The organism is Azonexus sp., from assembly GCF_049652925.1.
GTDB lineage: Bacteria > Pseudomonadota > Gammaproteobacteria > Burkholderiales > Rhodocyclaceae > Azonexus.
Genome location: NZ_JBASFI010000017.1, coordinates 57,054 through 113,825 on the forward strand (window position 1 = coordinate 57,054; position 56,772 = coordinate 113,825).

Genomic DNA, 56,772 nt, shown 5'->3' on the forward strand with positions numbered 1-56,772 from the left:
CAGGTAGCTACCGACATCCGCCTCTACCTGCGCGATTCGATCGACGACATCCTGGCCCTGATCAAGGCTTTCCGTTCGGCCCTGGTCGATCTGGCCGAGAAGGAAGCGGCGACGCCGATGCCTGGCTTCACGCACCTGCAGGTCGCCCAGCCGGTGACTTTCGGCCACCACGTGCTGGCCTATTTCGAAATGTTCGGTCGCGATGCCGAGCGCTTCGCCGATGCCCGCAAGCGCACCAACCGCCTGCCGCTTGGTGCAGCCGCCCTGGCCGGCACGACCTACCCGATTGACCGTGCCTTTGTCGCCGAACAACTCGGCTTCGAAGACGTCTGCGAAAACTCGTTGGACGCTGTCTCGGACCGCGACTTCGCCATCGAATTTACCGCCGCCTGCGCCCTGCTCATGATGCACATCAGCCGCCTGTCGGAAGAGCTGGTCATGTGGATGAGCCCGCGCGTCGGTTTCATCCAGATCGCCGACCGCTTCTGCACCGGCTCGTCGATCATGCCGCAGAAGAAGAATCCGGACGTGCCGGAACTGGCGCGCGGCAAGACCGGCCGTGTCTATGGCCAGTTGATGAGCCTGCTCACCCTCATGAAATCGCAGCCGCTGGCTTACAACAAGGACAACCAGGAAGACAAGGAACCGCTGTTCGACGCCGTCGACACGGTCACCGACACCCTGCGCATCTTTGCCGACATGGCCGGCGGCATCACGGTGCGCGCCGACAACATGAAGGCCGCGCTGACTCAGGGCTTCGCCACCGCCACCGACCTCGCCGACTACCTGGTCAAGAAGGGCCTGCCCTTCCGCGATGCACACGAAGCCGTCGGCCACGCCGTCAAGGCGGCCGAACAGAAGGGTGTCGACCTGCCGCAACTGACGCTCGACGAACTGAAAGCCTTCTGCCCGCAAGTGGAAAATGACGTGTTTTCCGTGTTGACCGTGGAAGGCTCGCTGGCCAGCCGCAATCACATCGGCGGCACCGCGCCGGAACAGGTCAAGGCTGCCATCGGCCGGGCCCGCGACCGCCTTTAAGCAGAAAAAACATCCTACTTCACAGGCAACTTCGGTTGCCTGTTTTCTTTGTGGCCAAGCGCCGGAATTATCTCCAGGCGCGAGCGCCCATCAGGTAACTGCGTATTTCCGAAGTTTTGTTCGCCGCTTCCGGCGGAGCCGGCACGACTTCAGCGACCGACACCACCTCGGCGACCTCGGGTGTGAAGGGCAGCAGCAGGTCGCGCATGCGCAAGACCATAACCAGCAGCTCCTCTTCTTCAGCGGCTTCCTCTATTTCCGAAAGACGCTGCCGGGCATAGCTCGGCTCACGCGTCAGTCGCTCCAGATCGACCGATTGGCCGAGTGCGCGCTTCACCTGCAATTTGAAGCGGGCAAGAAGTTGGGCGGTTTCCATCTGCTTGGTCATCCTGTCGATTTCTCCTTGTCGATCTCTCATCCCCGTGGAGGATGGATCCGAAGAAATAGCGAAAACCGTGCCGGATGCTGCACCGCAAAAAGCTATTTTCAAATCAGCAAGTTGCCAACGATCATCGACAAAAAGATCATTTATAGGTTCTGATATGGTGCAAAAGACAAGGAAGAAAACTCATTTTTGGTGCAACGCACAAGCTCAAAAACGCAGCTTGAGCGCCAGCTGGAAGAGGACAGGCCATTTATCCTTACGTATAATCAGAAAAAACTAATATTCGTACTCAAGGAAAACAGCATGTACAAAACAGTTGTCGACAACACCCCACTCATCAAGGTCAACAGCGCCAAACACGAGGCCAATTACTCTGTAAACGGCTCCCTGATGAACCCGCTGGAAGCCTTTTACGCCTCACTCGCCGCCTGCGCAGCAGTCTATGCAAAAAAGGCCTGCAAGGAACTCGGCATTCCGGCCGCCGGCATCGAGATTGACTGCAAGCCCTTCACCGGCACCGGCGGGCCGCTATCGCTGGCCAGATTCCGCAGCGACGTTCATTTTCCCGAACACTTCACTGCTGAGCAAAAGGCAAAAGTTCTCGAGACCATCGCCCACTGCGCGGTCAAGGAAATCGTCAAGGACGGCGCCGCCATTGATTTCCAGGTCGCCGAGATCTGAGTTCAGCCAATCCCACGGTCAACCGGAAATTTTGGCCAAAATTAAAAAACCGGGGCAAGCCCCGGTTTTTCGTTTCAGCGGACAGAAACTCAGGCGGCGATACCTTCCAGCATCTGCTGCAGTTCGCCGGTCTGGTACATTTCTTTCATGATGTCGCAGCCGCCGACGAATTCGCCCTTGATGTAAAGCTGCGGAATGGTCGGCCAGTTGGCGTATTCCTTGACGCCATTGCGGATTTCTTCGTCGGCCAGCACATTGACCGTTACGAAGTCTTCAACTCCGCAAGCCTTCAGAATCTGCACGGAAGTCGCGGAAAAACCGCATTGCGGAAAGCGGGCGTCACCCTTCATGTAAAGGACGACCGGGTTGCCGGTCACGGTGGCGTGGATGCGTTGCTGAACGTCGGACATGATTTCTCCTGATTTAAAGATGGGCGCCTGAAACGCGGTCGATACCGGCCAGGTCGGGAAAGGTCGATGCGGCTTTGAACCCCGCAGCAGTCAATAAGTTCCGGCTTGCTTCACCCTGATCATAACCGTGCTCGAACAACAGCCAGCCACCGGCATTCAGATAGGCCGGCGCATCGACAACGATGCGGCGAATGCAGGCGAGACCATCAGCGCGATCGGTCAGCGCCATTTGCGGCTCGAAGGGCAACCCGTTGAGGACCAGATGCGGATCGCCATCGGCGACGTAGGGCGGGTTGGAAACGATCACGTCAAAACGCTCACCGACCAGCGGGGAATACCAGTCGCCTTGGCGGAAGTCCACCGGTGCACGCAGCCGCCCGGCATTGTTGCTCGCCACAGAAATAGCGTCTTTTGACAGGTCGACCGCAACAATCGTCGCCGATGGACATTCGAGCGCCAGTGAAATGGCCACGATGCCCGAGCCGGTTCCGAGATCGACGACCGTCGGCGCAGCCAGGCCCCCCAATTTTTCGAGCGCCAGTTCAATCAGAACCTCGGTTTCCGGACGGGGAATCAGAACGGCCGGCGACACTTGAAAAACCTGCCCGCGAAACTCTGCCTCGCCGGTCAGGTAGGCCAGCGGCTCGCCAGTCGCCCGCCGTGCCAAAAATTCGTTAAATACCTGCTGCGCCGGAAGCGCCAGAGGACTTTCCGGGGACATCAGGAGATCGGTATAGGTGCAGCCGGCAACGTATTCAAGCAGCAATCGCGCATCGAGGCGCGCTGACTCGACTCCCGCCTCAGCGAGACATTTTTGCCCTCTACGCCAGTTCTCACCCAGTGAATGCACTACAAACTTTCGGATTGATTGAAAAAGGCCGTCAACGCGGCCTTTGTTCATTATACCGACCCGACCAGAAAGCCGCTTATGCACCCGACAGGCTGATCACCCATCAACCGAAATTCGGCTTGCACAGGCAGCTTGCGACGCCAGGAATCAGAAGAAAACGTTCAGCGCCATGTTGAGCGACCGCCCACGCCCCGGAACGATCATGCCCCAAGGTATGGTATTGATCGACATCGAGTTGCCCTGACCAACATAAGCCCCCCCCAATGGCAGCAGGTAGAACTTGTCGAGCGCATTCTCCAGGGAGACGTCCAGGCGCGCATGCTTCCACGCATAACTGGTGCGGAGATTGAGCAGTGTGTAATCCGGGGTGACCACCTCATTTCTCACGCTCGAGACGCGGTTCTTTTCTTCCACTGCTATGGCTTCGAGAGTATTGGTCCAGCCGGCCAGGCGATGGACTAGCGCCAGCTTCAGGTTGAGCGGCATGATGTGGTAGAGGTCGTCGCCGGTGGTGCGATTCTCTCCGCGCACGTAACTGAGCATGCCGCTAAGCGCAAAGTTGCCAATGTAATCGATGCGTCCCAGTTCTGCCTTGCCCGAAATGTCGAAGCCATACAATCGTGCCGATTGATTGACATACTGAAGTTTCAGATAGCTGTTGGTCGACGTCGCGTTGGATGCAGGACATTGCACATTCATGCTCGGTGTGCAGCGTCGCGCGTCAATGAAATCACTCACGTAAGTCAGGTAGGCGGTGAGCTTGAAACTCCATTGTTCCTTGGCCGCATCATGCCAATCGGCGCTGGCACTCAGGGTATGGGCAATTTCCGGCTTCAGATCCGGATTGCCAATGTAGCCGTTGCCGTCGCCGACAAAGTTGTTCATCAGCGCCGCCATCGAGTTGTAGGACCACGGATAGCGTTCATAGAGATTTGGCGAGCGTGTCTTGCGCGCCAAGCCTGCCTCGTAGGTTTGCGTCGCACCCGGCGCATAGCGTGCCAGAGCCGTCCAGTCGAGGTGGCTATCCTTGCGGTAGTGGTCGCGCGCATTGAAGGCCAGGTCATCCGAATAGGAGCCGTTATAGCCGTCGGCAAGCCCGGCATCGGACTTGACCGTGCCGCCGCGAATTCCAAGCAAGGTCATCCACGCCGGGGACCAGCGTGAGTCCCATTCGGCGAAGAGATAGGCTCGATCCCGTTTGCCGTCGCGGATGTTCCAGAACGTATTCGGCCCCATCCCGCCATTGTCGATGGCCGGCCACCAGTCATCCAGACGATAGTTCTGGAAGTCGTAGCCAACGCGCAGGATATCCGCATCAGTAAGGTCGATACTGGCCTTGAGCAGCCCGCCGTCAGTCGTCGCCACCGTATCCATCGGCATCATCATGAACATGAATCGCTCCGGCAACATGTCCATATGATGCTGGAGCTTCTGGTGAAAGTAGCGTGCTTCGATTTCGCCCCATTCGAATTGGCCGGTGTAATGGAAATTCGCCAGCTGGTTTACGTTGGACGGTTTGCCTTTTTGCAGAACATACGTAAACCCAGTTGGGTCGCTCGGATCCTGGACGCTCGAAATCATGTCCATGCGCTGGTTCGGGAAGCCTTCGTAATCAAGCCTCTGCTCGCTGACGCTGAACTTCACCACATGGTTCCGGAAAGGGCGCAATGCCAGGCCAAGTTCGCGATTTTGCGAGCCCCTGTATTCACTGGCACCGACTTCGCGTTCGCCAACCTTCCGCCCTCCGCTCAAGCTCTTCCAGGCAGTGGGCGACTTGACCTTGAAATCCCCTGCAGCCGAGTAGTTGTCTGAATCCGATTCAGACTCTGCATATGAAAGGTTGAAGTACTCGCCTGCCGCCATCACGCGAAGACTCTTGCCGCGGGCATTGCCATTGCTGCGTTGAAACATGCCGAGTTCGCCTTCGGCGAGAAAGCCTTCGTCCGGGGAGGCGAACTTTGGCGGAGCAGAATTCACCTGGATCGTGCCGCCAATGCTGTCACCACCGACGCTGACCGGGGTGATGCCGGCAAACACCTCAACACTGCCCACCTTGGACGGATCGATAAAGGACAGCGCCGGATTCATGTGGTTCGGGCAGGCCGTCATCAGGTCCATGCCGTCTACCAACGTGCGCAGACGGTCGTCGGCGATACCGTGAATCACCGGTAAGCTGGAGATACCGCCGGCCCCGTAAGAGCTGACGCCGGGGATACCTTCAAGCAGACTGGCAGTGTCGCTGGTATTGGCGCGCTGAGCCCGGATGGCTTGCTGATCGAGGCGGATTGCACCTGCCTGATCACGTTCGCTGGTAACGACAATCGGACTCAGGGTCTGAGGACTATCCTCTTTGGCAGCGGGTTCAGCCGTCTGACACACTGCTACACATGGAAAGGCCAGCAGCAAGGTGGCCAGAAGTCGTGGAGATGGTTTGGGCATGGTTTTCGTCAAATGCAAAAAGGCGGCGGGGCTTTCGCCTCCGCCGCCTACCTAGGCGGGATTGCGCTCCGCGTCGGCAGTACTCAGGAGAGTGTCTTGCGCCGACGGGCGATGAAGCCCATCAGGCCCAGTCCGGCCAGGAACATGGCATAGGACTCGGGTTCCGGCACTGCCGCCGTAATGGACTGGGACACCGGGTAACCGCTCATCGTACCGACTGAGCCGTAGCCAGCCACGCTGGTGCCGGTCATACACACTGCGCCCATCATGCCGCCTCCACCGTATCCACCCGCACCAGTCAGCGGCGCGCAATCAGCGTAGGCCACTTTGTCGAGTTGAGCCTTGGTCAGTGCAGTCAACGGGCTGTCCGGCACAAAGATCAGCGCATAGGCGTTGCCGGGGTTGTTACCCGCCCTGGGAAAACCATAGTACACGCCACCGGCATCGACACCGGCTTGCGGCGACCAGCCGTCGCCACCAAGACCCGTCCAGAAAGTATTGGTGTTGGTGTTCTTGAACGTTGCGGCAAAGGTTCCGCCGAGCGTTGAGTCGTACCAGCTAACCAGCTGATTGTTAAGTGTCAGCCAGGCCATGTTGTCATTCGGGTAAGCGATCATGTCACCCGACATCGACTCACTGAGAATGCCCTTCAGATTCGTTACGGCATGGGTGGCCGAATCGTAGTCGAACGATCCGATGAAAATCGAGTCACGCGGCTGCGTGTCCGGCTCATACCATGTCGTCTGGATGTTGTAGGAGCTGGAGGCCGCCTGAGCCACCGGAGCGACAGCCAACAGCGACAGTATTGCCGTGGCAAGTATGGTTCTCTTCATTACAGTTTCCTTTCCAAGAGAATTGAAGAATCAGGCGAAAAGCTTGAAGCGCTTCGATCCGCGCCGGCGGGAAATAAACCCCATCAGGCCCAGGCCAGCCATGAACATGGCATAGGTCTCGGGCTCGGGTACCGCGGCAATGGTTTGCGAAAGGGGGAAGCCGCCCATCGTGCCGAGGGTGCCGTAGCCAGCAACGCTGGTGCCGGTCATGCAGGTCGCCCCCATCATCCCGCCCGTCGCGCAGTCGGCGTAGGCAAGCCTGTCGACCTGCGCCTGGGTGAGCTGAGCGAGCGGATTGTCCGGAACAAAGATCAGTGCATAGGCATTGCCAGGGTTGGCTGCCGTGCTCGGAAAACCGGCATAAACCACCTCGCCACCGGGCAACCAGGTGTCGCCTCCGAATGACGTCGTAAAGGTGGTGGTCGTCGGGTTCTTGAACGTGGCAGCAAAAGTCCCGCCGAGCGTGCCGTCGTACCAGGAAACGAGTTGGTTACCCAGTGTTAGCCAGGTCATGCTGTCGTTCGGATAACCAACAGCATTTCCGGTCATCGACTCGCTGAGAACGCCCTTCAGGTTGCTTACCGTCTTGGTTGCCGCGTCAAAGTCGAAGCTGCCGATGAAGATCGAATCGTTCGGCGCCGTTTCGGGTTCGACCCAGGTCGTCATCACGCTGTACGTGCTGACGGCGGCCTGGGCGACCGGGGCGCCAAGCAGCGCAAGCGCGCTGCCGGCAAGGAGGAGCATTTTCATGGTGGCGCCCTTCTTCCAGCCGGATCAGGCCGACTGGCGACGGCGCGCCACGAAGCCCATCAGGCCCAAGCCTGCCAGGAACATGGCATAGCTTTCCGGCTCCGGTACCGCCGCCGTGATGGTTTGCGTAATCGGCAAGGTACCCATCATCGTCCCGCCAGGTATCCGGTTGCCTTGACTGTCAAACGCAACCCACCCGGCCATGCATTTGGTACCCGAGCCAGTGCGCGGCATCAGTGCCGCTGCGGTGCAATCGCCATAGGCCAGCTTGTCGATCTGCGATTGCGCGAGCGTCATGGTGGGGTCCAGCAACGGAACATAGATCGTGGCGAAGGCGTTCTGCGTGCCATTGGTGATGGCGTACGGCCCCATGGCACCATTGCTGCCGAAAGTGACGCCAGAGTGAGGACGGGTGGCAGAAGGCAAGAACGTATCAACAGAATTGTTCTTGAACACCGTCACGACCAAGCCTGCGCCGTCATTGATCGACGAAAGCTGATAGCTCAGGTCAATCCAGTTGGAAGCACCGGGAACAGGGGCGCCATCCATGGCTTGCGAGAGTTTGCCGGTCAGCCCTGAAACCGTGTTCGTGACGTTGTCGAAGCTGAAAGAGCCGGTGAAGACCGTGTCCCAGTCCGGATGCGTGGCGTTGTACACCGTCTGGTTATAGGTCTGCGTGACGTTATAGGTCGTCACCGATGCATTTGCTGCTGATGCAGCGACAGCAAGCGAGAGCAGTCCGGCAAATTTGAGCGCGGAGCCGGTCAGCGACCAAAGGTCGATTTGGCGATTCATTGTAGTTCTCCCTGAAATTAGTACAACCAGTCGGAGACCAGGTTAGTTCTGTGCGATGCCTTCTCACACCCACCCGTTCTTTCCAGACCGCGAAATTACAGCGAGCCAAGGAGACTGGTAATGGTTCGAATGACCCTATTTGCCAGGGGTGCGACGATATGTCACATGACATTCAGTTGCCCGAAGCATCATCCACTCCGTATATTCGCCGGGCCTGTTTCGGTGTGACTTCCGTACCAGCGGCAACCGCTCACACTACTTTTCAGTGCAATTCGCAAATTTCAGAGAATCAACCCGGGACAAATCCTAGATGCATCAACAGGTACGGCTAATGGAGATAATCCATAACTCGCTTGCCATCGAGTCTCATCGGGAACTGCTCGATTGGTTGCAAGGTGGCGTTCAGGAACTTGTACCTCACACGGTACTGATCGCGGCATGGGGAAATTTCGTGTCTGGACAGATATTTCTGGACGTGGTGTCACCATTGCCGAGTTTGCGAACGACCAGCGTATCTACCGGATTGGTCCTGCCGTTTCTGCTCAGGACCTTTGAAACATGGAAAAAGGCCGGGTCCGAACCAGTTTCCTTTCCATTGGGAAGAGACGCCTTCGACAACGAAGCCCCAGGAATTTCTGATAACGCGGCAGCCAAGGAATTGACACCGATGCGTTGGGTGGTCGTCCATGGCATGAGGGACAAAAGGGGCGATACCGAGTGTCTTTACGTTTTTTTGAAGGATGCCCTGTTCGTCGACTTGTTTGATGCAAAAGGGGTAGAGCTCCTCTTGCCTTTTGTCGATGCTGCGTTCCGACGGGTATCCCATTTACCCACGCAGCGTTTTATCACTCCAGAACATGCGGAATTGGTTGATGCCACTCAACAAACCGACACACAGCATGTGACGCCCCCTTGTGCACTCGAGGGGCTGACCGTTCGCGAGCAGGAAATCATGCGCTGGGTGAGTCTTGGCAAGACCAACCCGGAAATTGGCCACATCCTCTGCCTCAGCCCCGTAACGGTACGCAACCACCTGTATCGCATTTTCCGCAAGCTGGGCGCGATCAATCGCGCCCAAGCCGTGTTTCAGCTAAGGCAAAGTGGATTGGTCGGCGAGCATGTATAGGATTGCACGCTCCAGCTTAAATTGGCGCCACACTAGCCAAGCCGGTAGGTCAATCCGACTGGACGACAGGTGGCCACCTGTCGGCAGCGCTACCGGATGCGTCACGCTGACCGGGGCACTCAATTGCGTCAGGGGCAAGCACCGCCGAATTCCTCTGGGTAGACAACAAGGACACCATCTCCCAAGTCCGAAACGAAGTGCGGACCTCGGACTATTCGCTCATCAAGCTACGCACAAGCTACGACTGGAAATACGTCCTCGACCAGTTCCAGCTGATGGCGCTGAATGTGCGCTTCTGAGCGGGGCGGCAGGAATTCAATTTTGGCCATTTTTTCGGTTGACCGTGGCAACCGGGTTTGACTGCCCAGTCATGCCGAAAAACTGCCGATCGTCAGGCTCAGCCGTTCGTTTCAGCCAACTCGGCCAGCAGGTCGGCCTGATGTTCGGCCGCCAGCGCGCCGAGCAGCTCGTCCATGTCGCCGTCCATGATCGCGGCGATTTTGTAGAGCGTCAGGTTGATGCGGTGATCGGTGATCCGGCCCTGCGGGAAGTTGTAGGTGCGGATGCGCTCGGAGCGGTCGCCGGAGCCGATCAGGCTTTTGCGGGTGCTCGAGATGTGGGCCTGCTGGGCGCGCACCTGGACGTCCTTGATGCGCGCCGCCAGCACCTTCATGGCCGAGGCCTTGTTGGCGTGTTGCGAGCGGCCATCCTGACATTCGGCAACGATGCCGGTCGGCAGGTGGGTGATGCGCACGGCAGAGTCGGTCTTGTTGATGTGCTGACCACCGGCGCCCGAGGCGCGGAAGGTATCGATGCGCAGGTCGGCCGGGTTGAGGTTCACGTCCTCGACCTCGTCAACCTCCGGCATCACGGCCACGGTGCATGCCGAGGTGTGGATGCGGCCCTGCGTTTCGGTTTCCGGCACGCGCTGGACACGATGACCGCCGGACTCGAACTTGAGCCGCGAATAGGCGCCACTGCCGGCCAGGCGGCAGATGATTTCGCGATAGCCGCCGAGTTCCGACTCGCTGGCCGACATGACTTCGACCTGCCAGCGCTGGCGTTCGGCGTAGCGCGAGTACATGCGGAACAGGTCGCCGGCGAACAGTGCCGACTCGTCGCCGCCGGTCCCGGCGCGGATTTCGAGCAGCACGCTGCGCTCGTCGTTGGGGTCCTTCGGCAGCAGCAACTTCTGCAACTCAATTTCGAGTTCGGGCAGACGCGCCTTGGCGCTGGCGATTTCCTCTTCGGCGAAGTCGCGCATTTCCGGATCGTCGCGCATTGCCTCGGCTTCAGCCAGATCGTTTTCAGCCTGACGGAAGGCATTGAACTGGACGATGACCGGCTCGATTTCGGAGCGCTCCCGCGACAGCTTGCGGAACTGATCCATGTCCCCGGCCGTACTCGGCGCCGACAACATGCGGTCGATTTCGTCGAGGCGATCGACCAGCAGTTCGAGTTTTTGGCGGATGCTCGATTTCATATCACAAGCCGGTCAGCAAATGGTTCAAGGGGGCGTAATGGTACCCGAGAACACCGTTCGTCGGCGATGGAAGGCAATTGCCACGGGCAGATTCGCCAAGCATAATCGTCCGATTCCGGATATCAACAATCGATGCCCCACATTCCTCATTCCCTTATCGCGCTGGCGGCAACCCTGGAGTCGCGCTGGGAAGACTATCGGGCCAAGGGCGACGTTGATCTTTTCGTCGAATTCACGCTGTCGCTCAACGGGCTGACCGAGCAGCTCAACCGTCGGCATCTGCCGGGGCTGGTCCGCGCCTGCCAGGAGTTGGAAAACACTGCACTGACCCTGTTCGGTGACAGTTCCATGCACCCCATCCCGCACGATCAGGCGAATGCGATCAGTCGGCAATTGATCATTATCCTGACCGAACTTCGCCGCCACGAAACGCCAGCCATCCCGACAAGGCGTCAGACTGACGACCTGACCGAGCGCGAAAATGCCTGCCAGCAACTGCGCCGGATTGTGATCGTATCGCGACCGAACCACCCGGCGACGAAAACGCTGAGCGAGCAACTGAGCTTTTTTGGCTTCACCCCTAGCCACTTTCGCTGGGGTGAAACACCGCGTTCCGACCAGCCGCCATTGGCCCTTCTGTTCATCCCGGAGCAGGAGGGGCGGGCTTATCCGCCCAATGCGATTGCCAGCATCATGGCCTTGCGGACCGAATTCCCGAGCAGTTATTTCTATTGCCTGTCCGTGCCGAGCAACCTGCAAAGTATCGTCCTGCTCCAGCGAGCCGGCGCCGATGCCTGTGTACCGCTTGGCGACACGGTCAGCGATGTCTTGTCACGCATTCTCGACCTGGCTCAGACGCGGGATCAGGAGACACATCGCGTGCTGATCGTCGAAGACTCGGCCACCGCCATCGCCCATGTTCGGCGTTCGTTATCCCAGCATGGCATCGACAGCCGGGCCATCAGCGACCCCCGGCTACTGCTCGAAGCGGCTGCCGAATACAAGCCCGACGCCATCCTGATGGACATGTACATGCCTTTCTGCAGCGGCGTCGAAGTCACCAGCGCCCTGCGCCAGGTTCCCGAATACCATTCGCTGCCGGTGATCTACCTGTCGAGCGAGAGCGACATTGCGCAGCAGGTTGAGGCCCTGCGCCTTGGCGGCGACCAGTTCCTGACCAAGCCGACCAATCCGATCATTCTCGCCGCGGTGGTCAAGACCAAGATCCAGCGCTACCGGGAAATGCTGCACTCGACCCGCCACGACAGCCTGACCGGCCTGCTCAATCACGCCACGGCCAAGGATCAGATCGAACGCATGATGCACGACGCCATGCCGGACGGTAGCCTGGTTGTCGCCATGATCGATATCGACCGTTTCAAATCGATCAATGACCGCTTCGGCCACCCGGTCGGCGACCAGGTCATCCGCAGCCTGTCCTGGCTACTGCGTGGCCGCCTGCGCAACACCGACCTGATCGGGCGCTACGGCGGCGAGGAGTTCATCGTTGCCCTGCCCGATACCGAACTGGAACGGGCCACCGCCCTGCTCGACCAGATACGCCAGGATTTCTCTGAGCTACCTCACGCGCATGCCCAAGGCTCGGTGCGTGCCACCTTCAGTTGCGGCATCGCCGCCCTGCCCTATTTCATCACCTCGTCGAGCATCATTCAGGCAGCCGATGCCGCCCTGCTTCAGGCCAAGCGCAGCGGCCGAAACTGCCTGCTCCGCGCCGAGCCGGAAAGCGGACTCTCAGTCACCAGCGTGGAGATGGAACAGTCGACTTACCGTGGCCTGCAATTCAGCCCGTTCGCCGTCGTTAGCTGAATTCAGCGCCTGCGTCGGGGCGTGCAGGAATTTGTTGGTCAGGCGCTGCGACAGGTGTTCGAGGACCTTTTCCGGTGCCTCACCCTTGGCCAGCAACTTTATCGCATGCTCCATCTCGTGGCGGCGCATGCGTTCGGCCGAATCGCGCAATGAGCGAATGACCGGCACCGTGTCGCGCGACGCCAGCCAACCCAGGAAATCCTGCACTCGGGTGGCAATGATCGCTTCGGCATCGACCACTGCCGCCTGCCGTGACTCCAGGCCACTTTCGACAACCTGCGCCAGGTCGTCGACGGTATACAGAAACACGTCGTCAAGCTGACCGACTTCTTCTTCGATATCACGCGGCACGGCGAGATCGACCATGAAGATCGGCCGGTGCCGGCGCGTCTTGATCGCCCGCTCAACCATGCCCAGGCCAATGATCGGCAAGGGGCTGCCGGTGCAGGAAACGACAATGTCGTGGGCGGCCAGATGCTCGCCCAGTTCGTCCAGGCGAATGGCCGTACCGCCGTATTGCTCAGCCAGGGCACGCGCCCGCTCGACCGTCCGGTTGGCGATGGTGACCTGCTTGGGTTTGCCAGCGCAGAAGTGGGCGGCGCACAGTTCGATCATTTCGCCGGCACCGATGAACAGGATGCGCTGGCCGGCAACCGATTCGAAAATGCGTTCGGCCAGATGGACGCCGGCGGCAGCCATCGAGACGATGTTGGCGCCGATGGCCGTCGTGCTGCGCACTTCCTTGGCGACTGAAAATGAGCGCTGGAAAAGCTTGTGCAACTGCGTGCCGAGCGTGCCGTTTTCTTCGGCCGCGCGCACCGCATCCTTCATCTGGCCGAGAATCTGCGGCTCACCGATGACCATCGAATCGAGGCCGCTGGCGACGCGAAAGGCGTGGCGGATGGCTTCTGGCTGGTCGTGGGTATAGATGTAGGGGGCAATTTCTTCGCGACTGACCTGGTGGTAGTGCGCCAGCCAGTCGATGACGACATCCGGAGATTCGGCCGAGCAGTAGATCTCGGTGCGGTTGCAGGTAGACAGAATCGCCACCTCGCGGACCGGCCGGTCGCGCGTCAGGTCGCCCAGGGCGTGGCCCAGTTTGTCGGCGCCAAACGCTACCCGCTCGCGGATGGCGAGCGGCGCGGAATGATGGTTGATGCCGAGGGTAAAAATCACCGGATAGGGCTGGCGCGCACGAAATGGGCGCTGATTATAGCATCCGCCCGTGACGCCCTTCCCCGATCTGGATCAGAACAAAAATGCCTGCTTTTCCGGCGCTGACCGTGGCAATGCATCGGCGCCGAACACCTTCATCTGGCGCGGCCGAAACCACACTGACTGGCCGGCCGCCAGTTGCAGCGTTTCATGCCGTTCGCGCGACAGCTCGACTTCGACGATTTCGCTACCGTGCAGCAGTTCGATACGAACCACCGGGCCGATTGGATGGACGTGCTGGACAGTGGCCTGCAAGCCTTCCTCGGCCGGTTGATGGGTGATGTCGATATCGTGCGGGCGGACAAAGGCGGTTGCCTTTTCAGCCGCTTCGCCGCGCTCGACCTCGGCGTAGGCGCCCTGCTGGCGGCTGTGAAAGACGTTCACGTTGCCGAGGAACTGGTAAACGAATGGCGAGGCCGGGCTGGAATAGACCTCGTCGGGCGAGCCGATCTGCTCGATCTTGCCGTGGTTCATGACGACGACGCGGTCGGCCACTTCCAGCGCTTCTTCCTGGTCGTGGGTGACGAAAACCGACGAGATGTGCATGTCGTCGTGCAGACGACGCAGCCAGCGGCGGAGTTCCTTACGCACTTTGGTGTCGAGGGCGCCGAACGGTTCGTCGAGCAGCAGCACCTTGGGTTCGACGGCCAGGGCGCGGGCCAGCGCGATACGCTGACGCTGGCCACCGGACAGTTGCGACGGGTAGCGGTCGGCCAGCCAGTCGAGCTGGACGAGACCAAGCAGTTCCATGACCCGGCGCTTGATGTCGGCGTCCGACGGCCTTTCCTTGCGCGGCTTGACGCGCAGACCGAAGGCGACGTTCTCGAATACCGTCATGTGGCGAAACAGCGCGTAGTGCTGGAAGACGAAACCGACATTGCGGTCACGAGCATGCAGGTGAGTGGCCTCGGCGCCGGAAAAGAGGATTTCACCCTGATCGGCGCTTTCCATGCCGGCGATGATGCGCAGCAGGGTCGTCTTGCCGCAGCCGGAGGGGCCGAGCAGGGCGACCAGTTCACCGGTCGGGATGTCGAGATTGATGTTGTCGAGCGCGACGAAATTGCCGAAGCGCTTGGAGATGTTGCGGATTTCGATACTCATCAGGTTTTCTCCGGTGCCAGCACCGCGTTCAGCATTTCGGTTTCTTTTTTCATCCGCCACTCGACGATAGTCTTGGCGACCAGCGTGACCAGGGCAAGCAGGGCGAGGATGGACGCGGCAGCGAAGGCGCCGATGGCGTTGTATTCGTTGTAGAGAATTTCAACGTGCAGCGGCAGCGTGTTGGTCTCGCCGCGGATGTGCCCGGAAACGACCGACACGGCGCCGAATTCGCCCATCGCCCGGGCATTCGACAGGATCACGCCATAAAGCAGGCCCCACTTGATGTTGGGCAAGGTCACGCGCCAGAACATCTGGAAGCCGGAAGCGCCGAGTGACACCGCCGCCTCTTCCTCGTCCTTGCCCTGCGCCTGCATGAGCGGGATCAGTTCGCGGGCGATGAAGGGAAAGGTAATGAACAGCGTAGCGAGGATCATCCCCGGCACGGCGAAGATGATCTTGATATCGTGTTCGGAGAGCCAGTTGCCGAAGGTTCCCTGCGAGCCGAAGAGCAAAATGAAGATCAGGCCGGCGACGACCGGGCTGACCGCGAAAGGCAGGTCGATCAGCGTGATGAGCAGGCTCTTGCCGCGAAACTCGAACTTGGCGATGGCCCAGGCAGCAGCGACGCCGAAGGCGATGTTGAAGGGCAACACGGCAAGCGCGATGCCTATGGTCAAACCGATTGCCGAGGCGGTTTCTGGCTCCTTGAGCGCTTCGAGATAGACCGGAATGCCCTGGGCCAGCGCTTCAACAAAGACGGCGACGAGCGGCAAGCCGAGGAAAAAGAACAGGAAGCCAAGGCCGACCGTCAGCAGCCCATAGCGGACCCAAGCCGGTTCCTGCGTGGCGCGCGTTGACTTCATGCCGCCACCCCGCTGGCCTTGGCCGCCGCCACTTCGAGTGGCTCGTTGTTCTTGTGGCGATTGGCCGTCCACCATTGCAGCAGATTGACACTGAGCAGCAGGATGAAGGACAGGCCGAGCATGACGACGGCCAGCGCCGTAGCGCCGAGTACGTCGTATTGCTCAAGCTTGGAAATGATGAGCAGGGGCGTGATTTCGGAAATCAGCGGCAGGTTGCCGGCGATGAAGATCACCGAGCCGTATTCGCCGACAGCACGGGCAAAAGCCAGCGCGAAGCCGGTGAGCAGGGCTGGGAAAATGGCCGGGAAAATGACTTTGACGAAGGTCTGCCAGCGAGAGGCGCCGAGCGAGGCGGCGGCCTCCTCGACTTCGGTTTCGATGTCCTCGATCACCGGCTGTAGCGTGCGCACGACAAAGGGTAGCGTGATGAAAGTCAGTGCAAAAACGATACCGAGCGGCGTGTAGGCGACCTTGATGCCGAGCGGTTCAAGATACTGGCCGAGCCAGCCATTGCCGGCATACAGCGTGGCCAGCGTGATGCCGGCGACGGCAGTCGGCAAGGCGAAAGGCAGATCGACCAGCGCATCGACAAAGCGCTTGCCGGGAAATGGGTAGCGCACGAGGACCCAGGCGACGATCAGGCCGAAAAAGGCGTTGATCGCGGCGGCCAGAAACGAAGCGCCGAAGGTGACGCGAAAGGCCGCCAGCGAGCGCTCGCCAAGGGCGATGTCGATAATCTGCCCGAAGCCGAGTTCGGAAGCCTTGAGGATCATGCCGCCGAGCGGTAGCAGGATCAGGATCGAGAGATAGACCAGCGTGTAGCCCAGCGCCAGGCCAAAGCCGGGCAACACGCGGTGAGTTTTTGCCGCCATGGATTTCAATTTTTGCCAAAATTTCCGGTTGACCGTGGGAACGGGCCGGACCGAAGTTCAAGCGGCCCGCCCAACGGTAGCGTTAGCGCTTACTTGGCAACGTAGATCTGGTCGAAGCTGCCGCCATCCTTGAAGTGCGTGGCGAAAGCCTTGTTGGCGCCACCGAAGACTTCATCGACGGTAAAGGTCTTCACGGCCGGGAAGGAAGCCGTGTACTTCTTGAGCAGTTCGGCATCCCGCGGCCGCAGGTAATTCTGCGCGGCATTTTCCTGACCGTCCTTTGACCACAGATATTCCAGATAAGCCTGGGCCTGCTTGCGCGTGCCCTTCTTGTCGACGACCTTCTCGACCAAAGCCACCGGGAAGTCAGTCTGCATCGTCAGGCTCGGATAGACCACCTCGAATTCGCCCTTGCCAAACTCCTTGGCGATCATTTCGGCTTCGGATTCGAAGGTGATCAGCACGTCGCCCATCTTGCGTTGCATGAAAGTCGTCGTCGCATCGCGGCCGCCGGCGGCGAACAACGGGGCGTTCTTCAACAGCTTGCCGAGGAACTCCTGGGCCCTGGCATCGTTGCCACCCGGCTGCCTGAGCGCCCAAGCCCACGCCGACAGATAGGTGTTGCGGCCGTTACCGGTGTTCTTCGGATGCGGAATGATCATCTGCACGCCCGGCCCGGCAACATCGGACCAGTCCTTGATCGCCTTCGGGTTGCCCTTGCGGACGATGAAAACCATTGTCGAGGTGTAAGGCGACGCATTGTTCGGGAATTTCTTCGCCCAGTCCTTGGCGACCAGTCCCTTGTCGGCCAGAAACTCGATGTCGTTGGCCTGGTTCATGGTCACCACATCGGCTTCCAGACCATCAGCGACAGCCCGCACCTGCTTGGTCGAACCGCCGTGCGACTGCTTCAGCTCGATGCTTTCGCCCGTCTTCGCCTTCCAGTATTTCTGGAACAAGGGGTTGTAATCCTTGTACACATCGCGGGCGACGTCGTAGGACGTATTGAGCAAGGTGGCGTCAGCCAGCGCGGCACTCGCCACCAGAGACAACAGAACGGAAACGATGGATTTGCGGAATTGGGTCATGGTTCACCTCGAAGGACAATGGAAGCGAATCTATCCGAGCCACTTATAACCACAAAGATGAAATGTGAATTTACTTATTCCAATGAGTAAATTGACCTTGCGCTCGTCATCCATCCATCCGCTGACAAGACTATTCGCCGACCATGCGAGGGGCTATGATTCGAGCTTCCTCACGCCGCCGAAAAAACAAGATGCGCGCTTCCCTGCCTATCGCTCTCCTCCTTTCCACAACGCTTACCGCCTGCGCCGCCTTCAAAAGCGAGATTCCGCCAAGCAAGCACATCTCGCAAAGCGGCCCGCTCAAGGTGCACCCCGGTCTGCTCGGCAAACCGGTGCCAGCCGAACTTCAGCCGGGCTCCAGCCTGCCCGCCGCCAGCCCCGCTCCGCTGACCGCGACCGCGAGTGCGGCGCCAGAAGCGCCAATGAAAATGGATCCGGTCGGCCTGCGCACCCAGCGCAGCGTCTATTTCGACCTCAACAACGCCACCGTCAAAGCCGACTACGACCCGGCGCTACGTGCCCACGCCAGCTATCTGGCCGAGCACCCCAAGGCGCGCGTGCGCATTGAAGGCAACGCGGACGAACGCGGCAGCGCTGCTTACAACCACCAACTGGGACTGAAGCGCGCCGAAAATGTGCGCGCCACGCTGGCCAGTCACGGCGCACGAAAAAAACAGATCACCATCAAAACGCTGGGCGCCAGCAACCCGAAAAAGACCGGCCACGACGAAGAGTCTTGGGCTGAAAATCGCCGCTCCGACGTCGTTTACGAGCGGGAAGAATAGTCCCGCCCCGATAAACAAAAAGGCCTCGCAATCTGGCGAGGCCTTTTTGTTTCACAAACCGTATTATTTTTGCGTTTCAGTCTCGGCCCGCACCGGCCGATAGGCCAGCCATTCCGAAAACGGAATCTCATCAACCCTCACCAGCCGCCTCTCCACGCTCTTGCGACGTTCACGCCAACCATCCGGCGGGCCGAATTCGCGGGCGCGGCGATCATCACCCATTCGTTTCTCATTCTTCACGACCATCGCACACCTCGCTTCGGCATCGTTTGGTAACTCGACTTCCCCGCTTCAGTTTCAGGATATGGCCAGGCGGAAAATCGGTCAGTGAAGAAAATCACAGCTGCAGACAAATACGGCCCGAACATGTCAGGCCGCTCTATTCCGGGGGGAAGGCAAACGATTGAGTCTCTCGGGTGCCAGAGGCATAAGTCATCGAACCGCCAAGCTCCCGCATCCCCCGCTTCTACCAGTGTAAAAGCCCAACCAAGCCCCTCCGGCCGCCTACTTGACCAGCAAGAACTCCCTGCTATCGACCCGTTTTGTATTCTGCAGGGTGGTCGTTCTGACAAACCGGACGTGGCTGGACAAGCCGGTATTGAGATCAATAGTTGCTTTCAGATTGTCCTTGATGCTCATCCCATTTAGCTGTTTCCTCATGTTCTCTTCGTCGGTTTTGCTCATCTTGCCTTGCGCCATCTGGGAAATGAGCTGAGCAACCGATTCTGCCTTGACTGACTGCAAGGTTTCCAACTGGAGAACGCTTTTGTTGCCAGGCTGCCTCGAAACAGTTGTTACGCCCGATGTCCTGAATGGAGCGCCACCAAAAGGATTGGCAATTTCTGACTCGAACTTGACCGGCACACTGGCATTTGGATCTGCCGTAGCACCGACAAAAAGAAGCGGCAAGTCCTTCAGCATTGCTCCCACGATGGCCTGCTTGGTACTGAACATCGCCTGCAACTGGTTTTTTACTTGCTCCGGCAGACCATTCTTGGCCGAGGCGGCCAGCTTGTCGATCAGCCCCTTGACTGCAAGCTGAACCTCCTCAAAATTTTGCAGATCCAGAATCTGGCCACGGTTATCCACGACGACCCGGAACTTGAGGGACTGCACGATTTCCTGAACATCATTCAAAAATCGCAGAGCCTCGGGGTTCTCCGCCGGCATGGCCAGTTCGCTCTTGCCATAGCCGAGTTCAAGCAGGAAAGCATCCTTGCTTGCCTTGAGAACCAGGAGAGAGACAGGCGTAGTCGCTTTGGATGCCTGCCTCCCCTTTGCTGAGTCGCTTGCTCGCTCGTTCACGGAAACCCAGTTGTATGTCGCGCCCTCCTGAAGTCTCAGACCTGGAACAACAGGCTCGGCATTAACCTGAGCGGCACAAAACACTGCGCAAGCGAGAACAACCTTGGCCAGATAGCGCATCTTGAAACTCCTCAACTCAAGCGGGAAGGCGTCGAATTTACCCCGAGCGACATGCCAATTGCAAATTGCAGCCCGCGCTGACGTCCCTTTGGTGGAGGCTATTCGCTCAAGGAATTGGCGCAAAAAAAAGATCGCCTTTTTTGGCGCGCCAATTAAAAAGGGAGCCTCTCGGCTCCCACCTGTCATTCCGACAGACTTAATTGTTTCCTATCAAAAATCACCAGTTCGGTTCGCGCTCCGGCGTAGCCGTAATTCGGTGAATACTGAGGTCAGCTCCCTCGTATTCCTCTTCCTGATCAAGGCGCAAACCCATGGTCGCCTTGAGGGTGCCATAGACCAGCGTGCCGCCAATCACCGCGACCACGATGGCCATTGCAGTCATGATCAATTGCGGCATGAAGGCTATGCCCCCCGCCCCGCCCAAAGCCTTGCTGCCAAAAATACCGGCCGCGATGCCGCCCCAGGCGCCACACATGCCGTGCAGCGGCCAGACACCGAGAACGTCGTCGATCTTCCAGCGGTTCTGCACCAAAGTGAACATCATCACGAACAGTCCGCCGGCCACGCCGCCGACAACCAGTGCACCAATCGGGTGCATCAGATCTGAACCGGCACAGACGGCAACCAAACCGGCCAGCGGGCCGTTGTGCAGGAAGCCCGGGTCATTCTTGCCGGCAACGAGAGCGACCAGCGTGCCACCGACCATCGCCATCAGCGAGTTGAGGGCGACCAGACCGGAAATCTTGTCGAGGGTCTGGGCGCTCATCACGTTGAAGCCAAACCAGCCGACCGTCAGAATCCAGGCGCCGAGCGCAAGGAAAGGAATGGATGAAGGCGGGTGCGCCGAAATCCGGCCGTCCTTGTTGTAGCGACCGTGGCGTGCACCGAGCAGGAGTACGGCGGGCAGTGCGATCCAGCCGCCCATGGCATGAACGACGACAGAGCCGGCAAAGTCGTGGAACTCCGCGCCAAAACTTGCCTTGAGCCAGACCTGGACGCCGAAGGCCTGATTCCAGGCAATACCTTCGAAGAAGGGATAGACGAAACCGACCAGCATGAAGGTGGCGATCAGCTGCGGGTTGAACTTGGCGCGTTCGGCGATACCGCCGGAAATGATGGCCGGGATTGCCGCTGCAAAGGTGAGCAGGAAGAAGAACTTGGTCAACTCGAAGCCGTTTTTCTCCATCAGCGTCTCGACGCCGCTGAAGAAATTCACGCCGTAGGCGATGCTGTAGCCGACGAAGAAGTAAGCCACGGTGGACACGCCAAAATCGCTGAGGATCTTGACCAGTGCGTTGACCTGATTCTTCTTGCGAACCGTGCCGACCTCAAGGAAGGCGAAGCCCGCATGCATAGCCAGCACCATGATGGCGCCGAGCAGGATGAACAACACATTGCTGCTGGATTGATACGCTTCCATGAACCCCCCTCAATCAAAGAATGGGAAGGCGAAAAGCAAGCACCATTCCAGTGCGCCAATAATGTTACAAATCAGTGCATTACCAAATGCCATAACAACTTATTTGCACCATTGGTGTGCAGATTAACAAGCCGTCGCTCGATAACGGTGCGTCGGCGCCTTATTTCGGGGCAAGCTCGACCGGCAATAGAACCCACAAGCGGCCACTCTGTTTCATTCGCCCGGCCTGCTCGCCGGCTTCCTTGCCGAAGCCCCAGAAGAAGTCGGCGCGCGCAGCCCCCTTGATTGCCCCGCCGGTATCCTGCGCCATGACCAGGCGGTTCATTGCCGTTGCCGTATTCGGCCGGGTGGTCGCCAGGAAGACCGGCGAACCGAGCGGCACCGAACGCGGATCGACGGCAATACTGCGCTCGGCAGTGAGCGGCACGCCCAGGGCGCCGATCGGGCCGTCCTGACTATTTGGCACTTCGCGGAAAAAGACATAGCTCGGGTTGGTATTGAGCAGATTGTCCAGGCGTGACGGATTGGCCCGTGCCCAGGCCTGAATGCCCTGCATCGATGCCTCTTCGAGCTTCAACTCACCGCGCTCGACCAGCGCCTTGCCGATGGACTGATAGGGATGCCCGTTCTGGTCGGCGTAGTTGAGCCGAACCATGCTGCCGTCGGCCAGCTTGACGCGGCCAGAACCCTGGACCTGCAGGAAGAAGAGTTCGACGGCATCGTCGACGTAGAGCAGGGGTTTTCCGGGCAGATTTTCACCACGCGCCACAATTTCGGCGCGCGACCAGTAGGGCACAACCTTGTTGCCCTCCAGCCGGCCGCGCACACGCTTGTCTTTCAGCTCGGGAAAGACGGCCGACAGGTCGATGGTCAGCAGGTCGTCTGGGACGCCACGCACCGGCTGCTCGTAGCCTTTGCGGCGCAAGCGGCTACCCTGCAACAGCGGCTCGTAGTAGCCGGTGATCATGCCGCTGGTGGCGCCATCACCGTTGGCAACGGCGTAGGGTTTCAGATGCTGCTCGAAGAAACGGCGTGGATCGTGGCCGGGCTTGCCATCAGCCGCCCGCGCCAGATCGCAGACGCGCTTCCAGCCGGCGCCATTCGGCTTGCTGCCGACACCGCGGCAGGACTGCAGGAAAGCTGGCCAGGCTGCGGCCACATCGTCAGCGGACCAGCCGGGCAGATCGCCCCAGCCAGCGGGCTGAAACGAGCGCGTAAATACCGGAGGGGTTGTCGAAGCGGCAGGCACCACGGCCGGGCAGACAGCACAGGCCGGGCACGGGGCGCAGGCGGCCGGGGCAACACTGGGCGGCACGGTAGAACAGCCGACCAGGATGGAGAGAAATAAAAGGGCTGCCGTTTGGATTTTTCGCATGGGTTTCGCTAGAGTTCGCAATTTGCCGCGAAGTATACCTGCCACCATGCCCAACACTCCCTCCCTGGAACGTCTGCTCGCCCGCACCGAAGCGGTACTGGCTCGCTTTGAAGCCTCCCTGCCGCCGCTCCAGCAAGCTCCTGACTGGCAGTCCGCCGTCGCTTTCCGCTGGCGCAAGAGCAACGGCCGGGGCTGGCTGCAGGCGGTGCGCCACCCGCACCCGATCCGCCTGTCCGATCTCGAGAACATCGACGACCAAAAGGAGCGCATCACCGCCAATACGCGCCAGTTCGTCGCCGGCAAGGCCGCCAACAACGTGCTGCTGACCGGCACCCGTGGCTCCGGCAAGTCATCGCTGGTCAAGGCTGTGCTCAACGAATATTCGGGCAAGGGTCTGCGCCTGATCGAAGTGGACAAGGAAGACCTGATTGATCTGGCAGACATCGTCGATCTTCTCGACGGTCGACCGGAAAAATTCATCATTTTTTGCGACGATCTTTCGTTCGAGGCTGGCGAGACGGCGTACAAGGCGCTCAAATCGGTGCTCGACGGCTCAATCGCCGCGCCGCCGGACAACGTCCTGATCTACGCCACGTCAAACCGCCGCCACCTGATGCCCGAATATTTTTCGGAAAACCTCGAAACGCATCGCGTCGACGACGAAATCCATCCTGGCGAAACCACCGAGGAAAAAATCTCGCTGTCCGAGCGCTTCGGCCTGTGGATTTCCTTCTACCCGTTCAGCCAGGACGACTATCTGGCCATCGCCAATCACTGGGCGCGCCAGCTTGGCGTGGCCGAAGAAGTCATTGCCGCCAGCGAACGCGAGGCGCTGAACTGGGCACTGAGCCGTGGTTCACGTTCCGGCCGCGTCGCCTGGCAGTTCGCCCGTGATCTGGCCGGACGCCAGAAGGCATCGCGAAAGAAATCCAAGTGAGCAAGATCGTCGAAGTCGCGGCCGCCGTCATGCTGCGCGCCGACGGCCGCGAATTCCTGCTCGCCCAGCGCCCGGAGGGCAAGGTTTACGCCGGCTACTGGGAATTTCCCGGCGGCAAGGTCGAGCCCGGCGAAAGTGTCCGCGACGCGCTCATTCGCGAGTTGCAGGAAGAACTCGGCATCACCGTCACCGCCTGCTCGCCGTGGCTGACCCGGCAATTCACCTACCCGCACGCCACAGTGCGCCTGAACTTCTGGCGGGTCACGGAGTGGGGCGGTGAAATCGGCATCACGGCCCCGCTCGAACACTCAGCCGTCGAATGGCAACGAATGGGCGAAGCAGCCACCGTCGCCCCCATCCTGCCGGCCAATGACCCCATTCTGAAAGCCCTGTCGCTGCCGACGACGATGGCAATCACCAATGCCGAGACGGAAGGCACCGAGCGCCAGCTGGAACGGCTGGAAGAGGCCCTCAAGGCCGGGCTGCGGCTGATACAGGTGCGCGACAAGGGTTGGGCTCCGGCGCAGCGCCTGTGGCTGGCCGAAGCCGTTTGCCGACTGGCACATAGCCATGGCGCTCTGGTCGTCATCAATGACGACGAAGACATCGCCCGCCAGGTCGGCGCCGATGGCATCCATCTATCGTCGGCCAAACTGGCCGCCTGCGCGCAGCGCCCCGACTTCACGTGGGTTGGCGCCTCCTGCCACAACGCAGCAGAAATTACCCGGGCCGACGAGCTTGGCCTCGACTACGCGCTGCTCAGCCCGGTGCTGGCGACGCCCAGCCATCCCGACGTCTCCGGTCTGGGCTGGCCGGAATTTGCCAGACAGGTGGCGGGCAACACACTACCGGTGCTGGCTTTGGGCGGCATGAAGCCCGACATGCTGGCGGAAGCGCAAGAGCGCGGAGCCCATGGCATTGCACTGATGCGCGGCTGGTAGTTCCTGCCTCCAGGGCCTTTCAATTTTGGGCAAAATTTCCGGTTGACCGTGGAAGGTCGCCGGATGGCCGAAATCAGCGCGTCGGCTGATCCGGAAAGTCGAGGCCGGGCGTCCCGGCCTCTTCATCGCTGACCGCACCGCCGATGCGATAGGAATCGCTGGCCCAGCAACCGAGGTCGATCTGTTTGCAACGTTCGGAACAGAACGGGCGCCACGGATTTTCCGGGGCCCAGATGGCGTCTTCGCCGCATTGCGGACAGCGGACCTTGCGCACGGCCATTACAGATTACAAAAAGTCAGGTCGAAGGGAACGTCGCGTTCGCAGCTACGCGACTTGAGTTCACCGGCCGGCGGCTTGGTGAAACGGATGTTCAGAAAATATTTGTTGGCGCTGACTTCGGGAATTGCCTGCTCGTCGACGCTGACTGTAACGCGCACCATCTGCGCGGCGGACCCGCCGAGATTGAGCTGAAACTGGCCATTGGTCGCCGAGTAGCTTTTCGGCCGACCGCTTGAGCGCAGCAGGCGCAAAACGATGGCCGCTGCATCGCGCAAGGGCAGCATCGGCTTGGTCCAACCCTCCAGCGCGCTGCGCCGGACATCGGCCGGGCGATGCAGCCACCAGTGGTAGGACGGCAGGTCGAATTCGCAGACGCCGCCGGGAATGGCAGCCCGGCTCTTGATGCTCATGAGCCAGTCGTTTTCACGCAGGTATTGACCGATCTTGCCAGTCATGCCGAGCAGCGCGGCCGACGACTGCTCGATTTCGTAGAGGGCGCCGGACAGCGCTTCTTCGGAAATTTCCGGGTTGTTGCGGAAGGCGAGCAGCGTTTGACGCTGCCGTTCGAGTTCCTGGATGAGGTCCATCTTGAGGTCGGCACGACCAGCCACCTCAAGGATTTCGAACAGGGAAAGCAGCGCCGCGTGGTGCTCGAGGGCGCCTTCTTCCTGTGCGAAATACGCCGTTTTTTCGAACAAATCTTCCAGACGCAGCAGCGTGCGGATGCGTTCATTAAACGGGTATTCGTAGGTGATCACGCGGCCGGTGTCCGAGAAAACGGAAAATTTTGTTTATTCTGAGCCATTTGCATTCAAATCTCAACAGCTTGCTTTAAGTTTTTCAGCCAAAAGTGCTAGATATTTCGCATGCTGCATTTTGACCTGTTCAACAATTTTCTCCCGATCGGAATCATTGACCACAACATCGTCGGCCACGGCCAGCCGTTGCTGGCGCGTTGCCTGCGCCGCCATGATCGCTTTGACCTCTTCTGCCGAGAGCCCGTTCCGTGTCATGACACGCTCTATTTGCAGGCTTTCCGGGCAATCGACGACGAGGATTCGGTCGCAGCGTTGGCGGTAATTTCCCGACTCAACCAGGAGCGGCACGGCAAGAATGACATAGGGTTCGGTCGCCGCCTGGCAGCGTTCGGCCGATATCTGGCGAATCAGCGGATGCAGGATGCCTTCAAGCCGGCTTCTCGCCGATGGATCGGCGAAGGCCAACTGGCGCATCGCCACCCGGTCGAGCGCGCCATCGGTCGTCAGGATTTCCGGGCCGAATTCTGCCGTCAGTGCCGGCATGGCTGCGCCGCCAGTCAGCGTCAGTTCGCGGGCGATCGCGTCGGAATCGACCAAGCCCGCCCCCTGCTCGACGAACAGGTCGGCAACGGTGCTTTTGCCACTGCCGATTCCGCCGGTCAGGCCGACGACGTATTGGCTCATTTACAGGCCAGCGTGTCGGCCTTGGGCAGAAGGCGGCCAACGGCGCCGATCAGCTCGACCTTGTCGCCAACCGGCCCGCGCGCCTGCAGCGTAACCAGGCTGTCCTTGCCCGGACGCGGCGCGACCTGCGCCGAGCGGACCCCTTTGGCTTTCAACTCGGCCAGCTTGTCCTGCCCGCCTTTTTCGGAGGAGAACACGCCGAGCGAAATAGCGTTGCGATTGAGCTCATCCTGAACGATAAAGAACTCCGTCACGCCGAGTTCGCGCAATTCCGTCGACTTCCTTTCGGCTTCGGCCTTGGTAGGCTGCGGCGGAATGAACACCCACCAGCCACTGCCTTCCGAGGCGACGACTTTCCGGGTCACCTTGTAATCGCCAAAACGCTTGGCCAGCAGTACTGACAGACGGTCGGCATCGACCAGCGGCAAGGGACGCCAGGTCAGACAAACCTGTGGTTTGTCGACCACTTCGGCCGCGCCAGCGACTTGCGCTTTTTCCGCCTTGGCTTCCGGGGCCGGTTCAGGCAAGTTCGGCGCGGGCCCCTCGGCATTCCCCGGGGTTTCCGCAGCCGGGACGACTGCCGGAGCGACTGGCTCGGGTTTAACGAGCGGCGCCCCCGGCGCCTCGCCGCGCGAGACGATGCGCATGCGCTCGGGCAGGACCTGCTGCTCGACGCGCCCGGCATCCGGATTGTCCGGTCGCCCGAAGTAGCCTTCGCTGAAGGCGTAGAACAGCAGGTTGGCGAGAACGAGCAGGAAGACGAGGGCTTTCACGGATTCAGCCTACCTTGGGCAAGTGTTTCAACGATTCGGCGATGGCCGCTTCCGGGTAATCGTAGTCTTCGAGTTTGCCGGAGAAGTACTTGTCGTAGGACGCCATGTCGAAGTGACCATGGCCGGTCAGGCTGAACAGGATGGTCTTCGCTTCGCCGGTGATCTTGCACTTGAGCGCCTCGTCGATGGCGGCGCGGATGGCGTGGCAGGACTCCGGCGCCGGGATGATGCCTTCAGCCCGGGCGAACTGGACGCCAGCTTCGAAGGTTGCCACCTGCGGCACGGCCAGCGCCTCGATCTGCCCTTCGTGGAGCAGCTGCGAAACGAGCGGCGAATCGCCGTGGTAGCGCAGGCCGCCGGCGTGGATGCCGGGGGGCATGAAGTCGTGGCCGAGGGTGTACATCTTCATGATCGGCGTGTACCCGGAGACGTCGCCGTAGTCGTAGGCGTAGTGGCCCTTGGTCAGCGTCGGGCAGGAAGTCGGCTCAACCGCAACGCAACGCAGATTGGTGGCGCGCTTGTCGCCAGCCGCCTTGTCGGCGAGGAAGGGGAAGGCGATGCCGCCGAAACTCGAACCACCGCCGCAGGGCCCGAAAATCACGTCCGGATAGAGGCCGATCTTATCGAACTGCTTCTTGGCTTCAAGGCCGATAACCGACTGGTGCAGCAGCACGTGGTTGAGCACGGAGCCGAGCGTGTAGCAGGTGCCGGGATCGGCCGCAGCTTCTTCAACGGCTTCCGAAATGGCCAGGCCGAGCGAGCCCTGGTTGTCGGGGTCGGCGGCCAGCGCAGCACGGCCGGCGTTGGTCAGGTTGCTCGGGCTGGCGAAGACTTCGGCGCCCCAGGTCTGCATCATCGAACGGCGGAAAGGCTTCTGCTCGTAGCTGACCTTGACCATGAAGACGCGCACCGGCAGGCCGAACATCTGGCCGGCAAAGGCGATCGACGAGCCCCACTGGCCGGCGCCGGTTTCGGTGGTCAGCCGCTTGGTGCCGGCGATCTTGTTGAAATAGGCCTGCGGCACGGCCGAATTCGGCTTGTGCGAACCGGCCGGCGAGACGCCTTCGTATTTGTAGAAAATCTTGGCTGGCGTGCCGAGCGCCTGTTCGAGACGCAGGGCCCGGCAGAGCGGGGCGGGACGCCAAAGCGCGTAGATCTGGCGGACTTCTTCGGGAATGGCGATCCAGCGCTCAGCCGACATTTCCTGTTCGAGAATCGGGCCGGGGAAAATCGCGCCCATCGCTTCCGGCGGCACCGGGTTGCCATCGGGACCGAGTGGCGGCGCCGGCGGATTGACCATATCGGCAACCACGTTGTACCAGTGAGTCGGAATGTCTTCTTGTTCTAGGTTGATACGCAGCGGCGTCACTTTTCTCTCCCGGAAAGTGTTTTCTGAAAGCCGGTAACTTACTCCAAAAGCATTCGTCGACCAAGGGTGCGCCTTGATTTTGGCCGTTTTTTCCGGTTGACCGTAACATCGTCTGAAACAAGCAGTTAAAGTACGGCCTGCCGACCATTTTGCCTCTCGCTCCCGCCTTGTCTGCCCCGAAAACTGCCCTCCTGCTCAGCCACCCGGCCGCCGCCTGCGCGCTGTCGTGCGGCATTGAAGTCGCCGCCACGACAACAGACGATTGCGGACTGATCCTGGGCTATCGCATCACTTGTCCGATCACCGGCATCCGCCTTCCGGCGCTACAACCAGCCGGCCCGGCCGACTGCCTGTGGCAGCACACCTGCTGCGAAGCCTTCGTGATGGAAGACGGCGTCTGCTATCGCGAATTCAATTTCTCGCCCTCCGGCCAGTGGGCGGCCTATCGTTTCACCGGCTACCGGGAACGCGACGAAGCCTTCGCCCCCAAGGCCAAGCCGCAACTCAGTTTCACCCCGCTGACCGATGGTTTCGAACTGCGCGCCATGATCCCCTCCGCCCTGCTGCCGCCCGGCAAGGCGCTGCAACTCGGCCTCACCGCCATCATCGAAGCTGCCGACGGCAGCAAAAGCTACTGGGCACTGGCGCATTGCGCCGCCCAGCCCGATTTCCACGTCCGTCAGAGCTTTGCCTTGACCCTGAAGCGAAACACGCCATGACCCAGACCGTCCTCTTCGGCATCGACCGCCTGATCGCCGACCCCGCCCTGCGCCGCCCGCTGGCCGGCCGACGCATCGCCCTGCTCGCCCACCCGGCCTCGGTCACCGCCGACCTGAGGCACTCGCTCGACGCCCTGGCCGCCCTGCCCGATATCAAACTGAGCGCCGCCTTCGGCCCGCAGCACGGCCTGCGCGGCGACAAGCAGGACAACATGGTCGAGTCACCCGACTTCCTCGACCCGCAGCTCGGCATCCCGATTTTCAGCCTGTACGGCGAAGTGCGCCGGCCGACCGACGCCATGATGGACACTTTCGACGTCCTGCTCGTCGATCTGCAGGACCTCGGCTGCCGCATCTACACCTTCATCACGACGCTACGCTACGTGCTGGAAGCTGCCGCCAAACATGGCAAAACGGTCTGGGTGCTCGACCGCCCCAACCCGGCTGGCCGCCCGGTCGAAGGCCTGACCCTGCGCCAAGGCTGGGAAAGCTTCGTCGGCGCCGGCCCGATGCCGATGCGCCACGGCCTGACCATGGGCGAACTCGGCCACTGGTTCATCGCCACGCTCAAGCTCGACGTCGATTATCGCGTCATCGAAATGCATGGCTGGCAACCCGACGCCGCCCCCGGCTACGGCTGGCCACTCGGCGAACGGACCTGGATCAACCCCAGCCCCAACGCCCCCAACCTGTGGATGGCCCGTGCCTACGCCGGCACCGTCATGCTCGAGGGTGCCACCTTGAGCGAAGGACGTGGCACAACCCGCCCGCTCGAACTGTTCGGCGCGCCGGACATCGACGCCCGCGCCGCGCTGGCCGAAATGCAAGCCTTCGCCCCGCACTGGCTGGCCGGCTGCAAGCTGCGCGAATGCTGGTTCGAGCCGACTTTCCACAAGCACGCCGGGAAGCTCAATCACGGCATCCAGATCCATTGCGAAGGCCCGTACTACGACCACGCCGCCTTCAAACCCTGGCGCATCCAGGCCCTCGCCTTCAAGGCCATCCGCCGCCTTTACCCGGACTACCCGCTGTGGCGCGACTTTGCCTACGAGTACGAACACGACCGGCTGGCCATCGATCTCATCAACGGCTCGCCACTGCTGCGCGAATGGGTCGATGACCCGGCCACACTGGCCGACGATCTCGACCGCCTGACCTGCCCCAACGAAGCGGCATGGACGGAAGAAAGCCGGAAATTTCTTCTCTACCGTTAGATAGGAGTACCCGGATTTTCCATTCGGAATAAAATGTTCTGCATGTCTTCAGGCGTCGATATCAACGCGCCATGAAGTGACAATTCCGTATGGAGTTCGTGTGCGCGATAACTGCCATGCCCAGGTCAGCCATCGGCTCCTCAAGGCCATGGCTGCGCTGTGCCTGCTGTTCGGGCTGTCGGCCGCCAGTGCCGACGAACAGCCACCGGCACCGCCCCAGAACGGAACAGCCAGTGCCACGGTCAACACGAAAAAAGCTGCCAGATTCGCCATCCTCGCCGCCCGCCCCAAAGCCGAGACCGATGCGCGCTGGCAACCGCTGATTAACTATCTCAACAGGGCCAATCCAGCGAGACCACTGGAACTCCTTGCCCTGACCTACCCGGAGCTCGAATCCGCGATCCGCGACAAACGGGTTGATTTCGTCCTCACCCAGCCCGGGCACTACATCATGCTGACCCAGCGCGAAGGCTTGTTCTCACCGCTCGCCACGCTCATTGAAACGCAAGGCGGCAAACCTGTTTCCGGGCTCGGCGGCGTCGTCCTGACCCGTCACGACGAAAGAAACATCCAGAACCTCGCCGACCTCGCCGGAAAGCGCATCGCCACGAGCAGCACCGGCTCTCTCGGCAGCTATCAGGCCCAAGCCTACGAGTTGATGCTGCGCGGCATCGACCTGGCCACCGAGGCCACGATCATCGAAACCGGGCAGCCGCAGGACAAGGCCATCCAGCAACTGCTTGAGGGTCAGGTTGATGCCGCCTTTGTCCGCACCGGCCTGATCGAAGCCATGACCAGGGAACACAAGCTCGACATCGGTCGCCTGCGGGTCATCAATGCCCGGGACGATGATTTTCCGCTGGCCCATTCGACTCGCCTCTATCCGCAGTGGGCGCTGGCCGCAATGCCGTGGGCTGATCAGGATTTCGCCCGCAAGTTCGCTGCCGACATCCTCACCTTGCCGCATGGCGGCGACGTTGCCCGCGCCGCTGAAATTCAGGGTTTCGCCATTCCCGGGGACTATCGTCCGGTCGAAGAACTGTTGCGGAGTTTGCGCCAGCCGCCGTTTGAGGCAGGGCCCAGCGTCACCTTCAACGACATCGTCAAACAATACGGCCTGGCTATTGGGATCGTTGGCCTGTCCATCGCTGGCGGCCTGATTCTGTTTGTTTTCACGCTGTCCCGCTCCAACCGGCGACTCAGGACCGAGCGCGCCCGGGCAGCCTTGGCAATGTCCGAGCTGTCAGCGACCGAAGCACGATTTCGCGCCATTTTCGAGAATGTCGATGCCCTTTCCATCCAGGGCTACCTGGCCGATGGCACAGTGGCCTACTGGAACCATGCGTCGCAGTCGCTGTACGGATACAGCGCTCAGGAAGCGATTGGAAAATCACTGCTTGAGCTGATCATCCCTAGTGCCATGCATGAAGGCGTACGCGGCGCAGTGCAATGGATGTTCGCCAACAAGACCGGCATCCCGGCCGGGCGCCTAACTCTGCGCCACAAGGACGGTCACCCGGTGGAGGTCTATTCGAGCCACACCGTCGTCGATACGGCCGACCTCGGCCCGATGATGTTCTGCCTCGACGTCGATCTGAGGGAACTGGCCAGCGCCGAGCAGGCCCTGATGGAGAGCGAGGCCCGGCAACGCATGATTCTTGAAACGCTGGGCGAGGGCATCTTCGGCACCGATCTCGATGGTGTCTGCTCCTTCATCAATCCGGCCGGCCTGGCCCTGCTCGGTTTCAACGAAGGGGAGCTATTGGGCAGAAGCTCCCACAGCCTTTTCCACCATCATCATGCTGACGGCTCGATCTACCCGCTGGCTGAATGCCCGCTCCGGCTGACGGCACGCGATGGCAAGACACGCCGGATGGATGACGTTTTCTGGCGCAAGAATGGCGACATGTTCCCGGTTCGCCTGACCATCACACCAACGCTACGCGATGGCCAGATCAGCGGGACGGTCGTCTCGTTCTCCGACATCAGCGAAATCCAGCGCAATGCGCAGGAGCTGGAGAAGCACCGCGAAAACCTCGAAGCCGAGGTCAGGCAGCGCACCGCCCAACTCGATATTGCGCGTCAGGCTGCCGAGGCGGCCAGCCGCTCGAAGAGCGCTTTCCTGGCCAACATGAGCCATGAAATCCGGACGCCGCTCAATGCCGTGCTCGGCATGGTTCACCTGCTGCGTCGTGACAATCCAACGCCGATCCAGATCGACCGCCTGGACAAGATCGACGGGGCATCACAGCATTTGCTCGCGGTCATCAACGACGTTCTCGACATTTCCAAGATCGAGGCCGGCAAACTGCAGCTTGATGAAACCAAGGTCGACATCGGAAGCATCCTCAAGCGTGTCGTATCCGTGCTCGGCGAGCGCGCCCGCGAAAACGGCCTGGTCCTGCAAACCGAGTCCGATGACTTCACGCGGACCATGATCGGCGACCCGACCCGCATCATGCAGTGCCTGATCAATTACACGGCCAATGCCATCAAATTTACCGAGCACGGCCGCGTCACCATCAGGGCGCGACGCGTCGCCGAAACAGCGGGCGACATCCTGCTGCGTTTCGACGTCGAAGACACCGGAATCGGCATCGCCAAGGAATCGATCCCCCGGCTGTTCGGTATTTTCGAGCAGGCCGACGCGTCGACCACCCGAAAATTCGGCGGTACTGGTCTCGGCCTGGCCATCACCCGGCGCCTCGCCCAACTGATGGGCGGCGATGTCGGCGTCAGCAGCCAGTCCGGCGGCGGCTCTCGTTTCTGGTTCACCGCTCGCCTAAAACCCGGCTACGAGGGGATTGATGCCCTCACCTCGACCCACGCCGGCCTTCCCCTGCAGGCGGTCCAGGAAACACTGGCCGGCCGCCATCTGCTGATCGTCGAGGACGAGCCGATCAACCGCGAAATTGCCCTGGAGTTGATAAAGGAATTCGGCACCACGGCCGACACGGCGGAAAACGGCCGAGAAGCGCTCGCGTTGCTGGAAACCCGTAACTACGACCTGATCCTGATGGACATGCAGATGCCGGAAATGGACGGACTGGAAGCCACTCGCCGAATCCGCGCCCTGCCACAACACACCCTGCTGCCGATCATCGCCATGACCGCCAACGCCTTTGCCGAGGATCGCCAGCGCTGCATCGAGGCGGGCATGAACGATTTCATCGTCAAGCCGGTCGAGCCTGACGACCTCAAGATGCTACTGCTGCATTACCTGGCGACCTGACGTCGGAGCACACGCTCAGCCGCCAGCACGCCGCGATACTGCGCCTCCTCGAACAAGGAAAATCCGGACAGGTCAGCGTGCGCCAAGGTAATGCGGCGGCTTTCAAAATTGGCCATTTTTCCCCGTTGACCGTCGAAGAGGCTGCCCGGCACCGGGCGGCGCATGGCGTGACCATTGCGGAAGATATCGAGGCGCGTTGTCAGCTTGCGGATGTCAGGATGGACGCGTTCAAGCTCGGCCAGGATGCCTTCGGCCCAGGCCGCACGCGGCGTTTCCATGAGCAGCCGGCGCCCCTCGGCCGGCGCCACGTCGTGCAGCGCACGGTAATAGGTGAACACCGTGCCGCTCAAATGACGCCGGATCAGTTGATGCGTGGCGCTGACGTAGCCGAGGCCGGGGCTGTCGTAGAACACGTTGTCCCACGCGGCCGGCGCGCCGTGTCGCTCTTCCGGCAAATCGGAGAGATGCAGATTGGCCGTCAGCCACGGCGCGTAGTCACCGGCCAGCGCGGCGGCCTTCAGCTCGCCGGGCATTGCCGGCCAGACACGTGGCAGAACGAAGGCAGGCGCCGCCCAGATCAGTTGCCGGGCTTCGAAGCGGACGGTTTTTGCCCCAAAAAGCACGTCGACCGTAACACCCGATTTTCCTTCCGCTATGCGCCAGACCAGCGCCCCGGTCAACACGCGATCACCGGCCTTTTTGGCCAGCCCGCGAGCCAGCCAGGCATTGCCTTCGGGGGCAGTTAGCACCGTGTCGCCCGCCGCATTGGCCGCTTCGCCATTGCGGCAGGCGAAATAGTGCAGCCCGGCCCAGGCCGAAACTTGATCGTAGGCCGTTCCGTAATCGTCTCGGCAAGCGTAGTTGGCCAGCCAGCGCACGGTCGGTGCCGTGAAACCGTTGTCAGTCAGCCACTGGGCAAAGGAAATCCGGTCGAGGGCGAGCCATTCAGGATCGCGACTCGACAGCGCCATCGGGATGGAAAACAGTCGGCGGCCGTCGCGGCCCTTGGCACGCTTGAGTTCATCCATTCGATCATGAAAGCGCTTTTGCTGAGCCAGCTCGGCCGCATCGATGCCACGTTGCGGCAGCAAACCCTCGTCCCACAGGCCGTTGCGATAGACCCGCTCCTGCGGCGTCGCGCACAGATAGCGCTCGTCGTAGGTCGGCTTGAGCGCCGTCTGATCGCCCTGCAATACGCCGAGCTCGGCCAGCAATTCGCGCACATGCACGGATTCGCGGCTCGGCAAGGGCAAATAATGCGCGCCCCACGGGTAGGCAACGAGCGGCGACTGACCGGCCCGCGAATTGCCGCCGGCCTCGCTTTCCATTTCCAGCACGAGAAAGTCGTCGACCGCAGCCTTCGTCAGCTTCCACGCCGCAGAAAGCCCGGAGATGCCGCCCCCGACAATCAGCACACCGGTTTTTCGTGTTTCGGAAGGCTCGGGAAAACTGCCGTCGCGCAAGCGGTGGCCGAGCGCGTGATTCATGCCAAGCAGTTCGCTGGGCGGCAACGGGGGGTTTCCGGATGGGGCGCAACCGGCGAGGGCAGCCGCCCCCACCGTACACAAAAACTCTCGCCGGCTAGTCAAGCTTTCGCAGCGACAGGCTGACCGACAACTGGGCGCCGAGCCAGCCAAGGAAGGCACCGAGACCTGCCAACCCGAGCGTTTCGACAATACCCGGCGGGCGCAGGCTGAAATTGCCGCCATAAAGCGCCGCCAGTTCACCGACCGGCCCGCCCAGCAGGCGCAACGCAGCCAGCACCAGCGCAGCCGCCAGCAGACCGCCAAGGGCGCCCTGCAAGGCGCCAAAATAATAGAAAGGCCGGCGGATGAAGCCGTCCGTCGCGCCGATCATGCGCGCCACCTCGATCTCGGCCGACTGGGCCATAACCTGCAGGCGGATAGTATTGAAGGTCACTGCCACCAGCCCGGCACCAAACAGCCCGGCCAGCATCCACAGCGCCAGCTTGCCGAGACGCAGGAAGGCGTCGAAACGCTTGATCCAGGCCGAATCGAGTTGAACATGGGCAACCTTCGGCCAGCCCGAAATTTCCCTGCGCAGAATTTCCAGCGCTTCCGGATCGGTATTGGCCGGTTCGATGATGAAGGCATCGGGCAGCGGGTTGCGTGGCAGGCTGGCGACGATTTCGGCCATGCCTTCGCTGCTCTGCATGCGCTTCAACGCGTCCTCTTTCGGCACGAATTTCCATTTGCCATTGGGCGCCTGACGCAGGCGACTTTCGATCTCGCCAACATCCTTCTTGCTCGCCTCAAGGCTCATGAACAGGCTGATCTGTTGCACGCCGGAGGCATTGCGGCCGAGATCGCGCAGATTATCGAGGGCCACGTAGCCGAAGGCCGGCAGGGTCAGCGCGATACCAATAACGAGAAGCGAGAGCAGCGTATTGAGCGGCGTCGCCCACAGCCGGCGGAAGGCGGCAGCCAAGGCGGCACGGTGGTGGATAAGCCAGGACTTCATGCGACCACCCTCCCGTGCGCCAGACGCAGGACATTCGGGTGGTAACGCTCGATCCAGCTCTGATCGTGCGTTGCAACGACGACAGTCACACCGACGCGATGAAAGTCGGCAAAGATGTCGAGGATGGCCATGCCGGAATCAGTATCGAGGTTGCCGGTCGGCTCGTCGGCGATCAGGATGGTCGGTCGGTTGACGACGGCGCGGGCGATGGCCAGACGTTGCTGCTCGCCGCCCGACAGAGCAATGGGATTGGCCTTCTCACGGGCCAGCAGCCCGACCTTGTCGAGCGCCGCCTGAGCCCGGCGGATCGCCTCGCGGCGCGGCATGCCGGCAATATGCAAGGGCAGCAACACGTTTTCCAGCGCATTGCGGTCGAACAGCAGCTTCTGATCCTGGAAAACCAGGCCAAAATGCCGGCGCACATGCGGAATGGCGCTGCGCCCAAGGGCCGAGAGGTTCTGACCATTGACCACAAGGCTGCCGGAAGTCGGCCGCTCGATGGTCGAAATGAGCTTGACCAGCGTCGTCTTGCCGGCGCCGGAATGCCCGGTGATGAGCACCATCTGCCCGGCCTCGATCGAAAAACTCGCATCCTTGACGGCCTCGAAGCCGCCCGGATAGCGTTTGGTCAGATTACTGGCTTCGATCATTGCTCAAACATGGCGTCCACAAAATCACGGGCCAGGAACGGGCGCAGGTCGTCGATCTGCTCGCCGACACCGATGAAGCGGATCGGCTTAGGGCATTGCCGGGCGATGGCCGTAACGACGCCGCCCTTGGCCGTACCATCGAGCTTGGTCAGGACCAGACCGGTGACGTTGATCGCCTTGTCGAAAGCCTTGACCTGCTGCAGCGCGTTCTGGCCGATGTTGGCATCAAGCACGAGCAGGGTTTCATGCGGGCCTTCCGGGTCGATCTTCTGGATGACTCGCCTGACCTTGGCGATTTCTTCCATGAGGTGCAACTGGGTCGGCAGGCGGCCAGCCGTATCGGCCAGCACGATGTCGATGCCGCGCGCCTTGGCGGCCGAAATGGCGTCGAAGACCACGGCGGCCGGGTCGCCCTTGTCCTGGGCGATGACCGTCACGTTGTTGCGCTCGCCCCAGGTTTCGAGCTGTTCGCGGGCTGCCGCACGGAAAGTGTCGCCGGCGGCGAGCAACACGCTTTTGCCCTGCAGCTGGAAATACTTGGCCAGCTTGCCGATCGAAGTCGTCTTGCCGGCACCGTTGACGCCGGCAATCATGATCACGAAGGGCTTGTGCGTCGAAACGTCGAGCGGCTTTTCGAGCGGCAGCAAGGTTTCGAGCAGGGCGTCGTGCAGTGCCTTCTGGATGGCGTCCGGCGTATCGAGCTTGTCGCGCTTGGCGGCCTTCTTGAGTTCGTCGAGCAGGTGGGTGGTTGCCTCGATGCCGCAATCGCTGGTCAGCAACAGGGTTTCGAGTTCTTCTAGCAGTTCGTCGTCGACCTTGCCGCGCGAAAAAATGGTTTTGAGTTTGCCGCCCCACTGGGCGCGGGTCTTGGCCAGACCCTTGAACAGGCGCTCGCGCCACGAAGGGGCAGCGGCTTCGGCCGGGACGTCGGCCTTGGTTTCGGCTTTACCGTCGGCGCCGGATTTTTTCAGGAAACTGAACATGGGGTTGGTGGTCTCAAGCCTTGCTGACAGGCGGGCGGCAAGCCGTTAAGATGCCGTCCGATTCGATGCAAAATCAGCCGCGAATTCTAGCAGAAAGCCCAGCCCCCCCATGCGCCTCAAATACCTGCTCTCCGTTTTGCTTGCTGCCGGGTTGTCCACCGCAGCTTTCGCCAACCCCTACGAAACCACGCTCAAGAATGGCCTGCGCGTCATCGTCAAGGAAGACCACCGGGCGCCAACCGCGGTCCAGATGGTCTGGTACCGCATCGGCAGCACCGACGAGGTCGATGGCGCCTCGGGCGTCGCCCACGTGCTCGAACACATGATGTTCAAGGGCACGCCGAGCGTTGGTCCCGGCGAATTCAACAAACGCGTCGCCGCCGCCGGCGGGCGTGACAATGCCTTCACGAGCCGCGACTACACGGCCTACTTCCAGCAGGTGCCGAAGGAAAAGCTGCCCGACATGATGCAGCTCGAAGCCGACCGCATGCGCCACCTCAACGTGGACGCCAAGGAATTCGAACAGGAAATCAAGGTTGTCATGGAAGAGCGTCGCATGCGCACCGACGACAATCCGCAGTCCAAGCTGTTCGAGCAGATGAACGCCGTCGCCTTTCAAGCGCACCCCTATCGCCGGCCGATCATCGGCTGGATGAATGACCTCGAAACGATGACGGCGGCCGATGCCAAGGCCTGGTACGACACCTGGTACGTGCCGAACAACGCCTACGTCATCATCACCGGCGACGTCGATCACAAGGAAGTCTTCGCCCTGGCCGAGAAATACTACGCGCCGCTCGAAGGCCGCCCCCTGCCGGTTCGCCGGCAACAGGTAGAACCAGCCCAGGAAGGGACGCGCAAGGTCACCGTCAAGGCGCCGGCCGAACTGCCGGTGCTGATCATGGGCTACAAGGCACCGATCCTGCGCGACATCGACAAGGACGTCGATCCTTACGCCCTGGAAATGCTAGCTTCGATTCTCGATGGCCACGACGCCGCCCGCTTCAACAAGAAGCTGGTCCGCGAGGACAAGGTTGCACTGTCGGCCGGTATCGATTACGACGCCACGGCGCGCGGCCCCGGCATGATTTACCTGCACGGCACGCCCTCCGAAGGCAAGACGGTCAGCGATCTCGAAGCCGCCCTGCGTGCCGAAATCGCTCGCGTTCAAAAGGACGGTGTGAGCGAGCAGGAACTCAAGCGGGCCAAGGCACAGTTGATCGCCGGACAGGTCTACAAGCTCGACTCGATGTTCGGTCAGGCCATGGAAATCGGTCAGATCGAAGCCGTCGGCCTGCCCTACCAGAAGCTCGACCGCATGCTCGACAAGCTGCAGACGGTAACTGCCGCCGACATTCAGGCGGTGGCCAAAAAGTATTTCAACGATGACGCGCTGACCATCGGCGTTCTCGACCCGCAACCGCTCGACGGCAAGCCGCGCCGTCCGGCCGTTGCCACTCGCCACTGAGCGGGGGACATCATGGCTTTACCGTGGATGACCATCCTGAGCAATGTGCCGTGGAGCGACGTGCTCGGCAAGGCGCCGATCATCGCCGATGGGGCGAAAAAGCTGTGGAAGGGCATGGGCCGCAAGAACAGCGATGGGTCCGTCGTCGATGCCGACCCCGTTGTGGCCCCCGACGCCGATTTTGCGACGCGACTGGCTTCACTGGAAACCGTCCAGCGCAAATTGCGCACCCAGATACTGGCCTCCGGCGAATTGATTCAGGCGCTGAGCGAACAGAACGCCCTGTTGGTCGCCCAGATTGATGCCAACCGCCGCCTCGTTCGCTACCTTGTCTTGGGCCTTGGCGCGACAGCGCTGGTCGCCGGCCTCGCCCTGCTGCTCGCCTGGCAACCGAAATTATTGGAGTTTTTGGCATGAAAAGACTGTTGACCGTAGCAATCGCCCTGCTCATCTCGCAAGTCGCCCTGGCCGGCGTCAAGATCGAGCACTGGGTCTCGCCCTCCGGCGCCCGCGTCTATTTCGTCGAAAGCCGCGTCTTGCCGATGCTCGACGTGCAGGTCGATTTCGCCGCCGGTTCGATGTTCGACCCCGCCGGGAAATCCGGCCTTGCCGCGCTGACTCGTGGCGCCCTCGATCTTGGCGCCGGCAAGTTCGATGAAACGGCCATCGCCGAACAAATGGCCGACATCGGTGCCAGCCTCGGCGGCGGTGCCGACACCGACCGCGCCAACGTCTCGCTGCGCACCCTGTCGGCCAAGGACAAGCTGGAGCCGGCGCTGACCATCCTGAAGGCCGTGCTGCACGCCCCGCGCTTCGACGCCGCCATTTTCGACCGCGAAAAGGCGCGCACCATCGCCGGCCTCAAAGAAGCGATGACCCGCCCCGACAGCATAGCCGGCAAGGCCTTCTGGGCCACCATGTACCCGAACCACCCGTACGGCCGCCAGGCCACGCCGGAAAGCGTTGCCGCACTCAACCGCGACGATCTTGCTGCCTTCCACGCCCGCTACTACAACGCCGCCAACGCCAGCATCACACTAGTCGGCGACCTCTCGCGTGCCGACGCCGAGAAGATTGCCGAAGCCATCGCCGCCGAACTGCCCAAAGGCAAGGCGGCGACGCTGCCGGAGGCGCCCGAGTTGCCGAAATGGAGCCATACCAATCTACCCCACCCGGCCAGCCAGGCGCACGTCTATATCGGCCTGCCGGCCATCGAACGGGGCAATCCGGATTTCTTCCCGTTGCTCGTCGGCAACTACACGCTGGGCGGCGGCGGCTTCGTCTCGCGGCTCATGAAGGAAGTTCGCGACAAACGCGGCTACGCCTACAGCGTCTATAGTTATTTCGCCCCGCTCAAGCAGACCGGCCCCTTCCAGATCGGTCTGCAGACGAAGCGCTCGCAAGCCAAGGATGCGCTCAAGGTGACGCGTGAAGTGCTTACCGGCTTCCTCAAGGATGGTCCGAGCGAGGATGAACTGGCGGCGGCCAAGGCCAATCTGACCGGCAGCTTCCCGCTGCGCCTGGACAGCAACAAGAAGATTCTTGAAAACGTCGCCAACATCGGTTTCTACGGCCTGCCGCTCGATTACCTCGACCAGTATCAGGCCAAGGTGCAGGCGGTGACGACCGACGACATCCGCCAGGCGTTTGCCCGCCGCGTCCGGCCGGACAACCTGATTACGGTGACGGTAGCGGCTGATTAAACTTGAACTCGGTCCGCATCATCGGCGGCGACTATCGCCGCCGCGTCCTCAGGTTTCCTGACAGCGAAGGTCTGCGCCCGACGCCGGACCGCGTCCGCGAAACGCTGTTCAACTGGCTTGGCCAGGAACTGGATGGCCTGCACTGCCTCGACCTGTTCGCCGGTAGCGGCGCGCTCGGCTTCGAAGCAGCATCGCGCGGCGCGGCTCGCATCGTGATGGTCGAGCAGGCGCCGAAAGTGCTGGCGGCGTTGCGTGAAAACCACGAAATGCTGCAGAAACCGGCAGCGATGGAGATCATTCGTGCGGATGCGATACAATATTTGTCCTCGACGACAGCAAAATTCGACCTGATCTTCCTCGATCCACCCTTCAAGAAAGGCTGGATTGCCCGCCTGGAGCCACTCCTTCCCGGCGTATCGAAAGAAGACACGGTGATCTACGTCGAAGCAGAATCCAACATCGAATCGCTTGGCGATTGGCGTACAGTGCGTCACGGCAGGGCGGGCGAAGTCCATTATCACTTGTTGCGGCGAGACATCGGCGGGAATCCAGCTTGAACAAACTCAATCATCGCGTAGCGATCTACCCGGGCACTTTCGACCCGATTACCCGGGGCCACGAGGATCTCGTCCGGCGCGCCTCAACGCTCTTCGACAAACTGATCCTGGCCATCGCCGAAAGCCCGTCCAAGCAACCACGCTTCCCGCTGGCCGAGCGTGTGGAGATGGCCTCCGAGATTCTTGGCGACCTAAAGAATGTCGAAATCGTCGGCTTCAACTCGCTGCTCATGAACTTCGTACACGAAAAGGAAGCCAAGGTCGTCGTACGCGGCCTGCGCGCGGTCTCCGACTTCGAATACGAATTTCAGATGGCAGGAATGAACCGCAGCGTCTATCCGGAGGTCGAAACTGTGTTTCTTACCCCGGGCGAGCAATACATGTTTATCTCCGCTACCATGGTGCGTGAAATTGCGCGCCTGGGTGGCGATGTCAGCAAATTTGTGCAACCTTGTGTCGAAAAGCGCCTGCGGGCGAAAACCACAGCTTAACCGAGAGAGGAACAACAGCTATGTCTCTGATTATTACCGACGAGTGCATCAACTGCGATGTGTGCGAACCGGAGTGCCCGAACGAGGCTATCTCCCAGGGCGAGGAAATTTACGTCATCGACCCGAACAAGTGCACCGAGTGCGTCGGCCACTACGACGAACCGCAGTGCGTTCAGGTCTGCCCGGTTGATTGCATCCCCAAGGATGAAAACCATGTCGAAACCCAGGACATGCTGTGGGTCAAGTACGAGAAGCTGACCGGCAACAAGCGCGCCTGAGTTTTTCAGCGCACCAACAAAAAACCCGCGAATTTCGCGGGTTTTTTGTTTTCAAATTTGGCCGTTTTTTCCGGTTGACCGTGGGAAGCACCGTCAACCATCGCCCCGGCCGAGGCCTACGCCGCTTCCAATTGCCGGGATGTGTCGAGCGGCACCAGCATGTCCTGGACGCGGCCGACAATTTCTTCCAGCGCCTCGACCTGTTGCAGCAGGTTGCTCTCGACGCCGTCGAGTTCGATGATCCGGTCTTCCAGCGTATCAGTTGCCTGATGGATGCGCTTGATGCTTTCCAGACGGCGCTTGAGCTGGATCTGGTGCTCGCGAACCTGGGTTTCCATCGGTGCCATGATGGCGCGCAGCCAGACTTCGGCATCGCGGTTGGCATGCTCGAAGGCGCGGCGCACCTGGGTGGCCACCTCCTCGAAGAACTTCTGCGTGATGTTCTTCTTGTCATGGGTGAGCAGGCTGACCATCGTGTTGAGATGGTCGTCGCACCACGCTTGCAGACGATCGAGTTCCTTCTCGTAGCGCAGCAGCGAGAAAGTCGTCGGCGACCCGAGTTTGAGGCCGTGCTCGATGGCAAATTTTTTGTACACCGATTCCATCATTGCCAGGATTTCGCTGATTTCGCTGTTCGACTTGGCCAGCGCATCACGTGAACCGGCAAAGAAACGGGCCATGGCATCGGACAAGGTCTTGGAAAAAGCCGCGTCGAGCATGGTTTCCCGCGTTTCGTGGGTCAATTGACGCAGAACGTCGAGGCCGAGGTGGCTGAACAGGTTGTTGGTCAGCGTTGAAAAGACGCTGCGCACGGCGTAGTAACGCTGCAGGCCGGACTCGAATTCGTCCTTTTCCGCCCGCACCTTGCCCATCATGTATTCGACAACGCCCTTGTTCTTGCCGCGCAGTTCGGTCAGTTCGGTCAGTTGCTCGCGCAGGCCAAGCAGGCGGGTGTCGAGCAGGCTGCGCACGCGCTGGCTGACGTCGCCGAACTCGCTTTCGGTACTCTCGCAAACGATGTCGCGCTTGGCCGGGATGAGTTCCTCGGAGAGCGCCGCTTCAAGCAGGGGCAGACGACTCTTTTCGAGCAGCGCCTGGTCACCGTTGATCTTGGCGACCAGCCCCTTCTGTGCCGAAACGGGGAAAATCTGGCTGACCGGCAAGTCGAGAATGGCCGCGCAGGAGTCGGCCTGACGCTGGATTTCGGCGTCGATTTCCTCGGTGGATTTCAATTCATCCCACTGGCCGTCGATCTTGTTGAGGACGACCATGCGGCCACGCTGGGCCATGCCACCACCGCAAATATGCTCGCGCCAGATGGCCAGATCAGATTGCGTGACGCCGGTATCGGCCGCCAGAATGAACAGCACGGCATGCGCATTGGGCAGCAGCGAGAGGGTCAGCTCCGGCTCGGCACCGATCGCATTGAGGCCCGGCGTATCAAGAATGACCAGCCCCTGCTTGAGCAGCGGATGCGGGAAATTGATCATCGCATGACGCCAGCGCGGCACTTCGACCATCCCGTCCTCACCGACCACATACAGGTCGATCTGCCCCTGACCGACTTCAAAACCGAGGCGCCCCGCCTCTTCCGGCGTCACCCGGGTCGTTTCACTGACGTGGCGAAGGGCATCCTGCATGGCTTCCGGCGATTCGGTATCGAGCGAAATTTTCGTCCACTCGTCGGCAAAGCGCTTGTATTCGCTGACGCTGGAATTCGAGGCCCGTGTCTGGATCGGCAACAGTTCGATGCATGGCAGCTTGTTGCCGTCGAACAGCAATTCGGTCGGGCACATGGTCGTCCGGCCGGCCGACGAGGGCAGCATCCGGTTCCCATAGTCGGCAAAGAAAATGGCGTTGATCAACTCCGACTTGCCGCGCGAGAACTCGGCGACAAAGGCCACGTTCAGACGGTCTTCACGCAGTCGCTCGAGCAATTGGGTCAGGCGCAGATCGCTTTGGGCATCGGAAAGCTCGTTGGTGCTCAGCCAGCCCTGAAGTTCGGCAATGTAGGTGGCCAGGCGTGAACGCCAGGCGGTATAGGCAGCAAATTGGTTGGCGAGCGACATACGGCGTCCTTCCCGGGGCAATCGGAAACTTCAATTTAGCATAAATACATAGACTTGCAGAACCATTTTAATGCTGACAGCCGGCACAGTAGTAGGTACTTCGCCCGGCCTGGCGAATTTGTCTGACCACACCACCACATCGTACGCAGGGCTGTCCGGCCCGGTCGTAGACGCCAGCCTGGATCTGGAACCAGCCGGAACTGCCGTCGCTATGCACGTAGTCGCGAATGCTGCTGCCGCCAGCCGCGATGGCGTCCGACAGGGTTTCGCGAATGGCCGCCACGAGCAGTTCATAGCGCGCCCGGCTGATCCGGTTGGCCGCCCGCAACGGTGAAATGCCGGCGCGGAACAGGCTCTCCGAGGCATAGATATTGCCGATGCCGACGACCAGATGACTGTCCATCAGGACCGGCTTGATCGGCCCGCTGCGTTTCGAAATTGACAAAAAAATCCGGTTGACCGTGAAATCGTCCGACAAGGGCTCGATCCCCTGTGTCGCCAGCAAGGGGTGCAGCTCAGCCGCCTCGGGCGGCCCCGGCTGCCAGAGCACAACGCCGAAACGGCGCGGGTCAGCCAGGCGTAAACTCTGCCCGGCCAGCACCAGATCGAAATGATCGTGCTTGGCCGGTGCTTGGCCGCACGGCACGAAACGCAGATTGCCCGACATCCCGAGATGAATGATCAGGCTCCCCTCAACGCCTGCACGCTGACAGTCGACCAGCAGGTACTTGCCGCGCCGGCGAACGGCCAGAATACGGCAGCCCGGCAACAGTTCGCTCAAGGCCCGCGGAATCTCGTGCCGCAGCTTCGGCGCACGAATAACCACGCCCTCGATCAGCACACCTTCCAGCTCCGGCGCCAATCCTCGACGACAAACCTCAACCTCCGGCAATTCCGGCATTGCTTGTTCCTCCGGGCAAACCCAAATAACATCACAAACTTATCGGATTCTATGCGTTCCAATAAGCAATTCTCGCGCGAACATCGCGCAAACCTCGATCGAAAGCCGTCCATGCAACTGAAGCGAATCGCTGCCGCCCTCTCCCTCGCCCTGGGTCTGACCCATGGCGGATACAGCCTGGCCGCTGGCGAAGCCACTGCCAAACCAGAGGGCAAGCGTGTAAACACCCAGGCCGCGTCCGAAGACCAGCTCGCCCGCACCGTCTTCCAGGCACTGGTTGGCGAATTCGCCTTGCAGCGTGGCGATACAAAGCTCGGCTCTGACGCATGGACCGATCTTGCCCAACGCACCCGTGACCCGAAAGTCGTCGCCCGGGCCACCGAAGTTGCCGGCTTCGCCCGTCAGTTCGACCGAGCTCTCGAACTTTCCAGATTATGGCTGGAAGTTGAACCCGATTCCGCCAAAGCCAGGCAATCCCAGTCCACGCTGTTGATTCTCTCCAACCGCCTCGACGAACTCGCGCCGCAACTGGTCACCCTGCTCGAACAGGACAAGGCCAATCTCGGCAACAACCTGATGCACCTCAACCGCATGCTCGCCCGGCACGAGGACAAGAAAGCCGTCCAGTCCCTGGTCGACCGTGTTGCCGCGCCGTACGACGACTTGCCCGAAGCCCATTTCGCGATGGCCCAGGCCGCCGCCAACGCCAACGACAACCTGCGCGCTCTCAACGAAACCGAGAAGGCCCTGCAGCTTCGCCCCGACTGGGAAAGCGCCGCCCTGGCCCGTGCCCAGCTGCAGACCCGGCTATCGGCCCAGACCGCCATCGACAGCCTGAGCACTTTCGTCGGCGCCAACCCGAACGCCCGCGACGCCCGTCTGGCGCTGGCCCGCCTGCTCATTACCGAAAAACGCTACGACGAGGCACGTCGTCATTTCGACCGCCTGATCAAGGACAACCCGGACAACCCGGACGTCATCTATCCGGTGGCCATGCTCGCCCTGCAACAAGGCGACATGACGACCGGACGCAGCCAGCTCGAACATCTGCTGACCACCGATTTCGCCGACAAGAGCACCATCCACTTCTTCCTCGGCCAACTCGACCAGGAACAAAAGAAACCGGAAGCAGCCGCCGAGCATTACCGTCAGGTCACCACCGGCCAGCAATACATCGCAGCCCGCTCCCGGCTGGCCCAAATCCTCCTGCAACAAGGCAAGACCGGTGAAGCCCGCGAACTGCTGCACAACACACGCGGCGGCACGGCGGACGAACGGACCCAGCTAATCCTCGCCGAATCCCAGATTCTGCGCGAAGCCGGCCGCCACAACGACGCCTACATCGTTCTTGACCTTGCGCTGACGGCCCAGCCGGACAACCCCGAACTGCTCTACGAAGCAGCCCTGACCGCTGAGCGCATCGGCAAGCCGGAAATCCTTGAAATCCACCTCAAGCGCCTGCTCAGCATCAAACCGGACCATGCCCACGCCCTGAACGCGCTCGGCTACTCGCTGGCCGAACGCAACACCCGGCTACCGGAAGCCTTCGACCTGATTGCCAAAGCGCTCAGCCTGACGCCAGAAGACCCCTTCATCATGGACAGCATGGGCTGGGTGCTCTACCGCCAGGGCAAGTTGGCGGACTCGTTGAAGACACTGGAAAACGCCTATCGCATCAAGGCCGATCCGGAAATCGCCGCGCATCTCGGCGAAGTGTTGTGGACAATGAATCGCAAGGACGACGCCCGCCGCATCCTCAATGATGCCCTCAAGGCGCATCCGGACAACGAGGTCTTGACCGGCATCATCAAGAAACTCCTGCCTTGAAATTGCGCTTCACCCTGCTGCTCGCGGCCAGCCTGCTGACCGCCTGCGCCAGCACGCCGCCAGCGCGACTGGCCGCCCGCGACAACATCCGCGACTTCACACTGGAAGGTCGCTTCGCGCTACGCGTCACGCTGCCCGGCCAGGCCGTGCAGAATTCCGGCGGCCGCCTGACCTGGACGCATCAGAACCGCAACGACCGCGTGCTGCTCGCCAGCCCGCTCGGCTACGGACTGGCCGAAATCGAAACAACACCGGATATTTCCCGCCTGCGCACGGCCGAAGGCAAAACGCGCGAATCGACGGACCCTGACGCCCTGATCGAAGATGTCACCGGCCAGCGCCTGCCGGTCAGTCGCATGCCCGCCTGGCTGCTCGGCCGATCCGGCGGAAATGCCCGCATCGAGACAGACGCCCAGGGTCGCCCCATCCGGCTGAGCGAAGACGGCTGGCAAGTCGACTACACCTTCGAAGACGACAGCCCAAGCGCCCTGCCCAGCCGCCTGACCCTGTCGCGCAGTGGTGAAATCGAGCTGCGCCTGCGCATCGAGGAATGGAAGGACGCACCGTGAGCGCCTGGACCTGGGGCAGCGCCTGGCCCGCCCCGGCCAAGCTCAATCTGTTCCTGCACGTCGTCGGCCGGCGGGCCGACGGCTACCACCTGCTGCAAACCGTCTTCCGCTTTATCGACCGCGCCGACACGTTGCGTTTCGCCCCGCGCGACGATGGTCAAATCGTTCTCGCCACGCCCATTCCCGGCGTCCCGGCGGACAGCGACCTGACCGTCCGCGCCGCCCGCCTGCTGCAGGAAGCAACGGCTTGCCGGCAAGGCGCGACCATCCATCTCGACAAGCTGTTGCCGATGGGTGGCGGCCTGGGTGGCGGCTCGTCCGATGCCGCCACCGTGCTGCTCGCCCTCAACCACCTGTGGCAGACCGGCCTCAGCCGCCCCGAACTGGAAAAGATCGGCCTCACGCTAGGCGCCGACGTCCCGGTCTTCGTCCATGGCCAGAACACCTTTGCCGAAGGGGTTGGCGAAGCCTTCACCGATGTTGTCCTGCCGGCGGAAAGCTACCTGGTCCTGCATCCCACGGTCCACGTGCCAACCGCGGCGATTTTCGGCGCCCCCGAACTCAAGCGCGACACCGCGGCCATTCGCCCGACAGACTGGCAACACGGGCAAGGCCACAACGATCTCGAAGCGGTCGCCAGCGCCAAATTCCCGGCCGTCGCCGAACATCTCGCCTGGCTCAAAAGTCGCACCCCCTTGGCCATGATGACCGGCTCCGGGGCCTGCGTTTTCGCCGGATTCCCCCGACGCAGCGAGGCCGAAGCCCTTCTCGCCAGCCTTCCGGCCGGCATGCAGGGCTGGATTGCCGATGGCCTGAGCGAACACCCGCTGGCAAAAATTCGCTGAGGGGCTGGATTTCCCGAAAGAGCTACTGTATTATTCGCGCCTCGCTCGGACGCGAACCCGTTCGAGCAACCCGCTGGGGAGTCGCCAAGTTGGTCAAGGCACCGGATTTTGATTCCGGCATTCGAAGGTTCGAATCCTTCTTCCCCAGCCAAATTTCCTTCGGGCAGGTCACAAGCCTGCCCGATTTTCATTGTGGCGGGCAAATGCACGTAAGCATGCAGAAGGTCCGGAGGAATGTGGGAATGGCCTACAACAGCTTGATGGTCTTCACTGGCAACGCCAATCCAAAACTGGCCGCTGCCGTCGCCAACGAACTCAACGTCGACCTTGGCCGCGCCAATGTCGGACGCTTCTCCGACGGCGAAGTCAGCGTCGAGTTGCAGGAACATGTTCGCGGTCGCGACATCTTCGTGCTGCAATCCACCTGCGCTCCGTGCAACGACAACCTGATGGAACTGCTGGTCATCGTTGACTCGCTCAAGCGAGCTTCAGCCGGCCGCATCACCGCCACCATCCCGTACTTCGGCTACGCCCGCCAGGACCGCCGTTCGCGCTCCTCGCGCGTGCCCATCGCCGCCAAGCTGGTCGCCAATATGCTCGTCGCCTCCGGCGTCGATCGCGTGCTGACCATGGACCTGCACGCTGAACAGATTCAGGGTTTCTTCGACATCCCGGTCGACAACATCTACGCCCTGCCCATCCTGCTCGACGATATCCGCAAGCAGCATTATGAAAATCCACTGGTCGTTTCCCCCGACCACGGCGGCGTCGTCCGTGCCCGCTCGCTGGCCAAGCGCCTCGAATGCGATCTGGCGATCATCGACAAGCGCCGCCCGAAGGCCAACGTCTCCGAAGTGATGAACATCATCGGTGAAGTCGACGGCCGTACCTGCATCATCATGGACGACATGGTCGACACCGCCGGTACCTTGTGCAAGGCGGCCACCGCGCTCAAGGCCAATGGCGCCAAGAAGGTCGTTGCCTACTGTACCCACCCGGTGCTGTCCGGCCCGGCGATCGAGCGGGTCAATGACTCCGACCTCGACGCCCTGGTCGTCACCGATACTATTCCGTTGCGCGACGATGCCGCTGCCTGCCCGCGCATCCGCCAGCTTTCCGTGGCCGAAATCATGGCCGAAACCATTCGCCGGATCAGCAACGACGACTCCGTCTCGTCGCTGTTCATCGATTAAGTTTTTTTAACCTTCCCGTTCTGGTCGCGGACCGGGAAAACTATTGGAGTATCACCATGCAATTTGAACTTATCGCCCAAGCGCGTACGCTGCAGGGAACGGGTGCGAGCCGCCGCCTGCGTCGCGCTGGCACCGTCCCGGGTATTGTTTACGGTGGCGAAGCCGCCCCGCAAGCCATCGAAGTCGTCCATAACGACCTGCTGCTCAAGCTGAAGAAGGAAGCTTTCCATTCTTCCGTCATCAACCTCGTCGTTGATGGCAAAAAAGAGCAGGTTCTGCTGCGCGATTACCAGATGCACGCCTACCGTCCGCTGGTTCTGCACATCGACTTCCAGCGCGTTGATGCCACGCACGAACTGCACATCAAGGTGCCACTGCACTTCACCAACGAAGAAGTTGGCCCGGGCGTCAAGCTCAACGGCGGCTTGGTCAACCATGTCATCACCGAAGTCGACGTGCATTGCCTGGCCAAGGATCTTCCGGAATTCGTCGAAGTCGACCTGTCCGCCCTGAATGTCGGCGACAGCATCCACCTCTCCCAGCTCAAGCTGCCGAACGGCGTCAAGCTGGTTGCCCATGCTACTGACGACGTCGTCGTCGGTATCGTTGCCGGCAAGGTTGGCGCTGCTGAAGCCGCTGAAGGCGAAGCTGCTGCCGAGTAATTTCCGGCATCCTGCAGTAATGGCCGCCGCTGGCATCATGCCGCCGGCGGCTTTTTCGCACTTATAGCCCATGAACCCACCTCGCCTGATCGTCGGCCTCGGCAACCCCGGCCCGGAATACGAAGCGACCCGACACAATGTCGGCTTCTGGTTTGTCGACCATCTGGCCGACAAGCTGAAGACTACGCTCGCCCCGCAAGCCAAGTTCTACGGCAAGGCGGCGCGCATCGGCGAAACCTGGCTGCTGCAGCCGAGCACCTTCATGAACCGTTCCGGTCAGTCGGTCGCAGCGCTGGCCAATTTCTACAAGATCCCCCCGGAAGAGATTCTCGTCATCCACGACGAACTCGACCTGCCGCCCGGCGGCATCCGCCTCAAGCAGGGCGGCGGCAACGGCGGGCACAACGGTCTGAAGGATATTCAGGCCAAACTCGGCACGCCCGATTTCTGGCGCCTGCGCCTCGGCATCGGCCACCCGCGCACCCTTGGTTTGTCGCAGGAGGTGGTTGATTTCGTCCTGCACCAGCCACGCAAGGAAGAGCTGCCGGATATTGAACACGCCCTCGCCCGCTGTCTGCTGGCCTGGCCCAAACTCGCCGCCGGAGACTTTGCCGGCGCTCAACAACAGTTGCACGGCAAAGCCGTTTAGTTGGCAAAACCCTAGGAAAAAACCCATGTCTCTCAAATGCGGCATCGTCGGCCTGCCCAACGTCGGCAAATCCACCCTCTTCAACGCCCTGACCAAGTCGGGCATCGCGGCGGAAAACTACCCGTTCTGCACCATCGAGCCGAATGTCGGCATCGTCGAAGTTCCGGACAAACGCATGGCTCAGCTCGCCGAGATCGTCAAGCCGCAACGCATGCAACCAGCCATCGTCGAATTCGTCGATATCGCCGGTCTGGTTGCGGGCGCCTCCAAGGGTGAAGGCCTGGGCAACCAGTTTCTAGCCAACATCCGCGAAACCGATGCCATCGTGCACGTCGTGCGCTGCTTTGCCGACGACAACGTGATCCACGTGTCCGGCGGCGTCGATCCGCTGCGCGATATCGAGGTCATCGATACCGAACTGGCGCTGGCCGACATGGCCTCCGTTGAAAAAGCGCTCAATCGTTACCGCCGCCCGGCCAGTTCCGGCGACAAGGAAGCCAAGATTCTGGTTGCCGTGCTGGAACGCTGCTTCGCCCAGCTTGACCAGGCCAAGGGTGTGCGCGCCCTCGATTTCTCCAAGGAAGAGCTGGCGCTGTTGAAACCGTTCTGCCTGATCACCGCCAAGCCGGTGCTTTATGTGGCCAACGTTGCCGAAAACGGCTTCGAAAACAATCCGCTGCTCGACGCCGTACGCGCCCACGCCGCGACCGAGAAGGCCGAAGTCGTCTCTGTCTGCGCCGCCATCGAATCTGAAATTGCCGATCTCGACGAAGAAGAAAAGCAGATGTTCCTGGCCGACCTCGGCCTCGAAGAACCGGGCCTCGACCGCCTGATCCACGCCGGCTACAAGCTGCTTGGCCTGGCCACCTACTTCACTGCCGGCGTCAAGGAAGTGCGCGCCTGGACCATCCACCAGGGCGACACCGCGCCGCAGGCGGCCGGCGTCATCCACACCGACTTCGAACGCGGTTTCATCCGGGCCCAGACCATCGCCTTCGACGACTTCATCGCCTACAAGGGTGAGGCCGGCGCCAAGGAGGCGGGCAAGATGCGGGCGGAAGGCAAGGAATACGTCGTCAAGGATGGCGATGTACTGAATTTCCTGTTTAACGTCTGACGAGAAGATTAGAATAATCTCATATACAGTCTGAATGACTCTATGACGCGCGCTACCGCAGCAGCCAGCACTCAGCCCCCGCCGGACAAGGATCTCCTGTCCGAAAAGGTCTTTCTGTGTGCCTTCGAGCAGAGCAATGAAGGCATGCTGGTGACGGACGGCCAGAATCTGATTGTTGCGGTGAACAGCGCCCTGTGCCGGTTGAGCGGCTATTCGTCGGAAGATCTGATTGGACAGAATCCGCGGATTCTGTCTTCCGGCCGGGCTACTCCCGAATTTTATGCAGCCATGTGGCAGGCGCTGGGCACCCAGGACTACTGGGAGGGCGAGATCTGGAACAAGCAGAAGGATGGTGCCAACTATCCGCGTGCACTGAAAATTTCGGTACTGCGTAACACCGACGGCAGCATCCGGAACTATGTCGCCAATTTCAGCGACATTGAGGCCAATCATGAGGTCGCCGACCGCCTGGCCTACCTGGCCTATCACGACCCGCTGACCAATCTGCCCAACCGGCTCGCCTTTGAATCACAGCTGGCGCAGTCGCTACGCAGTTGCCAGCGGGAGAATCATCAGCTGGCGCTGATGCTGATCGACCTCGACAATTTCAAGAACATCAACGATACGCTGGGCCATCAAGTTGGCGACCAGTTGCTGCAGAATGTCGCCTTGCGCCTGCGTGAATGCGTGCGCGCCAGCGATCTCGTGGCACGCATCGGCGGCGACGAATTCGTCGTCGTCCTGCCTGACATCGAATCACCACTAACCGCCGCCCGTGTCGCCAGCAAGATTCAAAGCAACCTGGCCGACAGTTACCGGATCGCCGACCACGTGCTGTACGCCACGCCGAGCATCGGCATCAGCCTCTATCCGATCGACGGCAACGATCCCGGAACGCTGTTGCGCAACGCCGACACGGCGATGTACCACGCGAAAAGTGCCGGTCGGAACAATCACCAGTTCTACACCGCCCGGATGAACGAGGCGGCGGGCGAACGCCTGGCGATGGAAAACGAGTTGCGCCAGGCCATTGCCGCCATTTCGCCGGCAAGCAGCGAGTTTTCGCTGAACTTCCAGCCGCAGATCGAAACGATCAGCGGTCGGGTCCTTGGCGTCGAGGCCTTGCTGCGCTGGAACAATCCGAAATTCGGACAGGTTTCACCGATGCGTTTCATCTGCATCGCCGAAGAAACCGGCTTGATCCAGCCGCTCGGCGACTGGGTGATCTGGGAAACCTGCCGGCTGATCCGCGTCATGAAGCAGCAAGGTATTGCCGGCATCCGCGTCGCCATCAACATTTCGGCCCAGCAGTTGCGCCATGAAAACCTGTTGCTTCTCGTTCGTGGCGCACTCGCCTGCTATGACCTGCTGCCCGAGGATATCGAGCTCGAAGTCACCGAGAGCACGGCCATGGAAAACCCGGAAATGACGCTGTCCATCCTCGACCAGCTGGCCGCCATGGGCATCGTGCTGGCCATCGATGATTTCGGCACGGGCTACTCCTCGCTGGCCTACCTCAAGCATCTGCCGATCAAGCGCCTCAAGCTCGACCGCTCCTTCGTCACTGACATCGAGACCGACGTCAATGACGCCGCGATCTGTACCGCGACGATAGCCCTTGGCCACAGCCTGGGCCTCGAACTGGTCGCCGAGGGCGTCGAAACCGAAGCACAGCGTGACTTTCTGGCCGGGCTGGGCTGCGACATACTGCAAGGCTATCTGTTCAGCCGGCCGATGCCGTTCGACGACACCGTGGCCTACCTCAAGGCACATCAGGCAACGCACGCCAGCTAGCGAATGACCTTGCGCCACTCTTCTTCGAAGGTGCGCACCAATACCTGATTGTTCAACTGATTGACCTCGGCCGGCAGGCGCGCCATGTCGGCCGGGAATTCGAACAGGCCGGGCAGGATTTCGGACGTCAAAAAACGCGTTTTTTTCCGGTCGACCGTGGGAATGGTGAATTCCTGCCGCCCGGCGATGATGTAGCCCCATTCGCCGAAGGACGGGACCAACGCGTGATACGGCGCCGTCTTGAAACCGACGCTTTCCAGCGTCGTCACGACGCACCAGTAGGATTGCCGGGCGTAAAGCGGCGAAGTCGATTGGACGACGATCAGGCCACGCGCCGAAAGGCGTTTTTCGAGCAGGCGGTAGAAGGCCGAGGTGTAGAGCTTGCCGAGCGCGTAATTGGCCGGATCGGGGAAATCGATGACGACGAAGTCGAAATACTCACGGCTTTCCTCCAGCCACTGCAGGGCGTCGGCGTTGACCACGGTGACCTTGGGCGAACTCAGCGCCCCTTCGTTGAGCGCGACGAGGGCCGGGGCTTTTGAGAACAGATCGGTCATCGCCGGGTCGAGATCGACCAGCGTCACCGCCTCGACGTTCGGATACTTGAGGATTTCACGCACCGCCAGGCCATCACCACCGCCGAGCACCAAAACCCGCTTCGCCCCCGGCAGGCTGGCCAGACCCGGATGAACCAGCGCCTCGTGGTAACGGTATTCGTCGTGCGATGAAAACTGCAGGTTGTTATTGATGAACAGGCGCAGATCGTCGCGCCAGCGGGTGACGACGAGACGCTGGTAGGGCGTCGTTTCGGCGTGGATGATGTCGTCGGCGTAGAGGTGGGTTTCGGCGATGGTCGTCAGTTGCCCGGCTCCGGCAAAACCGGCGGCGAGCAGGCCGAAGACCGTCCAGCTTTGCACAGCCAGCCAACGCCGTGACGGCAGTTGATCGCGGAATAGATGCAGCGCCCAGAGCGCCACGGCGACGTTGAGCACACCAAACAACAGGCCGGTACGGACCATGCCGATCTGTGGCGCCAGCACAAGCGGAAAGAGGATGGATACCGCCAGCGCGCCGAGATAATCGAAAGTGAGCACTTGCGACACGAGATCCTTGAAGGCCAGTTCGCGCTTCAGGATGCGCATGACTAGCGGAATCTCCAGCCCGACGAGGACGCCGACGCCGAACACCGCGAGGTAGAGCACGAGTTTGAACGGCCCGGCCAGCCAGGTGAAGACGAGAAACAGCCCGATGGCCGAAAAGCCACCGAGCAGCCCGACCATGAGTTCGATCTGGATGAAGCGCCCGATCAGGTCGCGCGTGATGTATTTCGACAGCCAAGACCCGGCGCCCATGGCGAACAGATAGGTGCCGATCACCGTCGAAAACTGCGTGACCGAATCGCCGAGCAGGTAGGACGACAGCGCGCCGGCGATCAGCTCGTAGGCCAGCCCGCAGGAGGCGATGACGAAGACGGAGAAAAGGAGGGCATGCCGCATGGGCAGCGATGCTACCGCGAAATCGCGGGAACGGCCCAGCACCGCCGCGGTCAGACCGGCGTCGCCATTTCATTTTTGGCCTTTTTTTCCGGTTGACCGTGAGAATCCTCCCCACCCTCCTTTTTGCCGCCTGCCTGCCCCTGGCCGACGCCGCCGAATACACCATCGACCCGTCGCACACCTACGCCAGCTTCGAAATCGACCATCTCGGCTTCTCAACGCAGCGCGGCCAGTTCAACCGGAGCAGCGGCATCGTCGAATTCGACGCCGAGACGAAAACCGGCCGCATCGACATCATCATTGAAACCGCCTCGCTCGACACCGGCTTTGAATTGCGCGACGACGTGCTGCGCGGCGACGACTGGTTCAAGGCCAAGGACTTTCCCTACATTTTCTTTCGCAGCCAGAAACTGATTTTCACCGACGAAAAGTTGAGCGCCGTCGATGGCGTCCTCGTCATGCTCGGCGAAATCCGCCCGATGCGCCTTGAGGTCAGCCGCTTCAAATGCGGCCTCAATCTGGCCAGCCGCAAGCGCGGCTGCGGCGCCGACGCCATCGGCGTGCTGCGCCGCTCCGAATTCGGCCTGAACAACGGCCTGCCTTTCATCGGCGACGAAGTCCGCCTGCGCGTCCAGGTCGAAGCCTATCTGCCCTGAATGTCGGCGCGGGATCAAGGCACTAAAGTCATGTGCTGATCCCCTGTTTCTGCGAAAATAGCACCCCCCTTTTGCTGTTCCCGGAACCCCAATGCCACCCCATCCCGCCATCGCCAGCACCGCCGAGATCGTCGCCGAACTCAAGGCCGGTCGCATGGTCATCCTGGTCGATGAAGAAGACCGCGAAAACGAGGGCGACCTCGTCATGGCCGCCGAACACATCACGCCCGAGGCGATCAATTTCATGGCCAGATTCGGCCGTGGCCTGATCTGCCTGACGCTGACCGAAGCCCGCTGCAAGAAGCTCGGTCTGGCCCAGATGGCCAAGAACAACAAGACCCAGTACGGCACTGCCTTCACCGTCTCCATCGAAGCCGCCGAAGGGGTCACCACCGGCATTTCCGCCGCCGACCGGGCGCGCACCATCCAGGTCGCCGTCGCCAAGAACACGACCATCGACGACATCGTCCAACCCGGCCACGTCTTCCCGATCACCGCCCGCGAAGGCGGCGTGCTGGTCCGCGCCGGGCACACCGAAGCCGGCTGCGATCTGGCCGGCATGGCCGGTCTTGAGCCGTCCTCGGTGATCTGCGAAATCATGAACGACGACGGCACCATGGCCCGCCTGCCGGAGCTAATGGAATTCGCCAAGGAACACGGGCTGAAGATCGGCACCATCGCCGACCTCATTCACTACCGCGCCGCCTCCGAAACG

General features: G+C 61.1%; 55 protein-coding genes and 1 tRNA gene (2 of these 56 running past the window's edge). 27 read left to right on the plus strand and 29 right to left on the minus strand.

The features are described 5' to 3' along the window. Nucleotides 1–1,038, plus strand: the 3' portion of a protein-coding gene (gene argH / locus WBK19_RS08580) for an argininosuccinate lyase (RefSeq protein WP_511288790.1). 348 nt of this gene lie to the left of the window's left edge; only the last 1,038 of its 1,386 coding nucleotides appear in the window; the start codon falls outside the window, past its left edge; the stop codon is at nt 1,036–1,038. A gap of 67 nt (nt 1,039–1,105) precedes the next feature. On the opposite strand, the gene WBK19_RS08585 is transcribed toward argH, so the two are convergent. Continuing rightward, a complete protein-coding gene (locus WBK19_RS08585; RefSeq protein WP_494646936.1) occupies nt 1,106–1,426 on the minus strand; it encodes a hypothetical protein in 321 nt (106 codons plus the stop codon). Between the two features lie 300 nt (nt 1,427–1,726). On the opposite strand from WBK19_RS08585, the gene WBK19_RS08590 reads away from it, so the two are divergent. Further along, on the plus strand, nt 1,727–2,104 hold the full coding sequence (locus WBK19_RS08590; protein WP_511288792.1) for an OsmC family protein: 378 nt from the start codon (nt 1,727–1,729) through the stop codon (nt 2,102–2,104). An 89-nt stretch (nt 2,105–2,193) separates the two neighbouring features. On the opposite strand, the gene grxD is transcribed toward WBK19_RS08590, so the two are convergent. The 6 genes from grxD to WBK19_RS08620 form a co-directional block, all read right to left on the minus strand. Next, a complete protein-coding gene (gene grxD / locus WBK19_RS08595; protein WP_226496244.1) occupies nt 2,194–2,514 on the minus strand; it encodes a Grx4 family monothiol glutaredoxin in 321 nt (106 codons plus the stop codon). Nucleotides 2,515–2,527: 13 nt separating this feature from the next. Then, complete coding sequence (gene prmC, locus WBK19_RS08600; RefSeq protein WP_511288794.1) at nt 2,528–3,364, minus strand: peptide chain release factor N(5)-glutamine methyltransferase; 837 nt, start codon at nt 3,362–3,364, stop codon at nt 2,528–2,530. 147 nt (nt 3,365–3,511) lie between these two features. Continuing rightward, the gene (locus WBK19_RS08605; RefSeq protein WP_511288796.1) at nt 3,512–5,803 is read right to left on the minus strand and encodes a TonB-dependent receptor; all 2,292 of its coding nucleotides are present in this window, start codon (nt 5,801–5,803) and stop codon (nt 3,512–3,514) included. An 83-nt stretch (nt 5,804–5,886) separates the two neighbouring features. Then, nucleotides 5,887–6,636, minus strand: a complete 750-nt coding sequence (locus WBK19_RS08610) for a PEP-CTERM sorting domain-containing protein (RefSeq protein WP_511288798.1) — start codon at nt 6,634–6,636, stop codon at nt 5,887–5,889. A gap of 30 nt (nt 6,637–6,666) precedes the next feature. Then, nucleotides 6,667–7,386, minus strand: a complete 720-nt coding sequence (locus WBK19_RS08615) for a PEP-CTERM sorting domain-containing protein (RefSeq protein WP_511288800.1) — start codon at nt 7,384–7,386, stop codon at nt 6,667–6,669. Between the two features lie 24 nt (nt 7,387–7,410). Beyond that, nucleotides 7,411–8,181: a PEP-CTERM sorting domain-containing protein gene (locus tag WBK19_RS08620; RefSeq protein WP_511288802.1), complete on the minus strand. Its 771-nt coding sequence runs from the start codon at nt 8,179–8,181 to the stop codon at nt 7,411–7,413. Between the two features lie 310 nt (nt 8,182–8,491). Here WBK19_RS08620 and epsA point away from each other — a divergent pair, with 310 nt between their 5' ends. Continuing rightward, a complete protein-coding gene (gene epsA, locus WBK19_RS08625; protein WP_511288804.1) occupies nt 8,492–9,307 on the plus strand; it encodes an XrtB/PEP-CTERM-associated transcriptional regulator EpsA in 816 nt (271 codons plus the stop codon). A 397-nt stretch (nt 9,308–9,704) separates the two neighbouring features. Here epsA and prfA read toward each other — a convergent pair whose 3' ends face one another. Continuing rightward, nucleotides 9,705–10,790: a peptide chain release factor 1 gene (gene prfA / locus WBK19_RS08630; protein WP_511288806.1), complete on the minus strand. Its 1,086-nt coding sequence runs from the start codon at nt 10,788–10,790 to the stop codon at nt 9,705–9,707. Nucleotides 10,791–10,922: 132 nt separating this feature from the next. Here prfA and WBK19_RS08635 point away from each other — a divergent pair, with 132 nt between their 5' ends. Further along, nucleotides 10,923–12,617, plus strand: coding sequence for a GGDEF domain-containing response regulator (locus tag WBK19_RS08635; protein WP_511288808.1), 1,695 nt, complete (start codon nt 10,923–10,925; stop codon nt 12,615–12,617). On the opposite strand, the gene hemA is transcribed toward WBK19_RS08635, so the two are convergent. From hemA to WBK19_RS08660, 5 genes are all read right to left on the minus strand, one after another. After that, nucleotides 12,543–13,793 carry a glutamyl-tRNA reductase gene (hemA, locus tag WBK19_RS08640; protein ID WP_511288810.1) on the minus strand — a complete coding sequence of 417 codons (1,251 nt, stop codon included), beginning with the start codon at nt 13,791–13,793 and terminating at the stop codon, nt 12,543–12,545. The genes WBK19_RS08635 and hemA overlap by 75 nt on opposite strands. Nucleotides 13,794–13,865: 72 nt before the next feature. Then, the gene (locus WBK19_RS08645) at nt 13,866–14,933 is read right to left on the minus strand and encodes a sulfate/molybdate ABC transporter ATP-binding protein (RefSeq protein WP_511288812.1); all 1,068 of its coding nucleotides are present in this window, start codon (nt 14,931–14,933) and stop codon (nt 13,866–13,868) included. After that, entirely contained in the window at nt 14,933–15,796 is an 864-nt protein-coding gene (gene cysW / locus WBK19_RS08650) for a sulfate ABC transporter permease subunit CysW (RefSeq protein WP_511288814.1), read from the minus strand. Before cysW ends, WBK19_RS08645 begins: the two co-directional genes overlap by 1 nt. Further along, nucleotides 15,793–16,668, minus strand: a complete 876-nt coding sequence (cysT, locus tag WBK19_RS08655) for a sulfate ABC transporter permease subunit CysT (protein WP_511288816.1) — start codon at nt 16,666–16,668, stop codon at nt 15,793–15,795. Before cysT ends, cysW begins: the two co-directional genes overlap by 4 nt. An 89-nt stretch (nt 16,669–16,757) precedes the next feature. Beyond that, nucleotides 16,758–17,756: a sulfate ABC transporter substrate-binding protein gene (locus WBK19_RS08660; RefSeq protein WP_511288818.1), complete on the minus strand. Its 999-nt coding sequence runs from the start codon at nt 17,754–17,756 to the stop codon at nt 16,758–16,760. A gap of 191 nt (nt 17,757–17,947) precedes the next feature. On the opposite strand from WBK19_RS08660, the gene WBK19_RS08665 reads away from it, so the two are divergent. After that, a complete protein-coding gene (locus tag WBK19_RS08665) occupies nt 17,948–18,541 on the plus strand; it encodes an OmpA family protein (RefSeq protein ID WP_511288820.1) in 594 nt (197 codons plus the stop codon). Between the two features lie 63 nt (nt 18,542–18,604). Here the strand turns inward: WBK19_RS08665 and WBK19_RS08670 are convergent, their stop codons facing one another. The 4 genes from WBK19_RS08670 to mltA form a co-directional block, all read right to left on the minus strand. Beyond that, nucleotides 18,605–18,763 (minus strand): hypothetical protein, encoded by a 159-nt coding sequence (locus WBK19_RS08670; protein ID WP_511288822.1) that lies wholly within the window; start codon nt 18,761–18,763, stop codon nt 18,605–18,607. Nucleotides 18,764–19,045: 282 nt separating this feature from the next. After that, nucleotides 19,046–19,966, minus strand: coding sequence for a hypothetical protein (locus tag WBK19_RS08675; RefSeq protein ID WP_511288823.1), 921 nt, complete (start codon nt 19,964–19,966; stop codon nt 19,046–19,048). A 217-nt stretch (nt 19,967–20,183) separates the two neighbouring features. Then, nucleotides 20,184–21,386 carry an ammonium transporter gene (locus tag WBK19_RS08680; RefSeq protein WP_511288825.1) on the minus strand — a complete coding sequence of 401 codons (1,203 nt, stop codon included), beginning with the start codon at nt 21,384–21,386 and terminating at the stop codon, nt 20,184–20,186. 160 nt (nt 21,387–21,546) lie between these two features. After that, nucleotides 21,547–22,761, minus strand: coding sequence for a murein transglycosylase A (mltA, locus tag WBK19_RS08685; RefSeq protein ID WP_511288827.1), 1,215 nt, complete (start codon nt 22,759–22,761; stop codon nt 21,547–21,549). Between the two features lie 46 nt (nt 22,762–22,807). Here mltA and WBK19_RS08690 point away from each other — a divergent pair, with 46 nt between their 5' ends. Then, nucleotides 22,808–23,698 carry an ATP-binding protein gene (locus WBK19_RS08690; RefSeq protein WP_511288829.1) on the plus strand — a complete coding sequence of 297 codons (891 nt, stop codon included), beginning with the start codon at nt 22,808–22,810 and terminating at the stop codon, nt 23,696–23,698. Continuing rightward, nucleotides 23,695–24,639 (plus strand): Nudix family hydrolase, encoded by a 945-nt coding sequence (locus tag WBK19_RS08695; protein WP_511288831.1) that lies wholly within the window; start codon nt 23,695–23,697, stop codon nt 24,637–24,639. Before WBK19_RS08690 ends, WBK19_RS08695 begins: the two co-directional genes overlap by 4 nt. A 73-nt stretch (nt 24,640–24,712) precedes the next feature. Here WBK19_RS08695 and WBK19_RS08700 read toward each other — a convergent pair whose 3' ends face one another. From WBK19_RS08700 to WBK19_RS08720, 5 genes are read right to left on the minus strand one after another with little or no spacing between them, the layout of a single operon-like run. Next, entirely contained in the window at nt 24,713–24,919 is a 207-nt protein-coding gene (locus WBK19_RS08700) for a DNA gyrase inhibitor YacG (protein ID WP_511288833.1), read from the minus strand. Continuing rightward, a complete protein-coding gene (gene zapD, locus WBK19_RS08705) occupies nt 24,919–25,677 on the minus strand; it encodes a cell division protein ZapD (protein WP_511288835.1) in 759 nt (252 codons plus the stop codon). Before zapD ends, WBK19_RS08700 begins: the two co-directional genes overlap by 1 nt. Nucleotides 25,678–25,737: 60 nt before the next feature. Beyond that, nucleotides 25,738–26,361 (minus strand): dephospho-CoA kinase, encoded by a 624-nt coding sequence (coaE, locus tag WBK19_RS08710; protein WP_511288837.1) that lies wholly within the window; start codon nt 26,359–26,361, stop codon nt 25,738–25,740. After that, a complete protein-coding gene (locus tag WBK19_RS08715) occupies nt 26,358–27,134 on the minus strand; it encodes a hypothetical protein (protein WP_511288839.1) in 777 nt (258 codons plus the stop codon). The genes coaE and WBK19_RS08715 overlap by 4 nt, the downstream gene beginning before the upstream one ends. Before the next feature lie 4 nt (nt 27,135–27,138). Beyond that, nucleotides 27,139–28,503, minus strand: a complete 1,365-nt coding sequence (locus WBK19_RS08720) for a TrpB-like pyridoxal phosphate-dependent enzyme (protein ID WP_511288841.1) — start codon at nt 28,501–28,503, stop codon at nt 27,139–27,141. 167 nt (nt 28,504–28,670) lie between these two features. Between WBK19_RS08720 and WBK19_RS08725 the strand changes: the two genes are divergently transcribed. From WBK19_RS08725 to WBK19_RS08735, 3 genes are all read left to right on the plus strand, one after another. Then, a complete protein-coding gene (locus tag WBK19_RS08725; RefSeq protein ID WP_511288843.1) occupies nt 28,671–29,222 on the plus strand; it encodes a DOMON-like domain-containing protein in 552 nt (183 codons plus the stop codon). Further along, nucleotides 29,219–30,436: an exo-beta-N-acetylmuramidase NamZ family protein gene (locus tag WBK19_RS08730; RefSeq protein ID WP_511288845.1), complete on the plus strand. Its 1,218-nt coding sequence runs from the start codon at nt 29,219–29,221 to the stop codon at nt 30,434–30,436. The genes WBK19_RS08725 and WBK19_RS08730 overlap by 4 nt, the downstream gene beginning before the upstream one ends. Before the next feature lie 100 nt (nt 30,437–30,536). Continuing rightward, nucleotides 30,537–33,668 (plus strand): PhnD/SsuA/transferrin family substrate-binding protein, encoded by a 3,132-nt coding sequence (locus WBK19_RS08735; protein ID WP_511288847.1) that lies wholly within the window; start codon nt 30,537–30,539, stop codon nt 33,666–33,668. On the opposite strand, the gene WBK19_RS08740 is transcribed toward WBK19_RS08735, so the two are convergent. The 4 genes from WBK19_RS08740 to ftsY all read right to left on the minus strand — a co-directional run bounded on the left by WBK19_RS08740 (nt 33,653) and on the right by ftsY (nt 37,782). Next, nucleotides 33,653–35,179, minus strand: coding sequence for an FAD-dependent oxidoreductase (locus WBK19_RS08740; protein WP_511288848.1), 1,527 nt, complete (start codon nt 35,177–35,179; stop codon nt 33,653–33,655). The genes WBK19_RS08735 and WBK19_RS08740 overlap by 16 nt on opposite strands. 70 nt (nt 35,180–35,249) lie before the next feature. Further along, nucleotides 35,250–36,149 carry a permease-like cell division protein FtsX gene (gene ftsX / locus WBK19_RS08745; RefSeq protein ID WP_511288850.1) on the minus strand — a complete coding sequence of 300 codons (900 nt, stop codon included), beginning with the start codon at nt 36,147–36,149 and terminating at the stop codon, nt 35,250–35,252. Beyond that, nucleotides 36,146–36,799, minus strand: a complete 654-nt coding sequence (locus WBK19_RS08750) for a cell division ATP-binding protein FtsE (protein WP_511288852.1) — start codon at nt 36,797–36,799, stop codon at nt 36,146–36,148. The genes ftsX and WBK19_RS08750 overlap by 4 nt, the downstream gene beginning before the upstream one ends. Continuing rightward, nucleotides 36,796–37,782 carry a signal recognition particle-docking protein FtsY gene (ftsY, locus tag WBK19_RS08755; RefSeq protein ID WP_511288854.1) on the minus strand — a complete coding sequence of 329 codons (987 nt, stop codon included), beginning with the start codon at nt 37,780–37,782 and terminating at the stop codon, nt 36,796–36,798. The genes WBK19_RS08750 and ftsY overlap by 4 nt, the downstream gene beginning before the upstream one ends. Nucleotides 37,783–37,891: 109 nt before the next feature. Here ftsY and WBK19_RS08760 point away from each other — a divergent pair, with 109 nt between their 5' ends. The 6 genes from WBK19_RS08760 to WBK19_RS08785 are packed head-to-tail and all read left to right on the plus strand — an operon-like array spanning nt 37,892 to nt 42,279. Further along, on the plus strand, nt 37,892–39,250 hold the full coding sequence (locus tag WBK19_RS08760) for a M16 family metallopeptidase (protein ID WP_511288856.1): 1,359 nt from the start codon (nt 37,892–37,894) through the stop codon (nt 39,248–39,250). A 12-nt stretch (nt 39,251–39,262) separates the two neighbouring features. Beyond that, entirely contained in the window at nt 39,263–39,667 is a 405-nt protein-coding gene (locus tag WBK19_RS08765) for a hypothetical protein (protein ID WP_511288858.1), read from the plus strand. Then, nucleotides 39,664–40,953: a M16 family metallopeptidase gene (locus tag WBK19_RS08770; RefSeq protein WP_511288860.1), complete on the plus strand. Its 1,290-nt coding sequence runs from the start codon at nt 39,664–39,666 to the stop codon at nt 40,951–40,953. Before WBK19_RS08765 ends, WBK19_RS08770 begins: the two co-directional genes overlap by 4 nt. Nucleotides 40,954–40,955: 2 nt before the next feature. Further along, the gene (rsmD, locus tag WBK19_RS08775) at nt 40,956–41,510 is read left to right on the plus strand and encodes a 16S rRNA (guanine(966)-N(2))-methyltransferase RsmD (RefSeq protein WP_511288862.1); all 555 of its coding nucleotides are present in this window, start codon (nt 40,956–40,958) and stop codon (nt 41,508–41,510) included. Then, the gene (gene coaD, locus WBK19_RS08780; RefSeq protein ID WP_494646899.1) at nt 41,507–42,001 is read left to right on the plus strand and encodes a pantetheine-phosphate adenylyltransferase; all 495 of its coding nucleotides are present in this window, start codon (nt 41,507–41,509) and stop codon (nt 41,999–42,001) included. The genes rsmD and coaD overlap by 4 nt, the downstream gene beginning before the upstream one ends. Nucleotides 42,002–42,021: 20 nt before the next feature. Then, on the plus strand, nt 42,022–42,279 hold the full coding sequence (locus WBK19_RS08785) for a YfhL family 4Fe-4S dicluster ferredoxin (protein ID WP_226402276.1): 258 nt from the start codon (nt 42,022–42,024) through the stop codon (nt 42,277–42,279). A gap of 116 nt (nt 42,280–42,395) precedes the next feature. Here the strand turns inward: WBK19_RS08785 and WBK19_RS08790 are convergent, their stop codons facing one another. Beyond that, entirely contained in the window at nt 42,396–44,348 is a 1,953-nt protein-coding gene (locus WBK19_RS08790) for a dynamin family protein (RefSeq protein ID WP_511288864.1), read from the minus strand. Nucleotides 44,349–44,415: 67 nt separating this feature from the next. Beyond that, nucleotides 44,416–45,249, minus strand: coding sequence for a bifunctional DNA-formamidopyrimidine glycosylase/DNA-(apurinic or apyrimidinic site) lyase (gene mutM, locus WBK19_RS08795; RefSeq protein WP_511288866.1), 834 nt, complete (start codon nt 45,247–45,249; stop codon nt 44,416–44,418). Nucleotides 45,250–45,360: 111 nt separating this feature from the next. Here mutM and WBK19_RS08800 point away from each other — a divergent pair, with 111 nt between their 5' ends. The 9 genes from WBK19_RS08800 (at nt 45,361) to WBK19_RS08840 (ending at nt 53,905) form a co-directional block, all read left to right on the plus strand. Beyond that, on the plus strand, nt 45,361–47,076 hold the full coding sequence (locus tag WBK19_RS08800) for a tetratricopeptide repeat protein (protein WP_511288868.1): 1,716 nt from the start codon (nt 45,361–45,363) through the stop codon (nt 47,074–47,076). Next, a complete protein-coding gene (gene lolB / locus WBK19_RS08805) occupies nt 47,073–47,645 on the plus strand; it encodes a lipoprotein insertase outer membrane protein LolB (protein ID WP_511288870.1) in 573 nt (190 codons plus the stop codon). The genes WBK19_RS08800 and lolB overlap by 4 nt, the downstream gene beginning before the upstream one ends. After that, nucleotides 47,642–48,490 carry a 4-(cytidine 5'-diphospho)-2-C-methyl-D-erythritol kinase gene (gene ispE / locus WBK19_RS08810; RefSeq protein ID WP_511288872.1) on the plus strand — a complete coding sequence of 283 codons (849 nt, stop codon included), beginning with the start codon at nt 47,642–47,644 and terminating at the stop codon, nt 48,488–48,490. The genes lolB and ispE overlap by 4 nt, the downstream gene beginning before the upstream one ends. 74 nt (nt 48,491–48,564) lie before the next feature. Next, nucleotides 48,565–48,641, plus strand: a tRNA-Gln gene (locus tag WBK19_RS08815). 91 nt (nt 48,642–48,732) lie between these two features. Further along, the gene (locus tag WBK19_RS08820) at nt 48,733–49,683 is read left to right on the plus strand and encodes a ribose-phosphate pyrophosphokinase (RefSeq protein WP_494646892.1); all 951 of its coding nucleotides are present in this window, start codon (nt 48,733–48,735) and stop codon (nt 49,681–49,683) included. A gap of 56 nt (nt 49,684–49,739) precedes the next feature. Continuing rightward, complete coding sequence (locus WBK19_RS08825; protein ID WP_511288874.1) at nt 49,740–50,345, plus strand: 50S ribosomal protein L25/general stress protein Ctc; 606 nt, start codon at nt 49,740–49,742, stop codon at nt 50,343–50,345. 70 nt (nt 50,346–50,415) lie between these two features. Further along, nucleotides 50,416–50,994, plus strand: a complete 579-nt coding sequence (gene pth / locus WBK19_RS08830) for an aminoacyl-tRNA hydrolase (protein ID WP_511288876.1) — start codon at nt 50,416–50,418, stop codon at nt 50,992–50,994. 25 nt (nt 50,995–51,019) lie between these two features. Continuing rightward, on the plus strand, nt 51,020–52,111 hold the full coding sequence (gene ychF / locus WBK19_RS08835) for a redox-regulated ATPase YchF (protein WP_511288877.1): 1,092 nt from the start codon (nt 51,020–51,022) through the stop codon (nt 52,109–52,111). Nucleotides 52,112–52,153: 42 nt separating this feature from the next. Continuing rightward, nucleotides 52,154–53,905: a putative bifunctional diguanylate cyclase/phosphodiesterase gene (locus WBK19_RS08840; RefSeq protein ID WP_511288879.1), complete on the plus strand. Its 1,752-nt coding sequence runs from the start codon at nt 52,154–52,156 to the stop codon at nt 53,903–53,905. On the opposite strand, the gene WBK19_RS08845 is transcribed toward WBK19_RS08840, so the two are convergent. After that, nucleotides 53,902–55,401: a polyamine aminopropyltransferase gene (locus WBK19_RS08845; protein WP_511288881.1), complete on the minus strand. Its 1,500-nt coding sequence runs from the start codon at nt 55,399–55,401 to the stop codon at nt 53,902–53,904. The two genes, WBK19_RS08840 and WBK19_RS08845, sit on opposite strands and share 4 nt — an antisense overlap. 98 nt (nt 55,402–55,499) lie before the next feature. Here WBK19_RS08845 and WBK19_RS08850 point away from each other — a divergent pair, with 98 nt between their 5' ends. Continuing rightward, nucleotides 55,500–56,057, plus strand: a complete 558-nt coding sequence (locus WBK19_RS08850; RefSeq protein ID WP_511288883.1) for a YceI family protein — start codon at nt 55,500–55,502, stop codon at nt 56,055–56,057. 91 nt (nt 56,058–56,148) lie between these two features. Then, nucleotides 56,149–56,772 carry the 5' portion of a bifunctional 3,4-dihydroxy-2-butanone-4-phosphate synthase/GTP cyclohydrolase II gene (gene ribBA, locus WBK19_RS08855; RefSeq protein ID WP_511288885.1) on the plus strand. 486 nt of this gene lie beyond the right edge of the window, so the window shows 624 of its 1,110 coding nt (coding positions 1–624); it begins with the start codon at nt 56,149–56,151; its stop codon lies beyond the right edge, outside the window.

Bases quoted from the DNA above. Each gene is read 5' to 3' on its own strand.
- WBK19_RS08585 (WP_494646936.1), bottom strand. From the start codon at position 1,426: ATGACCAAGCAGATGGAAACCGCCCAACTTCTTGCCCGCTTCAAATTG.
- WBK19_RS08590 (WP_511288792.1), top strand. From the start codon at position 1,727: ATGTACAAAACAGTTGTCGACAACACCCCACTCATCAAGGTCAACAGC.
- grxD (WP_226496244.1), bottom strand. From the start codon at position 2,514: ATGTCCGACGTTCAGCAACGCATCCACGCCACCGTGACCGGCAACCCG.
- WBK19_RS08605 (WP_511288796.1), bottom strand. From the start codon at position 5,803: ATGCCCAAACCATCTCCACGACTTCTGGCCACCTTGCTGCTGGCCTTT.
- WBK19_RS08610 (WP_511288798.1), bottom strand. From the start codon at position 6,636: ATGAAGAGAACCATACTTGCCACGGCAATACTGTCGCTGTTGGCTGTC.
- WBK19_RS08615 (WP_511288800.1), bottom strand. From the start codon at position 7,386: ATGAAAATGCTCCTCCTTGCCGGCAGCGCGCTTGCGCTGCTTGGCGCC.
- WBK19_RS08620 (WP_511288802.1), bottom strand. From the start codon at position 8,181: ATGAATCGCCAAATCGACCTTTGGTCGCTGACCGGCTCCGCGCTCAAA.
- epsA (WP_511288804.1), top strand. From the start codon at position 8,492: ATGCATCAACAGGTACGGCTAATGGAGATAATCCATAACTCGCTTGCC.
- prfA (WP_511288806.1), bottom strand. From the start codon at position 10,790: ATGAAATCGAGCATCCGCCAAAAACTCGAACTGCTGGTCGATCGCCTC.
- WBK19_RS08635 (WP_511288808.1), top strand. From the start codon at position 10,923: ATGCCCCACATTCCTCATTCCCTTATCGCGCTGGCGGCAACCCTGGAG.
- WBK19_RS08645 (WP_511288812.1), bottom strand. From the start codon at position 14,933: ATGAGTATCGAAATCCGCAACATCTCCAAGCGCTTCGGCAATTTCGTC.
- cysW (WP_511288814.1), bottom strand. From the start codon at position 15,796: ATGAAGTCAACGCGCGCCACGCAGGAACCGGCTTGGGTCCGCTATGGG.
- cysT (WP_511288816.1), bottom strand. From the start codon at position 16,668: ATGGCGGCAAAAACTCACCGCGTGTTGCCCGGCTTTGGCCTGGCGCTG.
- WBK19_RS08660 (WP_511288818.1), bottom strand. From the start codon at position 17,756: ATGACCCAATTCCGCAAATCCATCGTTTCCGTTCTGTTGTCTCTGGTG.
- WBK19_RS08665 (WP_511288820.1), top strand. From the start codon at position 17,948: ATGCGCGCTTCCCTGCCTATCGCTCTCCTCCTTTCCACAACGCTTACC.
- WBK19_RS08670 (WP_511288822.1), bottom strand. From the start codon at position 18,763: ATGGGTGATGATCGCCGCGCCCGCGAATTCGGCCCGCCGGATGGTTGG.
- WBK19_RS08675 (WP_511288823.1), bottom strand. From the start codon at position 19,966: ATGCGCTATCTGGCCAAGGTTGTTCTCGCTTGCGCAGTGTTTTGTGCC.
- WBK19_RS08680 (WP_511288825.1), bottom strand. From the start codon at position 21,386: ATGGAAGCGTATCAATCCAGCAGCAATGTGTTGTTCATCCTGCTCGGC.
- mltA (WP_511288827.1), bottom strand. From the start codon at position 22,761: ATGCGAAAAATCCAAACGGCAGCCCTTTTATTTCTCTCCATCCTGGTC.
- WBK19_RS08690 (WP_511288829.1), top strand. From the start codon at position 22,808: ATGCCCAACACTCCCTCCCTGGAACGTCTGCTCGCCCGCACCGAAGCG.
- WBK19_RS08700 (WP_511288833.1), bottom strand. From the start codon at position 24,919: ATGGCCGTGCGCAAGGTCCGCTGTCCGCAATGCGGCGAAGACGCCATC.
- coaE (WP_511288837.1), bottom strand. From the start codon at position 26,361: ATGAGCCAATACGTCGTCGGCCTGACCGGCGGAATCGGCAGTGGCAAA.
- WBK19_RS08730 (WP_511288845.1), top strand. From the start codon at position 29,219: ATGACCCAGACCGTCCTCTTCGGCATCGACCGCCTGATCGCCGACCCC.
- ftsX (WP_511288850.1), bottom strand. From the start codon at position 36,149: ATGAAGTCCTGGCTTATCCACCACCGTGCCGCCTTGGCTGCCGCCTTC.
- WBK19_RS08750 (WP_511288852.1), bottom strand. From the start codon at position 36,799: ATGATCGAAGCCAGTAATCTGACCAAACGCTATCCGGGCGGCTTCGAG.
- ftsY (WP_511288854.1), bottom strand. From the start codon at position 37,782: ATGTTCAGTTTCCTGAAAAAATCCGGCGCCGACGGTAAAGCCGAAACC.
- WBK19_RS08760 (WP_511288856.1), top strand. From the start codon at position 37,892: ATGCGCCTCAAATACCTGCTCTCCGTTTTGCTTGCTGCCGGGTTGTCC.
- WBK19_RS08765 (WP_511288858.1), top strand. From the start codon at position 39,263: ATGGCTTTACCGTGGATGACCATCCTGAGCAATGTGCCGTGGAGCGAC.
- WBK19_RS08770 (WP_511288860.1), top strand. From the start codon at position 39,664: ATGAAAAGACTGTTGACCGTAGCAATCGCCCTGCTCATCTCGCAAGTC.
- WBK19_RS08785 (WP_226402276.1), top strand. From the start codon at position 42,022: ATGTCTCTGATTATTACCGACGAGTGCATCAACTGCGATGTGTGCGAA.
- WBK19_RS08790 (WP_511288864.1), bottom strand. From the start codon at position 44,348: ATGTCGCTCGCCAACCAATTTGCTGCCTATACCGCCTGGCGTTCACGC.
- mutM (WP_511288866.1), bottom strand. From the start codon at position 45,249: ATGCCGGAATTGCCGGAGGTTGAGGTTTGTCGTCGAGGATTGGCGCCG.
- WBK19_RS08800 (WP_511288868.1), top strand. From the start codon at position 45,361: ATGCAACTGAAGCGAATCGCTGCCGCCCTCTCCCTCGCCCTGGGTCTG.
- WBK19_RS08820 (WP_494646892.1), top strand. From the start codon at position 48,733: ATGGCCTACAACAGCTTGATGGTCTTCACTGGCAACGCCAATCCAAAA.
- WBK19_RS08825 (WP_511288874.1), top strand. From the start codon at position 49,740: ATGCAATTTGAACTTATCGCCCAAGCGCGTACGCTGCAGGGAACGGGT.
- pth (WP_511288876.1), top strand. From the start codon at position 50,416: ATGAACCCACCTCGCCTGATCGTCGGCCTCGGCAACCCCGGCCCGGAA.
- ychF (WP_511288877.1), top strand. From the start codon at position 51,020: ATGTCTCTCAAATGCGGCATCGTCGGCCTGCCCAACGTCGGCAAATCC.
- WBK19_RS08840 (WP_511288879.1), top strand. From the start codon at position 52,154: ATGACGCGCGCTACCGCAGCAGCCAGCACTCAGCCCCCGCCGGACAAG.
- WBK19_RS08845 (WP_511288881.1), bottom strand. From the start codon at position 55,401: ATGCGGCATGCCCTCCTTTTCTCCGTCTTCGTCATCGCCTCCTGCGGG.